This window comes from Sphingopyxis sp. LC81, assembly GCF_000756375.1.
Classification (GTDB): Bacteria; Pseudomonadota; Alphaproteobacteria; order Sphingomonadales; family Sphingomonadaceae; genus Sphingopyxis.
Genome location: NZ_JNFD01000021.1, coordinates 227,956 through 285,626, shown reverse-complemented (window position 1 = coordinate 285,626; position 57,671 = coordinate 227,956). Strand labels below are relative to the sequence as shown.

The 57,671-nt window shown below is 61.1% G+C and carries 50 protein-coding genes, 1 tRNA gene and 1 riboswitch (2 of these 52 only partly in view); of the genes, 25 read left to right on the top strand and 26 right to left on the bottom strand.

The genetic code is table 11. The features are described from left to right. The 5 genes from FG91_RS11750 to FG91_RS11730 all read right to left on the bottom strand — a co-directional run. On the bottom strand, nt 1-614 hold the 5' portion of the coding sequence (locus FG91_RS11750; RefSeq protein ID WP_037515124.1) for a serine hydrolase domain-containing protein. Its footprint begins 571 nt before the window's first position; 614 of the gene's 1,185 nt are visible here — the first part of the coding sequence; the start codon lies at nt 612-614; its stop codon lies off the left edge, out of view. A gap of 19 nt (nt 615-633) precedes the next feature. Then, nucleotides 634-1,914 (bottom strand): SAM-dependent methyltransferase, encoded by a 1,281-nt coding sequence (locus FG91_RS11745; protein ID WP_037515123.1) that lies wholly within the window; start codon nt 1,912-1,914, stop codon nt 634-636. Between the two features lie 77 nt (nt 1,915-1,991). Next, nucleotides 1,992-2,945, bottom strand: coding sequence for a metal-dependent hydrolase (locus tag FG91_RS11740; protein ID WP_037515121.1), 954 nt, complete (start codon nt 2,943-2,945; stop codon nt 1,992-1,994). A gap of 38 nt (nt 2,946-2,983) precedes the next feature. Then, nucleotides 2,984-4,021 (bottom strand): 2-oxoacid:ferredoxin oxidoreductase subunit beta, encoded by a 1,038-nt coding sequence (locus FG91_RS11735; protein WP_037515120.1) that lies wholly within the window; start codon nt 4,019-4,021, stop codon nt 2,984-2,986. Then, nucleotides 4,018-5,880: a 2-oxoacid:acceptor oxidoreductase subunit alpha gene (locus tag FG91_RS11730; protein WP_037515118.1), complete on the bottom strand. Its 1,863-nt coding sequence runs from the start codon at nt 5,878-5,880 to the stop codon at nt 4,018-4,020. Before FG91_RS11730 ends, FG91_RS11735 begins: the two co-directional genes overlap by 4 nt. Before the next feature lie 184 nt (nt 5,881-6,064). Between FG91_RS11730 and FG91_RS11725 the strand changes: the two genes are divergently transcribed. Together FG91_RS11725 and FG91_RS11720 are read left to right on the top strand one after the other, a co-directional pair. Beyond that, a complete protein-coding gene (locus tag FG91_RS11725) occupies nt 6,065-7,012 on the top strand; it encodes an alpha/beta hydrolase (protein ID WP_037515116.1) in 948 nt (315 codons plus the stop codon). Continuing rightward, a complete protein-coding gene (locus tag FG91_RS11720) occupies nt 7,009-7,485 on the top strand; it encodes an RNA pyrophosphohydrolase (protein ID WP_037515115.1) in 477 nt (158 codons plus the stop codon). Before FG91_RS11725 ends, FG91_RS11720 begins: the two co-directional genes overlap by 4 nt. Here FG91_RS11720 and FG91_RS11715 read toward each other — a convergent pair. Next, complete coding sequence (locus tag FG91_RS11715) at nt 7,446-8,135, bottom strand: uracil-DNA glycosylase (RefSeq protein ID WP_037515114.1); 690 nt, start codon at nt 8,133-8,135, stop codon at nt 7,446-7,448. The two genes, FG91_RS11720 and FG91_RS11715, sit on opposite strands and share 40 nt — an antisense overlap. A 23-nt stretch (nt 8,136-8,158) precedes the next feature. On the opposite strand from FG91_RS11715, the gene folK reads away from it, so the two are divergent. From folK to FG91_RS11690, 5 genes are all read left to right on the top strand, one after another. Next, nucleotides 8,159-8,680: a 2-amino-4-hydroxy-6-hydroxymethyldihydropteridine diphosphokinase gene (folK, locus tag FG91_RS11710; RefSeq protein WP_152568098.1), complete on the top strand. Its 522-nt coding sequence runs from the start codon at nt 8,159-8,161 to the stop codon at nt 8,678-8,680. A gap of 43 nt (nt 8,681-8,723) precedes the next feature. Then, nucleotides 8,724-8,799, top strand: a tRNA-Lys gene (locus FG91_RS11705). A 206-nt stretch (nt 8,800-9,005) separates the two neighbouring features. After that, nucleotides 9,006-10,010, top strand: coding sequence for an NAD-dependent epimerase/dehydratase family protein (locus tag FG91_RS11700; protein ID WP_037515111.1), 1,005 nt, complete (start codon nt 9,006-9,008; stop codon nt 10,008-10,010). Between the two features lie 55 nt (nt 10,011-10,065). Then, entirely contained in the window at nt 10,066-10,530 is a 465-nt protein-coding gene (locus tag FG91_RS21775) for a hypothetical protein (protein WP_152568097.1), read from the top strand. Nucleotides 10,531-11,051: 521 nt separating this feature from the next. Further along, entirely contained in the window at nt 11,052-13,163 is a 2,112-nt protein-coding gene (locus tag FG91_RS11690; RefSeq protein ID WP_152568096.1) for a hypothetical protein, read from the top strand. 240 nt (nt 13,164-13,403) lie between these two features. Here FG91_RS11690 and FG91_RS11685 read toward each other — a convergent pair whose 3' ends face one another. Then, nucleotides 13,404-15,725 (bottom strand): TonB-dependent siderophore receptor, encoded by a 2,322-nt coding sequence (locus tag FG91_RS11685; RefSeq protein WP_052187529.1) that lies wholly within the window; start codon nt 15,723-15,725, stop codon nt 13,404-13,406. A 100-nt stretch (nt 15,726-15,825) separates the two neighbouring features. Here FG91_RS11685 and FG91_RS11680 point away from each other — a divergent pair, with 100 nt between their 5' ends. From FG91_RS11680 to FG91_RS11670, 3 genes are read left to right on the top strand one after another with little or no spacing between them, the layout of a single operon-like run. Further along, nucleotides 15,826-16,110, top strand: a complete 285-nt coding sequence (locus tag FG91_RS11680) for a hypothetical protein (RefSeq protein WP_037515460.1) — start codon at nt 15,826-15,828, stop codon at nt 16,108-16,110. Next, nucleotides 16,107-17,714, top strand: coding sequence for a PepSY-associated TM helix domain-containing protein (locus FG91_RS11675; protein ID WP_037515108.1), 1,608 nt, complete (start codon nt 16,107-16,109; stop codon nt 17,712-17,714). Before FG91_RS11680 ends, FG91_RS11675 begins: the two co-directional genes overlap by 4 nt. After that, nucleotides 17,704-18,027, top strand: coding sequence for a DUF3325 domain-containing protein (locus FG91_RS11670; RefSeq protein WP_081940558.1), 324 nt, complete (start codon nt 17,704-17,706; stop codon nt 18,025-18,027). The genes FG91_RS11675 and FG91_RS11670 overlap by 11 nt, the downstream gene beginning before the upstream one ends. 3 nt (nt 18,028-18,030) lie before the next feature. Here FG91_RS11670 and FG91_RS11665 read toward each other — a convergent pair whose 3' ends face one another. Together FG91_RS11665 and FG91_RS11660 are read right to left on the bottom strand one after the other, a co-directional pair. Beyond that, nucleotides 18,031-18,678 (bottom strand): NrsF family protein, encoded by a 648-nt coding sequence (locus FG91_RS11665; RefSeq protein WP_037515106.1) that lies wholly within the window; start codon nt 18,676-18,678, stop codon nt 18,031-18,033. Between the two features lies 1 nt (nt 18,679). Continuing rightward, complete coding sequence (locus tag FG91_RS11660; RefSeq protein WP_081940557.1) at nt 18,680-19,201, bottom strand: sigma-70 family RNA polymerase sigma factor; 522 nt, start codon at nt 19,199-19,201, stop codon at nt 18,680-18,682. Between the two features lie 174 nt (nt 19,202-19,375). On the opposite strand from FG91_RS11660, the gene galE reads away from it, so the two are divergent. Next, nucleotides 19,376-20,392: a UDP-glucose 4-epimerase GalE gene (galE, locus tag FG91_RS11655; RefSeq protein WP_037515105.1), complete on the top strand. Its 1,017-nt coding sequence runs from the start codon at nt 19,376-19,378 to the stop codon at nt 20,390-20,392. Here galE and FG91_RS11650 read toward each other — a convergent pair. The 6 genes from FG91_RS11650 to FG91_RS11625 form a co-directional block, all read right to left on the bottom strand. Beyond that, nucleotides 20,389-20,961 carry a TMEM165/GDT1 family protein gene (locus tag FG91_RS11650; RefSeq protein WP_037515103.1) on the bottom strand — a complete coding sequence of 191 codons (573 nt, stop codon included), beginning with the start codon at nt 20,959-20,961 and terminating at the stop codon, nt 20,389-20,391. The two genes, galE and FG91_RS11650, sit on opposite strands and share 4 nt — an antisense overlap. A 16-nt stretch (nt 20,962-20,977) precedes the next feature. Then, nucleotides 20,978-21,155, bottom strand: a riboswitch (yybP-ykoY riboswitch). Beyond that, nucleotides 21,134-21,355: a hypothetical protein gene (locus FG91_RS22115; protein WP_037515101.1), complete on the bottom strand. Its 222-nt coding sequence runs from the start codon at nt 21,353-21,355 to the stop codon at nt 21,134-21,136. It overlaps the preceding riboswitch by 22 nt. Next, nucleotides 21,355-25,590, bottom strand: coding sequence for a translocation/assembly module TamB domain-containing protein (locus tag FG91_RS11640; RefSeq protein ID WP_037515100.1), 4,236 nt, complete (start codon nt 25,588-25,590; stop codon nt 21,355-21,357). Before FG91_RS11640 ends, FG91_RS22115 begins: the two co-directional genes overlap by 1 nt. Then, complete coding sequence (locus tag FG91_RS11635; RefSeq protein WP_443027741.1) at nt 25,590-27,890, bottom strand: autotransporter assembly complex protein TamA; 2,301 nt, start codon at nt 27,888-27,890, stop codon at nt 25,590-25,592. The genes FG91_RS11640 and FG91_RS11635 overlap by 1 nt, the downstream gene beginning before the upstream one ends. 184 nt (nt 27,891-28,074) lie before the next feature. Then, nucleotides 28,075-29,277 carry a nucleotide sugar dehydrogenase gene (locus FG91_RS11630; RefSeq protein WP_235212018.1) on the bottom strand — a complete coding sequence of 401 codons (1,203 nt, stop codon included), beginning with the start codon at nt 29,275-29,277 and terminating at the stop codon, nt 28,075-28,077. Nucleotides 29,278-29,347: 70 nt separating this feature from the next. Continuing rightward, nucleotides 29,348-30,811 carry a protein adenylyltransferase SelO gene (locus FG91_RS11625; RefSeq protein WP_037515098.1) on the bottom strand — a complete coding sequence of 488 codons (1,464 nt, stop codon included), beginning with the start codon at nt 30,809-30,811 and terminating at the stop codon, nt 29,348-29,350. 371 nt (nt 30,812-31,182) lie between these two features. On the opposite strand from FG91_RS11625, the gene FG91_RS11620 reads away from it, so the two are divergent. The 5 genes from FG91_RS11620 to FG91_RS11600 are packed head-to-tail and all read left to right on the top strand — an operon-like array spanning nt 31,183 to nt 36,918. Continuing rightward, complete coding sequence (locus tag FG91_RS11620) at nt 31,183-32,211, top strand: polysaccharide biosynthesis protein (protein WP_081940556.1); 1,029 nt, start codon at nt 31,183-31,185, stop codon at nt 32,209-32,211. Next, nucleotides 32,199-33,347 (top strand): polysaccharide biosynthesis C-terminal domain-containing protein, encoded by a 1,149-nt coding sequence (locus FG91_RS11615; RefSeq protein ID WP_037515097.1) that lies wholly within the window; start codon nt 32,199-32,201, stop codon nt 33,345-33,347. The genes FG91_RS11620 and FG91_RS11615 overlap by 13 nt, the downstream gene beginning before the upstream one ends. Continuing rightward, nucleotides 33,344-34,498 (top strand): non-hydrolyzing UDP-N-acetylglucosamine 2-epimerase, encoded by a 1,155-nt coding sequence (gene wecB / locus FG91_RS11610; RefSeq protein WP_037515096.1) that lies wholly within the window; start codon nt 33,344-33,346, stop codon nt 34,496-34,498. Before FG91_RS11615 ends, wecB begins: the two co-directional genes overlap by 4 nt. A gap of 17 nt (nt 34,499-34,515) precedes the next feature. Beyond that, nucleotides 34,516-35,721, top strand: coding sequence for a glycosyltransferase family 4 protein (locus FG91_RS11605; RefSeq protein ID WP_037515095.1), 1,206 nt, complete (start codon nt 34,516-34,518; stop codon nt 35,719-35,721). Between the two features lie 21 nt (nt 35,722-35,742). Further along, nucleotides 35,743-36,918 (top strand): DegT/DnrJ/EryC1/StrS family aminotransferase, encoded by a 1,176-nt coding sequence (locus FG91_RS11600; protein ID WP_235212017.1) that lies wholly within the window; start codon nt 35,743-35,745, stop codon nt 36,916-36,918. Here FG91_RS11600 and FG91_RS11595 read toward each other — a convergent pair. The 6 genes from FG91_RS11595 to FG91_RS21455 all read right to left on the bottom strand — a co-directional run bounded on the left by FG91_RS11595 (nt 36,915) and on the right by FG91_RS21455 (nt 44,243). Further along, the gene (locus FG91_RS11595; RefSeq protein WP_037515092.1) at nt 36,915-38,243 is read right to left on the bottom strand and encodes an O-antigen ligase family protein; all 1,329 of its coding nucleotides are present in this window, start codon (nt 38,241-38,243) and stop codon (nt 36,915-36,917) included. The genes FG91_RS11600 and FG91_RS11595 overlap by 4 nt on opposite strands. After that, entirely contained in the window at nt 38,240-39,355 is a 1,116-nt protein-coding gene (locus FG91_RS11590; protein ID WP_152568095.1) for a glycosyltransferase, read from the bottom strand. Before FG91_RS11590 ends, FG91_RS11595 begins: the two co-directional genes overlap by 4 nt. A gap of 119 nt (nt 39,356-39,474) precedes the next feature. Continuing rightward, nucleotides 39,475-40,635 carry a glycosyltransferase family 2 protein gene (locus tag FG91_RS11585; RefSeq protein WP_081940554.1) on the bottom strand — a complete coding sequence of 387 codons (1,161 nt, stop codon included), beginning with the start codon at nt 40,633-40,635 and terminating at the stop codon, nt 39,475-39,477. Between the two features lie 35 nt (nt 40,636-40,670). After that, nucleotides 40,671-42,161, bottom strand: coding sequence for an oligosaccharide flippase family protein (locus tag FG91_RS11580; RefSeq protein ID WP_081940553.1), 1,491 nt, complete (start codon nt 42,159-42,161; stop codon nt 40,671-40,673). A 16-nt stretch (nt 42,162-42,177) separates the two neighbouring features. Further along, nucleotides 42,178-43,038, bottom strand: coding sequence for a dTDP-4-dehydrorhamnose reductase family protein (locus FG91_RS11575; protein ID WP_037515087.1), 861 nt, complete (start codon nt 43,036-43,038; stop codon nt 42,178-42,180). Nucleotides 43,039-43,085: 47 nt separating this feature from the next. After that, nucleotides 43,086-44,243: a class I SAM-dependent methyltransferase gene (locus tag FG91_RS21455; RefSeq protein WP_161785658.1), complete on the bottom strand. Its 1,158-nt coding sequence runs from the start codon at nt 44,241-44,243 to the stop codon at nt 43,086-43,088. Between the two features lie 400 nt (nt 44,244-44,643). On the opposite strand from FG91_RS21455, the gene FG91_RS11560 reads away from it, so the two are divergent. Next, on the top strand, nt 44,644-45,921 hold the full coding sequence (locus FG91_RS11560; RefSeq protein WP_037515454.1) for a nucleotide sugar dehydrogenase: 1,278 nt from the start codon (nt 44,644-44,646) through the stop codon (nt 45,919-45,921). 12 nt (nt 45,922-45,933) lie between these two features. Here the strand turns inward: FG91_RS11560 and FG91_RS11555 are convergent, their stop codons facing one another. Beyond that, a complete protein-coding gene (locus FG91_RS11555; protein ID WP_081940551.1) occupies nt 45,934-46,992 on the bottom strand; it encodes an SDR family oxidoreductase in 1,059 nt (352 codons plus the stop codon). A 139-nt stretch (nt 46,993-47,131) separates the two neighbouring features. Between FG91_RS11555 and FG91_RS11550 the strand changes: the two genes are divergently transcribed. From FG91_RS11550 to FG91_RS11515, 8 genes are all read left to right on the top strand, one after another. Further along, entirely contained in the window at nt 47,132-47,830 is a 699-nt protein-coding gene (locus tag FG91_RS11550; RefSeq protein ID WP_052187526.1) for an FkbM family methyltransferase, read from the top strand. A gap of 75 nt (nt 47,831-47,905) precedes the next feature. After that, nucleotides 47,906-48,676, top strand: coding sequence for a sugar phosphate nucleotidyltransferase (locus tag FG91_RS11545; protein ID WP_235212028.1), 771 nt, complete (start codon nt 47,906-47,908; stop codon nt 48,674-48,676). Further along, entirely contained in the window at nt 48,673-49,779 is a 1,107-nt protein-coding gene (gene rfbG, locus FG91_RS11540; RefSeq protein ID WP_052187525.1) for a CDP-glucose 4,6-dehydratase, read from the top strand. The genes FG91_RS11545 and rfbG overlap by 4 nt, the downstream gene beginning before the upstream one ends. Before the next feature lies 1 nt (nt 49,780). Next, complete coding sequence (locus tag FG91_RS11535; protein WP_037515078.1) at nt 49,781-50,983, top strand: glycosyltransferase; 1,203 nt, start codon at nt 49,781-49,783, stop codon at nt 50,981-50,983. Continuing rightward, nucleotides 50,970-51,854 carry an NAD-dependent epimerase/dehydratase family protein gene (locus FG91_RS11530; RefSeq protein WP_037515077.1) on the top strand — a complete coding sequence of 295 codons (885 nt, stop codon included), beginning with the start codon at nt 50,970-50,972 and terminating at the stop codon, nt 51,852-51,854. Before FG91_RS11535 ends, FG91_RS11530 begins: the two co-directional genes overlap by 14 nt. Nucleotides 51,855-51,958: 104 nt before the next feature. Further along, on the top strand, nt 51,959-53,113 hold the full coding sequence (locus tag FG91_RS11525) for an N-acetyl sugar amidotransferase (RefSeq protein ID WP_037515075.1): 1,155 nt from the start codon (nt 51,959-51,961) through the stop codon (nt 53,111-53,113). Next, nucleotides 53,110-53,721 carry an imidazole glycerol phosphate synthase subunit HisH gene (gene hisH, locus FG91_RS11520; protein ID WP_037515073.1) on the top strand — a complete coding sequence of 204 codons (612 nt, stop codon included), beginning with the start codon at nt 53,110-53,112 and terminating at the stop codon, nt 53,719-53,721. Before FG91_RS11525 ends, hisH begins: the two co-directional genes overlap by 4 nt. Nucleotide 53,722: 1 nt before the next feature. Beyond that, entirely contained in the window at nt 53,723-54,520 is a 798-nt protein-coding gene (locus FG91_RS11515; RefSeq protein ID WP_037515071.1) for an AglZ/HisF2 family acetamidino modification protein, read from the top strand. A 9-nt stretch (nt 54,521-54,529) separates the two neighbouring features. Here the strand turns inward: FG91_RS11515 and FG91_RS11510 are convergent, their stop codons facing one another. The 4 genes in view from FG91_RS11510 to FG91_RS11495 are tightly spaced (at most 1 nt apart) and all read right to left on the bottom strand, a layout consistent with a single transcriptional unit that may run on beyond the window. Beyond that, nucleotides 54,530-55,177 carry an acetyltransferase gene (locus FG91_RS11510; RefSeq protein ID WP_081940573.1) on the bottom strand — a complete coding sequence of 216 codons (648 nt, stop codon included), beginning with the start codon at nt 55,175-55,177 and terminating at the stop codon, nt 54,530-54,532. Then, complete coding sequence (locus FG91_RS11505; RefSeq protein WP_037515067.1) at nt 55,174-55,779, bottom strand: sugar transferase; 606 nt, start codon at nt 55,777-55,779, stop codon at nt 55,174-55,176. The genes FG91_RS11510 and FG91_RS11505 overlap by 4 nt, the downstream gene beginning before the upstream one ends. Nucleotide 55,780: 1 nt before the next feature. After that, complete coding sequence (locus FG91_RS11500) at nt 55,781-57,046, bottom strand: tetratricopeptide repeat protein (RefSeq protein WP_037515064.1); 1,266 nt, start codon at nt 57,044-57,046, stop codon at nt 55,781-55,783. Further along, a protein-coding gene (locus tag FG91_RS11495; RefSeq protein WP_037515063.1) for a GumC family protein crosses the window boundary here: on the bottom strand, nt 57,046-57,671 show its end. Its footprint extends 1,576 nt past the window's final position; only the last 626 of its 2,202 coding nucleotides appear in the window; its start codon lies off the right edge, out of view; it ends in the stop codon at nt 57,046-57,048. Before FG91_RS11495 ends, FG91_RS11500 begins: the two co-directional genes overlap by 1 nt.

The window sequence follows — 57,671 nt, the reverse complement described above, 5'->3', positions numbered from 1 at the left end:
ATATAGCTGACCGTTATGTCCTCGCCGGCGACGGGCTTTTGCAGATTGAACAGCGCGACGTCGGACTTGGGATCGGTATAGTCCTCGTTCCATTTGACGCCCGAGGTCATCGTCAGCAGCTGCTTCACCGAGACATCGTCATAGGCCGAGCCCTTGAGGCCGGGGATATAGACGGTCACCTTGTCGTCGAGGCTCTTGATATAGCCGTCCTTCACTGCGGCGCCGACAAGCGTCGAGGTGAAGCTCTTGGCGACCGAAAAGCTCGTCCAGCGGCCCGCGGCGCCATAGCCGAGCGCATATTTTTCGAGCCGGATCTTGCCGTCCTGAACGATGATCAGCCCCGCATTGCGCTGTTTCGCCATATGGGCATCGATATCGCCGAGGTCGATCGGTTTGCCCTGCGGCAGCGGATAGACGGGCCCGCCCGCCTTCACTGTGTTGACGACGACCTTGGGCACCGTCTCCATCGTGCGGAAGGCGGCGTCGCGTTGATCCTGGGTCCAGAACAGCACATTCAGATCCTTTGGCAGTTTATCGATGGTCTCGGTGGGTGCGGGCGCACTGCACCCCGCCGCCGCAGTGCACAGCAGCACCGCCGCCAAAAATCTTCGCATGTATGCCTCTCCCCTGTTTTCAGGCTGTCTTTTCGAGCGTGACTTGCGCGACGTCGATACCGCCGCCGCGAAAGCCCCCCTCGCAATATTGCAGATAATAGCGCCAGAGCCGGACGAAGCGCGCGTCGAACCCCGGCGGAAGCTGATCGGCCGCAACCGCCGCATCGAACCGCTCGCGCCATTGGCGCAGCGTTTCGGCATAGTCGCCGCCGAACCGCCGCACGTCGCGCCACACGAGGCCGCGCGCCTCGGCCAGCGCACGAAAGCGGCTTTCCGAAATCAGGCAGCCCCCCGGGAAGATATAGGCCTGGATGAAATCGCTGCTCGCAGCATAGCGTTCGAACAGTGCGTCGTTGATCAATATATATTGGATCGCCGCCTTGCCTCCGGGGCGCAGCAGCCGCGCGATCGCGTCGAGATAGGCGGGCCAATAGGCCTCGCCCACCGCTTCGACCATCTCGACGCTGGCGATCGCGTCATAAGGCCCTTGCGCGTCGCGGTAATCGCAGATTTCGATGCGCGAGCGATCCGACAGATCGACCGCGGCGAGCCGCGCGTCGGCGATTTCGGCCTGCGCGGGCGACAAGGTGATACCTGTGTAGAGCACGTCGTGGCGTTCGACCGCACGCTCGGCGAGCGCCCCCCACCCGCAACCGATCTCGAGCAGCCGGCTTCCCGACCGCAAATTGAGCCGGTCGAGGATCGCATCGACCTTGGCCGCCTGCGCCTCTTCGAGCGACTGGCCGGGATCGGTGAACAGCGCGCTCGAATAATTCATGCTCGGATCGAGCCACAAGCGATAGAAATCATTGCCCAAATCATAGTGGGCGTGGATATTGCGCTTTGCGCCGCGGCGGTCGTTGCGACGGAGCGCATGGATCGCCTTGTTGAGCCAGCGCCACGGACCATGCGCGCGGCCGACATTGCCCAGCGCTTCGCCGTTGCGCATGAACAGGTCGAACAAAGGCACCGGATCGGGCGACGACCATTCGCCGGCTTCCCACGCCCGATACCAGCCCACCGAACCCGACAGCGCCAGCCGCGCGAGCGCGGCCCAGCTGTGGAGATGAACGACCGCAACCGGCCCCTTGCCGCGTCCGCCGAGCAGGCGCACGCTGCCGTCGGGTAGATGGCTCTCGATCGTTCCCTGCGCGAGCCCCGCATCGATCCGGTCGAGCATGCGGTGAAAGAGGCTCGCGGGCGCCAACGCGATCAGCCGCGCCATGCCGCCGCCCGAGCGATAAGCTCGGTCGGCGCGGAGCAGTTCCTTACCGCGGCGCGGGCTGACATGCGTGTTCATTGTCACCTTCCTGCCTCAAACGCATCGCGCTGACAATCGGTTGAAACACGCGGCGCCATGACGTCACGCGGGCGCGCTCATTCGGGATGGCTGGCGGTGTCGGGCGCGGTCAGGCGAACCTGGAACCGGTCCTGCGCGAGCGGGTGCATGAAACGCTGGTCGCGGAGCAGGATCGCATCGCCATCGCTTTGCACGACGGGCATCCGCGACCAGAACAGGAAAGCGCGCGCCGCGGGATCGGCCTTGACCCAGGTCGCGAGGCGCGGATCGTCCATTCCGGTCGGCGCGCCGGTCAGATCGACTTCGCCGCCGGCGCCCGGAACGAAGCTTGCGGTGCCGTAGCGGTCGGCGGTCCGCCAGAAGATGTCGCGTTTCCAGAAGGCGAGCGGCGGCGGGCTCGCAACGACGAGCGCATCCTTCTGACCGCCCGCATCGAGCGCGCGCGAAGCCATGCGCTCGGCGGCGCCGGTGATGACGCCGTTAACGAAGATATAGGCGCACACGGCGGTGAAGCCGATCCACGCCGGGCGCCGCCAGTTCGCCGCCCCGCGCCGTTCGCCGCGCAGCGACAACCAGACCGACACGGCAAGCGCGATCCATATCCACAGGTCGACGATGAAGATGCTGTCGCCGTAGAACCAGCGATGGCTGAATGGCTCGAGCAGGCGGATGCCGTAATTGTTGAGCCAGTCGAGCGCCGGATGGCTGAAGCAGCCGACATAGGCGAGCGCGAGCAACCAGCCTTTATGGACCGGGAACCGTTCGGCCGGCCGTTTTCCGCGCCGACCCTGCCAGCGGTCGAAGGCCAGCATAAGCCCCCATAGGATGAACGGCAGTAGCAGCAGCGCGATCGGCCCGTGGGTGATCCCGCGCCGCATCGACAGCGATTCGATACCATAGATCGCGCAGGTCGCGTCGATATCGGGCAGGTTCGCCGCGATGATCAACGTCGGCATCGCGAGGCCGGTTTTCTTCTTGAGCCCCATCTGGCCCAGAACCGCGCCGACAAGGCTGTGGGTGAGATTGTCCATCCCGAGCTATAGATCCGACACGCGGTGCCGCGGCGAGATCAGAGTTCGGGTCCGCCCTCGGTCACTGTCCAGGTCTGCCCTTTCTTGAGCAGGCTTTGGAGGTCGGCCGTCTTGCCCTCGGCCGCCGCCTTGTTCTGGCGGACGACATCGGCCTCGAAGGTCGGGCGCGGGTCGTCGTAGAGGACGCCGAGCGCCATCGGGAACTCGCCAAAGCGCATTTCGACGAGCATGTGCGCGACGCTGCGATTGGTGACGTCGTGGACGATCACCCCCGCGGCCTGCCAGTCGCCGTCGACGACATCAACGGTCTTGAGGTGCAGCGCCTCGGCGTCGAGCGCGATGCCCTTGGTGCCCTTGGCATAGACCATCGGTTCGCCATTCTTGAGCCAGAGCTGACGGTCCTCGGCGCCCTTCGGCGCGGCGAAATCTTCGAACACGTCTTTATTATAGACGATACAGTTCTGGAAAATCTCGATAAAGGCCGCGCCCTTGTGGGCGTGTGCCGCCTTCAGCACGTTCGGCAATTCCTTCGAGACGTCGAAGCCGCGCGCGACGAAGCGCGCGCCGGCGCCGAGCGCGAAGGCCGCGGGCTGCGCCGGGCGGTCGACCGAACCATAGGGCGTCGACGGGCTGGTCGTGCCGACGCGGCTGGTCGGAGAATATTGCCCTTTTGTAAGGCCATAGATCTCGTTGTTGAACAGCATGATCTGGCAGTCGAGGTTGCGGCGGATCAGGTGCATCGTGTGATTGCCGCCGATCGACAGCCCGTCGCCGTCGCCGGTGACGATCCAGATGTCGAGATCCGGGTTGGCAAGCTTCAGCCCCGTCGCGAACGCCGGCGCGCGGCCGTGGATCGTGTGGAAACCATAGGTTTCCATATAATAGGGGAAACGCGACGAGCAGCCGATACCGCTGACGAACACGGTGTTTTCGGGCGTCGTGCCGATTTCGGGCATCGTGCGCTGCACGGCTTTCAGGATCGCATAGTCGCCGCACCCGGGGCACCAGCGGACTTCCTGATCGGTTTCCCAATCCTTGAGCGTCGTCGTCCGCGCGATAGTGGTCATCTCGTTCATGCGAGCGCTCCTTCGATGGCGGCTTCGATTTCGGCGATGGTGAAGGGCTGGCCCGACACCTTGTTCACCGGCTTCGCATCGACCAGATACTGGTCGCGCAGCACGGTCTTGAGCTGGCCGGTGTTCATCTCGGGGACGATCACCTTGTCATAGCTTTTCAGCAATTCGCCGAGATTGGCGGGCAGCGGCCAGATGTGCCGGATATGGACGTGGCTGACGTCGAGGCCTTCGGCGCGCTTGCGGCGCACCGCCTGATGAATCGGGCCGAAGGTCGAGCCCCAGCCGACGACCGCGAGCTTGCCGCCCTCGGCACCGAGTTCGACGACCTGGTCGGGAACCTTGATGCCGTCGATCTTGTCCTTGCGGATATCGGTCATCGCCTGATGGTTTTCGGGCGCATAGTTGATGTGCCCGGTGTCAAGTTCCTTCTCGATCCCGCCGATCCGGTGGAGCAGGCCCGGCGTACCCGGCTTCACCCACGGACGCTTGAGATTTTCATCGCGGCCATAGGGCTTGAACCCGCCCTCGGGCACTTCGGTGAGGAATTCGACCGGGAAAGCCTCATAGGTGGTGAGGTCGGGCACCGCCCAAGGCTCGGCGGCGTTCGCGATATAGCCGTCGGTCAGCAGCATCACCGGGGTCATATATTGCACCGCGATGCGCACCGCCTCGATCGCGCATTCGAACGCATCGCCGGGCGAGCGGGCCGCCACAACGGGCATCGGCGCATCGCCGTTGCGGCCGTAAACCGCCTGATACAGATCCGACTGCTCGGTCTTGGTCGGAAGGCCGGTCGAGGGGCCGCCGCGCTGCGAATTGACGATGACGAGCGGCAGCTCGGTCATAATCGCAAGCCCCATCGCCTCGCCCTTCAGCGCAATGCCGGGGCCCGACGAGCTGGTGACGCCCAGCGAACCGCCATAGCTCGCGCCGATCGCCGAGCAGATCGCGGCGATTTCGTCCTCGGCCTGGAAGGTCGTGACGTCATATTCCTTGAGCCGCGACAAATGATGCAGGATCGCCGACGCCGGCGTGATCGGATAGCCGCCGAAGAACATCGGCAGCTTGGCAAGCTGCGCCCCCGCGACGAGGCCGAGCGCGATACCCTCGGCGCCGGTCAGCGTGCGGTACAGGCCGGGCGCGACGGGGGCGGGATCGACATGATGCTGCTTTAGCGGGCCCGCAAGTTCGGCGGTCTCGCCATAAGCATGGCCCGCGTTAAGCGCGGCGACGTTCGCGGCGGCGAGATCGGGCGCCTTAGCGAATTTCGCGTTGAGCCAGTCGATGAGCGGCTGACGGTCGCGGTCGAACATCCAGAGCGCGAGCCCCAGCGTCCACATATTCTTGCAGCGCAAGGCTTCCTTGTTGCCGAGTCCGAACGGCTTGACGGCATCCATCGTCAGCTGGCTGATGTTGAGCTTGAGCAACTGCCACTTCGCGAGGCTGCCATCGTCGAGCGGGTTCGCTTCATATTTCGCCTTGGCGAGGTTGCGGTCGTTGAACTCACCCTCGTCGGCGATGATCAGGCCGCCCTGCTTCAATTGCGGCACGTTGGTCTTGAGCGCGGCGGGGTTCATCGCGACAAGCACGTCGGGCGCGTCGCCCGCGGTGTCGATCGCCGACGATCCGAAATTGATCTGGAACGCCGACACGCCGAACAGCGTGCCCTGCGGCGCGCGGATTTCGGCGGGGAAATCGGGGAAGGTCGCAAAGTCGTTGCCCGCGAGCGCGGAGGACAAGGTGAATTGACCGCCGGTCAACTGCATACCGTCGCCACTGTCCCCGGCAAATCGTACAACTACCGCATCCGAAAGGGGGGACTGCCGTTTGTCGGCCTGGTCCACTACCGCTGTCGCCATTATCTCTTCTGCCTCAAATCTTGCGAACCTGTGACATCGGCCTAGGCCGGTGCGCGCCAAGCCGCAATTGAGAAAAAATTGTACCCTGCAAAGCGTGAAGCGCAGGTGAGTTTCATTTCGGGATTGAATTTGCCCCGCCGATCCCGAATAGCATGGTGAAAACAGCGATCAGGGAGAGACGCAGATGACCGACGGCACCACCCCATATACGCGCCCCGACGTGGCGGTTTTCCTCGCCTTCCTGAACGCGCAGCAAGGGCCGAAAATGGAAGAGATGCCGCCCGAGGGCGCGCGCGAGATGTTCCGCGTGATGGGCCAGCTCGCCGACGTGCCGCGCGGCGAGATTGCCAAGGTCGAGAATCGCACCATCCCCGGCCCCGCCGGCGAGATCGCCATCCGCATCTACGACAACCGCCCGGACCGCGAAACCGGACCGGTGATGGTCTTTTATCATGGCGGCGGCTGGGTGATCGGCGATCTCGACACGCATGACGCTTATTGCGCCGAAGCGGCGCGGCTGCTCGACATGCCCGTGATCGCGGTCGATTATCGCCTCGCGCCCGAGCATCCCTTCCCCGCCGCGCCGATCGATTGCGAGGCCGCGACGCGCTGGGTCGCCGACAACATCCCCTGCACCGGACTTGTGCTGTCGGGTGAAAGCGCCGGGGGGAATCTGACGATCGCTACCGCGCTCACGCTGCGCGACAAGCCCGCTTCGAAGCCGGTGATCGCGATCCACCCCATCTATCCCGCGGTCACCACGCACGACGATTGGCAGAGCTATCGCGATTTTGGCGAAGGCCATCTGCTGACGCAGGGCAGCATGACCTGGTTCGGCAATCACTACGCCGCCGACCCCGCCGACTATCGCGCCTCGCCGCTCGATTTTCCGGCCGCGGGCCTGCCCCCGACGCTGCTCATCACCGCAGGGCTCGACCCGCTGCGTGACCAAGGCCGCGCCTATGCGGCGAAGCTGATCGAGGCCGGGGTGCCCACCACCTATCGCGAGGCGGCGGGCACGATCCACGGTTATATCAACCTCGCCCAAGGCATTCCGAGCGCCAAAGAAGATATTCGCGGGGCATTGACCGTATTGAAAGCGATCGTCGCCGAAGCTACCGGGGCGGCATGATCGATCATAGCTCCCTCCCCTACCGCCCCTGCGCGGGCGTCATGCTCGCCAATCGCGACGGCCGCGTCTTCGTCGGCCAGCGGCTCGATACGTCGAGCGAGGCGTGGCAGATGCCGCAGGGCGGGATCGATGACGGCGAAGATGCCGAAGAAGCGGCGATCCGCGAACTCGGTGAGGAAACCGGCGTCCACGGCGGGCTGGTCGAAATCATCGCGCGCAGCCGCGAGGAATATTTCTATGACCTGCCCGACCATCTGATCGGCAAGATGTGGGGCGGCAAGTATCGCGGCCAGCGCCAGCACTGGTTCCTGATGCGCTTCATGGGTGACGACGGCGACGTCAACATCCACACCAAGCATCAGGAATTCCGCGCGTGGAAATGGGCGGAGCTGAACGAGATCGAGAAACTGATCGTCCCGTTCAAGCGCGTCCTTTACCGCGGGCTGGTCGAGGAATTCGGCCCGCTGGTCTGATCGCGGAGCGCCAGCGCGGTCCGGAAGACATCGGCGAACATTTCGGGCGTGAGCCGCCCGGTGTTCGTGTTGTAGCGCGAGCAGTGGTAGCTATCGATCAGATGCCGTCCATCGGGCAGCATATGCACTGCGCCATGGCCGAAGGGGGAACCCGCGAGGCGGGCGCCCGCCGCCCTTAGCGTGGCGTCATGCGCGATCCGCCCTAACGCGATGATCACGCGGATTTTCGGCAACGCTGCCAGCTGCGTTTCGAAGAACGGGCGACAGTTCGCGATTTCGGCGGGCGTGGGTTTGTTCTGGGGCGGCAGACATTTGACGCTGTTGACGATAATCGCGCCGTCGAGCGTCAGCCCGTCGTCGATGCGCGCATCGTAGCAGCCCTTGCTGAGACCGAATTCGGCGAGCGTCGCAAACAGCAGATCGCCCGCATAATCGCCCGTGAAAGGCCGGCCGGTCCGGTTCGCGCCATGCTTGCCCGGCGCGAGTCCCGCAAAAGCGAGCCAGGCGTCGGGATCGCCGAATGCATGGACCGGCGCGTTCCACCAATCGGGGTGCTCAACTTGGCATTCGCGCCGCAATGCAACGAGGCGCGGACAGCGCGGGCAGTCACGCGGCGGCTCGGTTCCGGGCAATGGGCTGTCAATTTCCACGCATCTGCGATAGGCGCTGCGCCATGAGCAACGCAATGCCGCTTCCCCTCTATGCCATCGGGCTCGGATCGAATCGGCGACATGCGCGGTTCGGCGACCCGCGCGCGGTGCTGCTCGCCGCGCTGGCGGCGCTGGAGAGCGCCGATATCGAGGCGGTCGACGCCAGCCCGATCATCGCGAGCGATCCGCTCGGCCCGTCGCGCCGCCGCTACGCGAACGCCGTCGCGCTCGTCGCCTCGCTGCTCAGCCCTCCCGAAATGCTCGCACGGTTGCAAGCGATCGAGGCGAGCTTCGGCCGCCGCACCGGTCAGCGCTGGAGTGCACGGACGCTCGACCTCGATATCCTGCTCTGGTCGGGCGGCGCCTGGTCCGACGGCACACTGACCATCCCGCATCCCGCCATCGAAGAGCGTGCGTTCGTGCTCGGCCCGCTGCGTGCGATCGTCCCTGAATGGCAGCATCCGCTGCATGGTCGCAGCGTCCGCCAACTCGCCGCGCGCCTCGCGCGTCCAAAGCCGGTTGACCGGACCGCATCGGCGCACTAGGGCGACACCTCACTTCGCAAGCCCGCTTCGGCGGCGCCGCGATGGGCCCTTAGCTCAGTCGGTAGAGCAACTGACTTTTAATCAGTAGGTCGCTGGTTCGAACCCAGCAGGGCTCACCACTTTCAGTTGACAGCGTGACCGGGCTGAAGCGCGGCCCGTTCCGTCTCCCACCATATTGCTGACGGTTACGCCTTCCAGAATGGCCAACGGTAACGCTCTTGCGTGTGTTGCCGGTGAATTTACCATTGCCTCGCTACAAGCCGCAGCGACGGCCTGATCTTGACAGACGCTGGCGAAGAGATGGCGCAATATATGGAGACGAAATTTGACTACGCTTATAACTGGCGCGGCCGGTTTCATTGGAATGCATGTCGCCGCGGCGTTGCTCGATCGTGGCGAGCGCGTGATCGGAATCGATAATTTCACGCCATATTATTCGCTCGACCTCAAGCGCGCGAGGGTTGCACGTCTCGAGGCGCTCAATGGTAAGTCGTTTTCTTTCATAAATGTGGATTTTGGCGACGCCAACGCGCTCTCGCACGCGCTTTCCGGCGCGACGATTGATCGAATCGTGCACTTGGGCGCCCAACCCGGCGTACGCTATTCGCTCGATAATCCTTCGGCCTATATCCACTCGAATATTTCGGGACATCTGAATATCCTGGAACTTGCTCGGCACCGGGCTGTTGCGCATCTGGTGTACGCCTCCTCGTCATCGGTTTACGGGATGCGCGCCGACACCCCTTTTCGGGTTGCCGATCGCGCCGACACACCGATTTCGCTTTATGCGGCGACCAAGCGCGCCGATGAACTGATGAGTGAAACCTATGCGCACCTGTTCCGGATACCGCAGACGGGCCTGCGCTTCTTTACCGTATATGGGCCATGGGGGCGCCCCGATATGGCTGTGTGGAAGTTCACCGAAGCGGTGCTGCGTGGTCATCCCATCGGCGTTTACAATCACGGCGACATGCTCCGCGATTTCACCTTTATCGACGATATCGTAAACGGCGTGATTCTGGCGCTCGATCACCCTCCCGAAGACGATGGCCAGGAAAAACCCGGAGGTTTCGCGACACCCCACCGGCTATACAACATCGGCAACAATCGCCCCGAGCAACTGACCGACCTGATTGCGGCAATCGAGAAAGCCTGTGGTCGCAAGGCCCAGATCAACCTGCTGCCGATGCAGGACGGCGACGTTTATCAGACGTTTGCCGATATCGAAGATATCAGCCGCGACCTCGGCTTCGCTCCTACGACACCGTTGGCCGTCGGTATCCCTTCTTTTGTCGCCTGGTATCGGAAGGAATGGATGAAGCGATGGTAGAATAATCGCATTTGTGGCGATAATAAGCATATAAGAGCAGACGGATGCGCGGACTATGATCGATGGCTTCATCTCGCATTCTCCGCTTTGCGCGGCCTTCTCAGCGATGGACACCGTCACTGCAATTGGCTACGCCTGCGGACGGGATCACACGACTGGCATCGGATTCTGCGGGGCAGGCGTTTATGCGGGTGGATACTACAACGCTGACCGCACGACCGTTTTTGGCACCTTCGCCTTAAGTGGTGCACAGGGTGAAGGCAGCACCTACGGCGACAATAACGCGATTTTCGGTTTTGCTGCTGCTGGCGCGAATAGCGGCGCTCGCAATGCGGCGTTTGGGTCCGAAAGCCTGCGCTTCGGCTCCGGCAGCGAGATTGCCCCGTTTCGGTTTCCGTGCCGGATACTCGAATACGGCCGGCTCGAAAAACACATTTGTCGGCACGCGCGCGGGCAATCATGTCAGCCAGAAGGCGGATGCAGTCAATTCGATCGCGATCGGCGTCGACACCTTTATTAACAAGGACGATCAGACTGTAATCGGGACCGAAGCATGCGACGAACTTGTTCTGCATGGCGTGGCTTTTTCCCGTGCGCAACTTCTTGCGCTGAAGGCGCTTGTCTAACCGTCACTGCACTAAGCCAGCGACCTGGGGGGATGGCAACAGCCCCACAGCCGCTGCGCGGCGGTTCGGATTCTCGGCAGCTCGAAAGCTATTCCGATTGCTCTGCCCGTCTCGCGCTGGTCACAGGCGGAATTGCCTTTTACCGGCCCGGATCGATTGTGTAACCCTTCGTCGCCGAGGTCGTCGAGTATAGGGAACAAACACGCGAGAGGGCCCATCTGGTCATTAGACCTTCATGCTGACACAACGAGGATCGAATTTGACGTGGCCCTTGGGAGAATTGGTATGCGCGCAGTGCGATCAAAGCGCGTTTCACGCTGAGCCAGGCGAATCTGCAATGTCTGATGGGACGAACTTCGAAATGAAAGCTTCAGAGCTTGAGCATAACGAAATTAGCTCGGCGTTTGTCGAGTAGATGTTGCTCGCTCTCCTGCTCGCCTCCGTCGTCCCCGCTGGCACGTCTTTCGATTGCATCCCCACTGCGGTCCGGAATGGTGATAATCCGACATGGTGCGAAGACCCACATATTCTCCGGTCAGGCATCGCGGCACGCGAGTTGGGCGGAACGTGCACGCCGGGTCACCTTTGCCCTGCCCCCGCCCCCTCTCTTGCACCTCGTGATCATTTTGCATCACTGCTCGGCAAGCCCGGCGACGCCAACCTGATTGGCGTCGAGGGTGGCGAGACAGTCCAGTCATTCATTTCATCGGCTGGCATCTCGACCATCTATTCCAGCCAGTTTCCTACACTTGCAGACGCTCTCGCGACATGGGCGGTCCGTGGCGGCGAACTGATCGTCGATGCGGATTATTCAATACCTTCACCTGTTTCGGGCGATGCCGCACTCAATGTCCAGCTTTTCGCAAACAAGGAATATGTGCTGTCGTCGCGAACGGAACGGAAGATCACCTACGCAGGTGCGCCGAGCCGCACGCTGATGCAAATCCTTGGCGCGGACAATGCACCGTTGGCGGTATCCGGCATCACATTCGACGGCGACAATAAGACCAATAAACCGCTGTTTATTGACTATACTGGTGTAACCGGCACCCGTCGCGCGGACCTCAGCGTCAGCGGCAAGTTTGTAAACGCCTACGGCACAACCTTCGGGTGGGGCGATATAGCAGCTCTCAAAATTGTTGGTGGTTTCGATGCGGTGCATATTCACGATTTCATGGTCGAGAATGTGGGTCGAGCTGCCGGGACTACGACGCCGGGAGACAATGGATCCCAAGGTGTGCAGTTATTTGGCAGCGGCGCGAGCAACTATCGCAGTGCCGTCATCGAGCGTGGGCGGATCAGCAATCTTACGACGCTCGACGGAGCGGACACCGCCAACTACGCCGACCTAGACGGCATTCTTGCGTTTCAAGAAATAGAATCGGGTGCACGCGCGCCCGTAATTCGCAATGTCGAACTGCTGCAGGTTCCGGGCCGCGGCATCAAAATGCATGCACCGAACCCCGGTTCGCTCGCCGAGAACGTCACGGTTACGCGCAGCATGAAAGGCGTGGGGAAGGGTATGGCTGGCGGACCGGGACACAGCATCGATATCGACTTTCAGCATGGCGACGGGGTTATCCGCAACATCACGATCACCTATTCCGGTGACGCTCACTACACCAAGACCGTCCCGATTCAGATTACGCAAGTCAACGCGCGCGCAGCGGACAATCGGTTAGGGCCGACAATTATTGACGGCGTACGGATCGCCGACACCACAAACCCTTCCGACGGCATCAAGGGCGCGCTGATCAGTGTTCTCGATAACACGCCTGCCGCAAGAGAAACCCGGAGCATTCGAATCTCCAATATTTATGACGAAGGCAAGTCGGAAACGCTGATCCGCACTAACAAGCTTGGCACCAATGTGCGGGTCGATGTCGAACTGAATCAGATCGAATGTGATGTGTCGGTGGCGGCGACGCGCACCAGCGACCTGACTCCCTATCTGTTCGTCAAGGGCCGAAACATCGTCAATCGCAACGGCACCCTTCGCCCGGTAAAGGTGACGATCGCCGGTGCCATATCCGTCCTAGATTGGGGCGATTGGGAAGGCGATGCGACCATACGCGGCTTCGCGCGCTACACCGGTGGCTTCCGAGGCATGCCTGCATTTACGAACGGCTTTCGCGGCGCGGGTGGCGGCGTCGAAGCTGCACCGATCTATGGGAAATCGGAAGCATCGGGTCGCGTCGCTCCTGGCCTAGTGTCGCTAATTAACGGCGCGACGTGGACCGGGCCGCCAGTTGGCCAGTACGATTCGACTGGCGGAGACTATACGTTTTCAATCCGATTGCTCGGCAGTCGGCACCATGACTATGCCCGCTGGCGGACTGGTCCGGGCGGTACGACTCTAGTTCCGTTTGGCGCGATCGTTGGTGCGACAATCGTCAAGACCGACATTGGTGCCGACACCGCTGACGCAGGAAAGGTTGTCGTCTGGAAGCATGGCGCTTCCCAGTTGCAGAAGGTGTCGAACCACACTGGGTCCACAATTCGCTTCATCCCCGTTTTCAACGACTGACCACGGGCTATGGGATCACGCTACATGGCGTCCCGCTCCCTTCCGGCCAGACTTTGAGATTGAACGCCTTTATAATGACCGTGAGGCGCGCCTTGAGCGCAAGCCGATATCCCCTTCGCAATGCACGTCTGTTGCCCCTGGCCTCGGGCCTGGAGCGACGGGGGCACAAACGGACCGCCGACTTTCAAGTCGCTTTATCCGAAAGCCGGCGTCTGCCTATTGACCGTGCACGATAACACGTCACCACTTGTAGCGCAGCGATCCGACGACCGTCCGCGATGCGCCGAAATAGCAGCTGTTCGAGAAGAAGCAGGACGAGACATGCTGCTTGTCGAATAGATTCTGTGCGTTCACCGCGACGCTGAGCCCATCCAGCGCCGGGCTGGCATGGCCAAGGTCGTAGGCGAGCATCGCATCGAACAGGGTGAAGCTCTTCGTCTTGAACAGTTCGAAGGTCGTCACGCTGTTCACGACCTTGTAGCTCGTCGAGCCGAAAGAGCCGCCAACATAGCGGAAGCCCGCGCCGAGGCTCAGGCCACCAAGCGGCCCCTCGCCCGCACCGCCGCGGCCGAAATCGTACGACAGGAAGCCCGATGCCTGCCATTCGGGCACGCCGAGCGGGACGGTGCCCGTGGTCGAAGGCGTGCCGGTGCTGCCCAGCCGGGTGGGCGTCGGCGCCGAGGCGGGAACGGCGGGCGCGCCCTGCGTGATCAGCGCATCGGTGTAAGTGCCCGCAAAGATGATATCGAGCCCCGGACGGAGCTCGCCGCGGGCTTCGAGTTCGACGCCGCGGACGCGTGTTTCGCCGATCTGGATCTGCGAGTTCGCCGGACGGCCGGGGGTGCCCGCGAGCGGGTCGCCGACCGGTACATTCTGCCGCTTCAGCTCATAGGCCGACAGCGTGATGAGCGCATTCAGGCCGCGCGGCTGATATTTAAGCCCCGCCTCATACATATTGCCCGTGGTCGGCGAGAAGGGATTGCCGAGATAATCGGCGCCCGCTTGCGGCTCGAAGGATTCGGTGTAGCTCACATAAGGCGACAGGCCGAATTCGAACTCATAGAGCGCGCCAAAGCGCATCGTGAAGGCGCTTTGCGAGAGCGGCGTCAGCACGCGGTTCTTCTTGTTGAGCGTGCGCTGGTCATAGGAGTCCCACCGGCCGCTCGCGATCAGGTGGAGCCCGCCGATTTTCACCTGATCCTGGATATAGATGCCGGTCTGGTCGCGGGTGGTATAGCTGTTGGTGTAGGCGGGCGAGAGCAGTTTCAGGTCGAGGCTGGGGATGCCGACGCCATAGACGGGCGCGTAGAGGTTGAGGTTCGGGATGCTCGTGAGCGGGTTGGTCGTCTGGCCGGTATTGAACTGCTGGAAATTCTCGCCGGTGATGCGGAGGTAATCGAGGCCGACCAATATGTCGTGCTCGATGCCCGCGGTTTCGAACTTCGCGTTGAAGCTGCTGTCCATGGTCAGCGTGTCGAAATCCTCGTCGGCGCCGCCGCCGCCGCGGATGATCGTGCTGTAATCGGTGTTGATGTTGAGCCCGGTGCCCGTCGTCGCGAAACCGCCGACATAAAGCTGGCGGTAGCTCAGCTTGTTGTTCTGGAACCGGACGTTCGAGCGGAACGCCAGATGTTCGTTGAACTCGCGCCGGAACAAGAGCGCGAGCGACTTCTGCTTGTGGTCATAGACCTCATAGGCCGGATCGCCGGTGTTGATATGATATTCGATCGGGCCATTGGGGTTCGGCAGCACGCTGCCATAGGCCGGCACGCCCGAATAGCCGCTGCCCGACGGCGCGTGCTGATAGGATGCGATGAGCGTGATATTCGTCTGGTCGTCGGGCGCGAAGGCGATCATCGGGCTGATGTGATAGCGCTCGCTCTCGGTGCGTTTGGTGAAGCCGTCGGCCTTTTGCCACCCGCCGACAAGACGCACGCGCCACTTGCCTTCGGCATCGAGCGGCTGGTTGATGTCGCCGACGAAACGCAGGCTGTCATAATTGCCGACCTGCGCCTCGAAACGGCCGAACGCTTCGGCTTCGGGCTTCTTGCTCGACAGGTTGATGAGGCCCCCGGGCGTGCCGTTGCCATAAAGGACCGAGGCCGGCCCCTTCATGATGTCGATCTGCTCGATGCGATTGAAATCGGTCTGCGGGGTCGAATAGGGGCCCGCGATCAGCCGCATGCCGTCGAGAAAGAAGCCGGGCGAAAAGCCGCGCAGATACATCTGGTCGTACCGCGACACCGTGCCGCCGCGCTGGTTCGCCGCGACGCCGGCGACATAGCCGACCGCCTGGTTGAGCGAGATCGCATTGCGGCGCTCCAGCTCTTCGCTGTCGATCACCGTGATCGTCTGCGCCGTTTCGATCAGCGGGGTTCCGGTCTTGGTCGCCGACGAGACACTGGCTTCGCGAAGGCCGGTTACGACGATCGTCTCGCCCGCCCCGCCGCTCTCGGCCGCGTCTTCGACGGCCCAGGCGGGCTGCGCGCCCACAAGCATCGCCGCGGCGAGTGCGACACGCGACAGATTCGACCGCACTGCGGCGCGCGAATTCGGCTTCATGTTAACCCCTTATTGCTATTGCTACAGATTCGCAGTTGCAGCTAGTCGCATAATCTGTTTAGGGCAAGTCGCAGTCGGATGATTGACGATGAAGGGGAAAATGGCGGGCTCATCTATCGCGAACGGCCGAATGGCTGCGCGGGCATTCACCGCGATCGTCGGCGGCTATGCCGCGGCGGCGGGCTTCGTCTCGCTCCTCGCGCGGATCTCCCCGATCGACCGCGCCGAGGCGACGATATGGGCGATGACGTTGTCCTTCCTTGTCTATGCCGGCCTCATCCTCTGGGCCTTCCATGAAACCCGGCTTGCCCGCGTCGCGGCCGCCATCTGGGGCCTCGCCTTCGGGTCGGTCGGATGCCTGTGGCTGCTGGGACCCGCGCTATGAGCAAAACAGCATCGAACGCGGCGCCGGGCGTTCGCCAGTCAATGGCGTGGATTCACGGCTGGCTCGGGCTGCTCGCGGGCTGGATTCTGTTCGCGATGTTCCTCACCGGCACCGCGAGCTATTTCCGGCCCGAAATCACGCGCTGGATGCAGCCCGAGATCGACCTGCGCCCGGTCACGGCCGCGACCGCCGCGGACACCGCGGTCGCGCATTTGCAAAAGGTCGCCCCGACCGCCGAGCAATGGTTCATCTACCTTCCTGACGCGCGCACGACCGCGACGCGCATCTTCATCCGCGAGCGCCCGAACCCCGATCCGGATGCGAAGCCGGCGCCGCGCCGCCCCGAACTGCGGCTCGACCCGGCGACGGGCGAAGAAGTGACGGCGCGCGACACGCGCGGCGGCGAGCATTTCTATCGCTTTCACTTCCAGCTCCAGATCCCGCACCCATGGGGGCGCTGGCTCGCGGGGCTCTGCGCGATGGCGATGCTGACGGCGATCATCTCGGGCGTCATCACGCACAAGCGCATCTTCGTCGATTTCTTCACGCTGCGGTGGAGCAAGGGGCAGCGCAGCTGGCTCGATGCGCATAATGTATCGGCGGTGATCGCCCTGCCCTTCCACGCGATGATCACCTACACCGGCCTGATCACGCTGGTGGCGATGTATATGCCTTGGCCAATCCAGGCGAATTACAAGGACCCGGCGACCTTCGAGACCGCCGTTTTCGGCGCCGAGCCCGACGCCGAGGCAACGGGGCGCCCCGCCGCGCTGACGCCCGTCGCGCCGCTCATCGCCAAGGCATCCGAAGAATGGGGCGGCGGCCGGCCCGCGACGATGGTTGTCCGCAATCCGAATGACGCGACGGCCACCGTCACCCTGTTCCAGAGCGCGAAGGATCGGCTCAATGCGCGCGGCGGATCGATCGTCTTTTCGGGCGTCGACGGGCGGCGGCTATCGGCATCCCCCCCTCCGGGCCCGGCGGCCGAGACGAGCGGGGTTATGCTCGGCCTGCACATGGGCAGCTTTGCAGGGCCGGTTCTGCGCTGGACCTATTTCCTGCTCGGACTTGCGGGGACCGCAATGGTCGGCACGGGGCTCATGCTGTGGACGGTGAAGCGCAAGCGTCCGGGCGCGGCGCCCTTCTTCGGAATCCGATTGGCCGAACGGCTGAACGTCGGCGCCATCGCCTGCCTTCCCGCTGGCATGGCGGCGTTCCTCCTCGCCAACCGCCTGCTGCCGGCGACTCTGCCAGCGCGCGGGGACGTCGAGGTGAGCATCATGTTCTGGACCTGGTTCGGACTCGCGGCGCTGGCCTGTGTGCGGCCGATCCGCCGCGCCTGGACCGAGACGCTGGCGATTGCGGCGGTCGCCTTCCTTGCGCTGCCGCTGGTCAACGCGCTCACGACCGATCGGGGGTTTGTCCGGTCTTTCGCGAACGGCGACTGGCTGTTCGTCGCGTTCGATCTCGCGATGCTTGCGACGGGCGCGTTGCTCGGCTTCGGCGCCTGGCGGGCAGCGCAAAAATCGTCGCGCCCGGCACGGAAACCCCGCGTCGCGGCACGCCCCGTCAATCCGTTGCGCGAGGCCGTCGATGCGCATTGAGCCGGCCCTTCTCTCATACGCGTCTCTGGCGTGCCTTGCGTTGAGCACCCATCGGCTGCGCCGCGACGCCGCGTTCGAGCGTCTGCCGACGGTCGCCACCTTGCGCGGATTCGCCGTGGCGTTGCTCGTTCTCGCGGCGTGGCGCGCGGTCCATGACTTCGGCCCCTATCAGGGACCCGTCGCCTTCATCGGCATGGTCTCGATCGCCGGGCTGCCGCTCGTGCTGCTGCTTTCGCGCTGGCCGAGGGGCGCGCTGGTCACGGGGCTCGCCACCGCGGCGGTGGGGCTTGGCATGTTGATACCGATCGGCTGACGCTTACCAGCGCAGGAAACGGGGCAGGATCAGCCGGCCGGCGATCGCCGAGAAGGGCACCGCCGACGCATGCCAGAGCGTGATGTGGACAAGGTCGTCGCTCGAGCACAGCAGCGCGATGATCGTTGCCCCGGCCGCGCCCGCCGCAACCCCGATCACCCAGCCCGCGCGCGTCGGCGACGTCGGCGCGCTCGCCCTCAGCCAGAGGAACAGCGCCGCCCCGACGCCCAGCCCCGAAACCACGCCTTGCGCGAGGCAGTGTATGTCGAAACCGCGCTGCGCGGCTTCGGCGGGGTCATGCGCCTCGCCGAAAAACACGAACAGCGCCGCGAGCGGCAACGCCAGCAACGCGCCGACCGCCCAGCGCCAGCCGCCATAGTCGCGCCCGACGCCGGGCAGCCCCATGCGCAGCGCGCTCCATACCGCGGCGACACCCGCAGCGGCGAGCAGCCAGAAGGCGAGCATCGAAAGCGGCGGCATTACGCCCGTGGCGAGATCGTGCCGCCTTCCGAACAGCCCGACCAGCAAAGCGCCGACGCCCAGCCATCCGGCCGCGACCCACAGCGACCCGCGCACGACGCGCCGCGGGCGCACGGGTTTCAGATCGCTTGCCAAGCCGTCGATCAGATCGTCGATCGATGCGTCCTTCATCTCACTCACTCTCAATCAGTTCGGCGAGCTTTTTGAGCCCGCGATGGATATTCACTTTGACGAGCGATTCGCTCTGTCCCGAAATCTGCGACGCCTCGGCGATCGAGGCGCCCTCGATCTTCACCAGCGTGATCGCCTGCGCCTGCCCCGGCGGCAGCAACGTCAACAGATGGTCGATGCTGAGTTTTGCGTGCACCGCCTCGTCCTCGGCGCCGACCGCGGCGTCGTTGTCACCGAGTTCGGCCTCGTCGCGTTGGCGGCGGAGCATGTCGATCCAGCGATAGCGCGCGATCGCCGCAAGCCAGGGCAGGAAGGCCCTGTTGCTATCCCATGTCGCGAGCTTGCGGTGCATCGACACCAAAGTTTCCTGCACCAGATCGTCGATATGGTGCGGCGCAATCCGCCGCGCGAAATAGCGGGTGAGCCATTTGCGGCTGTCGCCGAGCAACGCGCGATAGGCATCGCGATCCCCCCGCTGCGATGCGACCATCAGGCGCGCCAGCGAAGGTTCGTCGATGCTCAATTGGCGGATCCTGACAAAAGCGGATGACGGCGTTTGAACACCTGTTCGCCGATATCGCCGCGAAGGTTACACGAAAAGCGGCACATGGCCGACGGACAATGATTTGGCAGGATGTCGCGGATAGAATAGGTCCACCCGCGACGGTCGCTGCGCGCGCATGGAGATGATCGAGCAATGAATATTCTACTGACGGGCGGTGCGGGTTATATCGGCAGCCACGTCGCAGCGCCTCTCGTTTCGGCGGGTCATCATGTGGTGTGCTTCGACAATCTGTCGAACAGCGACCCGTCGGTTATGACGCGGCTGGAAGCGATCACCGGCGCCGCCGTTCCGCTCGTCGAAGGTGATATCCGCGACGGCGATGCGTTGCGCGAAGTCTTGCGCGACCATGCGATCGAGGCTGTGATCCATTTCGCGGGGCTGAAGGCGGTCGGGGAATCGGTCGCCGAGCCGATGAAATATTACGACAACAATGTCCGCGGCACCTTGTCGCTGCTCGAAGCGATGGCCGATTGCGATGCGAAGACGCTCGTCTTCTCGTCGAGCGCCACCGTCTATGGCCAGCCCCAATATCTGCCGCTCGACGAGAATCACCCGACCTCTGCGACGAATCCCTATGGCCGCACCAAGCTGATGATCGAGGAAATGCTGGCCGACGTCGCCGCCGCCGATCCCGAATGGCGGATCGCGATCCTGCGCTATTTCAACCCGGTCGGAGCGCACGACAGCGGGCTGATCGGCGAAAATCCGAACGGCATTCCGAATAATCTGATGCCCTTTGTCAGCCGCGTCGCCGCCGGGCGGCTGAACGAGCTGTCGGTGTTCGGCAACGATTATGACACGCCCGACGGCACCGGGGTGCGCGACTATATCCATGTCGTCGACCTCGCCGACGGCCATGTCGCGGCGCTGGCCGCAATCGCGCAGGCCGACCAGCCGCTGTCGATATGGAACCTCGGCACCGGCCAGGGCTATTCGGTGCTCGATATGGTCGAGGCGTTCGAACGGGTGAACGGGGTACGCATCCCCTATCGCATCGCGCCGCGCCGCGACGGCGATGTCGCAAGCTGCTTCGCCAGCCCCGACCGCGCCGCGCGCGAGCTGGGCTGGACGGCGAACCGCGACCTCGACGCCATGTGCTCGTCGAGCTGGAATTTCGAGCGCACCCTCGCCGGGCGCAACGCCGACTAGCCGAGCCAGCCCGCGGTTTGCACGAGCACCCACAGGCCGATCACGAGGAAAAGGCCCGCAGCGACCTTGCGAACCTTCGCGAGATCGACGCGCTTGAGCAGTTCGTGGCCGAGGAAGATCGCGGGCACGTTGGCGATCATCATGCCGAGCGTGGTGCCCGCGGTGACGGCGACGATGTCGTGATATTGCGCGCCGAGCGCGATCGTCGCGACCTGTGTCTTGTCGCCCATCTCGACGAGGAAGAAGGCGACGAGCGTCGTCAGGAAGGCGCCGAACCGCGGCTTGGGCGCGTCATCGTCCTCGAACTTGTCGGGGATCAGCGTCCACGCCGCCATTGCGATAAACGACAGGCCGATCGCATAGCGGAAGATCGGGCTGTCGAGGAAAGCGGCGGCCGATGCGCCAAGCAGCGCCGCGAGCGCATGGTTCGCGAGCGTCGCGACCAAAATGCCGAGGATGATCGGCACCGGGCGGCTGAACCGCGTCGCGAGCAGGATCGCGAGCAGCTGCGTCTTGTCGCCGACTTCGGCGAGCGCAACGATGGCGGTCGAGGTGAACAGGGCTTCCATGGGGTACTCCGGGGCCGAGCGGCTTCGCGATTCCAATAGACATCGAACCCGCCGCCCGGCCCGGACGAAGGTCGATGCCATTGGTCTCGCCCAAGCGGTCTCCCGCTTCCACCGCACCACGACCTCTCGGCCGAGTATGTTGACACGGTGGCCCGTCGCGAACGACGGCTGGCTACTCCCCAGATGACGGAGGCGCGTTAGACGGCTTGGCCGCGGGTTGCAAGCCTTCCGATGCGGCCGCGGCGGCTGCGTCGGATTTCGCGATGTCGGCATCCATCGCCTTCGCGCGCGCCTCGATCTCCTTCGCGGCCTTGTCGTAGCGTTCCTCGAAACGCGGCTCGTCCTTGCACGCCGCGAGCAGCAGCAACGGAACGAGCAGGACGGCGGCGCGCATCAATAATCCTTGCGGTAACGGATACTGAGGTTCGATCCGCCCGATCCGCCCGCCTGGCTGAGCAGCGACAGCGCCGGAGTCAGGCTGATTTCGAGCTGCGTCGCGGTATAGCCGCGCGCGTCGGTGATCACCTCTAGATAAATGTCCTTTGTGATATATTGCCCGGCCGCCAGCGCGGCGCCGCGCCCGACTGTATCGTCGGGACCGAGCACGCGCAGCCGGTCGATCCCGGTCGCCGACTGAAGCGAGCCGAGCGGGCTTAAACCCCCGCCCCCGCTGCTCAGCGTGTTGAGCGACGAGGCGAGTTGCACCGCCTGCAGCGGCGACAGCGTTGTGATCGAATCGCCGAACAGGATGCGCGAGACGATTTCGTCCTGCGGCAGGCCGGGAACGCTCGAGAAGGCGATCTGCGGATTGCTCGCGCGGCCCGTCACGCTGATGCTCACCGTCACGGTCTCGATCGTATCGCTCGCGAGCAGGCGGATCGCGGGGTCGAAGGCTTCGCCCGTCGGGAAGGTCACCCGGCCCTCCTGAAGCTCGAACGAGCGGCCCGCAAAGCCGAGCGTGCCGCGGACCAGCTCGATTTCGCCGGTGACGCGTGGATCCTGCGTCGTGCCGCGCAGCACGACATCGGCCTTCCATTCGGATTCGAGCCCCATGCCGCTGACATAGATTTCGTCGGGCGCTTTCAGCGCGATATCGAGGCGGATGAGGTCGAACAGGCTGCCGCCGACCGCTTGGAGCCCGTCGCCGCTGATCCGCTGGCGTCCCGCGGGCGGCTTGCGCCGCACCCCGGTGAGCACCGGCACCTGCGCCGCGCCCTCGCGAATGATGCGATAGCGCGTTTCGGGGAGGCGGAGGCTTCCCGACAGGAGCGCGGTCTGTCCCGCGACCTTTTCGAGCGTCAGATTGCCCGTCGCGCGCGCGGCGATATTTTCGCTCTTGGCGAGGCGCGCATTGTCGAGCGTCGCCGAGATATTCATCGGATAGCCGTCGGCCGAGGCGAGGCTGATAAAGCCCTTGGCCTGAACGGTGCCGTCGCCGGCGGTCGCGGTGAGCTGCTCGATCTCCAGCCGGTTGCCGGTGAAGCGCCCGTTCACGACCATATTGGTCAGCCGCGTGCCATAGGTCTGATTTTCATAGACCATGTCCTTGCCGCGAACGACGCCCTCCAGGCACGGATCGGATACGCTGCAGCTGAAATCGGCAGCGACCGCGATCGGGCCCGACACATGCTGTGTGGCGGGGCCGAAGAAGGAGTAGAGCGTGTCGGCGGGACCGTTGTAGCGGATGCCGCCGCCCAGCGGCGCCGCCATCAGCCGTTCGGTCCAGCCGCCCGCGCCGGGGCCGAGCGGACGCAGCGACGCCTGCAGGCGCCCGATCACGCTGCCGCGCTTGCGCATCACCGCGCGCGCTTCGCCGCCATCGGCGAGCAGCTTTCCTGCGAAATTGACGTCGACCGGCTGGCTGACCGACGCCGCGGTCGTGCGCGTGAAGTCGGTGATCGTCAGCCGCGCATCGGCGCGCGGGAAGCTGTCCGAATTGGCCTGCTCGAAATCGATGCTGCCCGTCGCGCGGCCGCCGAGCCCCATGTCGGGATAGACGGCGTTAAGGATCGCCATGTTGACGCGTTCGAGCCGGCTCTGGAGCATGATGCCGTCGCCGAAGCGCCCCGCAATCCGCGCGCGGCTGCCGCGGCCGAGGGTGATATTCGTCGGCAAAAGTTCATAGCCGTCGGCGCCGGGAATGATGCGCGCGGGCGTCGTCGTGCGGAAATTGATACCGGTCGCACGCCCCTGCACCGCGGCGCGCCAGAGCTTGGGCTGGAGGTCGGCGTTGGCGGCGATGCGGAACGGCACGCCGCTGGTGCCCTCGACCAGCGCCTGCGCGCGACCGGCACCGCCTCGATAGTCGATCTTCACGCGTCCGACCGCGATGTCATAGTCGCGGATCTGCGTGTCGGCGATCTGGATATCGGCGACAATATGCGGCGTGTCATAGAGCGTGATGTCGGCATCGACGATCGCCGAGCCGACCGCGAGTTTCGCGGCGCCGGGGAGCACGACATCGTTCGCGCGGACGTTGATCGCGGCGGCCTGATATTTTCCAGCGGCGGTCAGGCGGACGAGACCGCCAAGCCCCTGCCCCGACGCGTTGAGCTGGCCGACGAAGGGCCCGGCGTCGCTCTTCACCAATCGCCCATTGAAACCGATCCCCGACAGGTCGCCGCGTTCGACATCGATGGTGAGCGGTCCTGACGCGGTGAGCAGCACGACGTCGGCAGACAGCGGGCCATAATCGGTGTCGCCGGTCGCCGCGAGGCGATAGCCGTTTTTCGCGCCGTTGATCTTTGCCACCAGATTGGCGAGCCCGATGCCGAGTCCCGGACGCGCGGCGGTGACCACCGCGCGCGGGTCGGTGATCGTCCCGGCAAGCTGGACCCCCACAGGGCCATAGTCGGTCGAATTCGCCCGCGCCGTCAGCCGGATCTGCCCGTTCGGCGCATAGCTGCCCTGCCCGCCGGTGACCCGCAGGCGCGGCGCCGACATCCGCAAATTGGCGAAGCGGATCATGCCATCGGTACCATAGCGAACATCGCTCGACGCGGTCGCATTGCCGCCGAGAAAATCGCGCACGCCCGAGTTGAACAGCTTGGTCGAGCGCGCGCGGACGCGGCCGACGATCTCGAACCCGCCGCGCGGCGCGGTCTTCAGATCGGCGTCGGTGTCGATGTCGAAGATGCCGACGCTTTCGATGCGATAATCGTTGATCCGCCCGTCGATCGCGCCGGTGTAGAAGCCCTTATTGAGGTCGGCGATGATGATCGCCTTCGCATCGATGCGCGGCGAGCGCAGGCGCAGATTGTCGCTGAGGATGCGGCCATTGCTGTACGCAAGGTCGCCGTCGAGCCGCACCTGCACCAGCGTCCCGCCCGCGACGGTATCGAGCCCGCGGATGCGCACGGCGCGGCCCGCGACGGGGATGACGATCTGGTCGGCGTCGACGCGTGCCTTGCCCGCGAGGCTGATCCCTTCGACGACGATGTCGTTGAACGCGAGGCTGTTGGCATCGGCGCGATAATCAACTGTCGGCAGCGCGAAGGCACCGTCGAGCCTCGCGGTGGCGCGCAGCCCATTGGCGCGCACCGCCGGCGCGATCGCACTCGGGCGGAGGATATTGGCCGCGAGTTTCAGCCCTTCATAGCGGCTGTTGCCAAGGTCGATGCCGCCGCTGATCCCGAGCTGCGCGGCATCGGAGGACAGCCGCCCGTCGATCGCGGCCTTGCGCTCCTGAAGCCGTGCGGTCAGGTCGATCGCGGTCTCGGTGCCCAATATCTCGGTTATCGGCCCGGCCAGCAACCGCGACGCCTGCGCCGTCCCTTTCGCCGTGAAGGTGCCGTCGCGCCCCGTCAGCGCGACACGCGCGAGCGGCGCGGCGCCGAGGTTCGCGGTCAGTTTGCCGTTCCACAACTTCCAGTCGCCGCGCCCGTCGAGCTTCGCTGTCAACGTTTCTTTGAACCCGCCCATCGCCGCGAGCACGCCGCCCTGAGGCGCCGTGAGGTCGAGCTTGACCCCGAACCGATTCGCTTCGGGCACCGCGTCGAGCACCAGTTTCAGTACATCGCCTTGTCCGCCGCCGCCCGCGATCGTTTCGGCATTGGCGGTGACCTGCGCGCGGCGGTCGGCGATCGCGATCTTGCCGTTCAATTTCGCGACCTGGCGCTCGCCCGCCACCGGAGGCTCGAAGACGAAACGATCGACACGCACCAGCCCGACGTCGATATCGAGATCGGGGAGCAGCGGCTCGCCAGTGTCGGGAACCACCTTGAACTCGGGTAGCTTGCGCATCGTCATGGTCGCGGCGGTCGCCGAACGGACATCGACATGGTTCGCGAGATAGCGGATCGGCCGCCAGTCGACCCTGACCTCGGGCGACGCGAGGAACACACCCTTGGGGTCCGACAACGTGAAATTGCGGATGATCATCTGGCCATAAAGCGACCCGTCGAGCCGGCCGATGCCGATCTTCATCCCATTTTCGAATTCATATTTCTCGATCTGGGTGACGACGAAACGCCGTCCGGCGTCGCTGTTGAGTCCGACGAGAAACAGCGCAAACAGCAGCACAAGCCCCAGAAGGGTCAGCCCGATCCAGCGCAATATGGTCAGCGGCCACGAACGCGAGGCTTTCGCCGGTGCGGCTCCGTCTTCGGCAAAGGGCGCGTCGTCGGCCATCAGAACGCCTGCCCGATCGAAACATAGACGCTGACGCGCGCCTCACCCGGCTTGCGCCCGATCGGGGTCGCGATGTCGAACCGCATCGGGCCGAAGTTGGTGTAGTAACGCGCGCCGATGCCGGCACCGAAGCGCAGATTCTGGAAGGTTGGCGCCGAGGAACGATAAACTTGCCCGGCGTCGACAAAGCCGACGACGCCGAAATTGCCGAAGCGATAGCGTGCCTCGAACGCCGCCTCGGCGACGCTGCGGCCGCCGATCGGGTCGTTGTTCGGATCCTTTGGCCCGAGCTCCTGATAACCGAAGCCGCGCACCGAGCCGCCGCCGCCCGCGTAAAAGCGCCGCGACGGCGCCAGCCGCTCGCGCGCCGCACCGAGGATCGATCCGACACGCACGCGGCCCGCAACCACGATGCTGTCGGTCACCGGATAATAGCCGCTGACGTCGGTCCTGAGGCGCGCATAAGGCGAGAAACGCCCGGCGAGCGAACCTTCGGGCTGGATGAGCGACGTGATGCGAAAACCCTTCGTCGGGTCGAGCAAGCTGTCGGTGCGGTCCATCCCGACCTGCCCCGTTAGCCCGAGGATGGTATAGAAATCATACGAGCGTTCGCCCGTCGTGAAATCATAATCATCCTCGCGCGTCGCGATCAGCTCGGCGCCATAGGCGTAGGTGAATTTCTTCTGCCAGATCGGCGTCGAATCATAGCTGACTCGCGCCGCCACGCGGCCGGTGATCGCATTGAACGCCTTGTAATCGCTGCGCGTCGCCTCGGCGACGAGTTCGAAGGTACGGTCGCGGCGCCCCGCGTTCGAACGGCGCAGCGTCGCGCCGAGCCCTTGCTCCTGCGTCCCGATCACACCGCGGAAGGTCAGCGCGCCTTCGGGTGGCAGCAGGTTGCGGTGCGTCCAGCTGCCTTCCAGCCTTATGCCCTCGCCCGTCCCATAACCCGCGCTCGCCGCCAGCGTGCGGGGCGGGCCGGCCTGCTGCGTCACTAGCATCGTCACATATTCGGTATCGTCACCCGCGCTTTCGCCCGTCAGCTGCGGCTCGGCGGCGACGGTCGCGAACAGCCCCGTTGCGACCAGCGCCTGCCGAAGGTCGTCGACCATGCGGCTGTCGTAAAGGTCGCCGCGCTTGAAACGCGCCAGAACCTCGACATGCTCGGCATCGAACGCCAGGTCGCCCGTTGTCTCGACCCCGCCAAAGCGCGACCGTTTCCCGATATCGACCGGCAAGGTGTAGACGCCGTCGCCCGTCGCGCCGTCGAGCAAAATGTCGCGCTGCCCGACCTTGGCGAAGGGATAGCCTTCCTGCGGCAACTTGAGCGCAATCGCGGCTTCGGCGCCCTGGATCCGCTGCGCAACGATCGGTTCGCCGACCGCGAGCGGGAAATTGTCGGCGATCAGGTTCGGCGGAATCGTTGGCGCGGCGTTGATGATGATATCGGCCAGCGTGTAACGCTTGCCCGGCTTTACATCGATGACGGCAGTGATCGACCGGCGCTGGCCTTGCTGGCCCTCCTGCCCTTTCTCGCGCTCGCCGCGGTCGATACGCGTATCGACGACCGCGTCATAATAGCCCTCGGACGCGAGGATGCGGTGCATCAGCTCGCCATCGGCCGTCAGGCGCGCACGGATCATCGCCGCATTGTCGGCCTTGCCGTCGCCGTCGTAGAGCGCCGACAAGTCGCCGAACAGATCGGCGAGGTCGACATCGGTGCTATCGTCGGCGGCGTCCAGCCCGTTGAGCTTGACGGTATAGGCAACGCTGACATTATCCTTGTCGTCCTCGGCCTCGGCGAACTGGACCGGTTCGACGTCGAAATTTTCGAGCGGCGGCAGCGGGGCCGCAAGCTCGCTATCGCTTATGGGAGCGTCGCCGATCGCCTCGACAGTGTCCCCATCGGCCAGCGCCGGCACGGGAACGCCATCCACCTGCGGCGGCTGCGTTTCGACCGTCGCTTCTGCCGAGCCCTCGGCGGCCGGTTTTGCGCCTTTCGCGGCCTCGGCCGCCTGGCGCTTTTCGAAATCGGCGATCGATTCCAGCGGACGGTCGAGCTCGGCGTCGTCCTCGGCCCTGATCGGCGGGATCGCCTTCTCGAACTCCTCATCCTCGATGATCGGCGCCACTTCGGGCAGCACGGCATCGGGCGGCGGCGGCGATGGCGCCGCGATCGGGTCGGTCTTGGTGGCTTCGACGGTCGGGACTACCTTCGGCGGTTCGACTTGCTGCGCATGGGCAGCGCCGGCCCAGGCGAGGCAGAGAAAGGACGATGCTGCGATCAATAGCGGCCGCATCCGCGAGGAACGGCGGCCTGACGATATACAGGAATTTTCAGATTTTTTCATCTGCTGGCCACCGATGCGCACTTGTGGCTTGCGAGATATGGCTGTGCAACCCGTTTCTCCCCATTTGACAAGCTAACTCTCCGACAATGGGACAGTTCCCGGCGACGCGGCGAGTTGCGGCGAGGAAGAAAAGTCAGGAATCGGCGCCGAACAGGTCGCGGCTGTAAACCTTGTCCGCGACATCGGCGAGGTCGTCGGTCACGCGGTTCGCGATGATGACGTCGGCTTCGGCCTTGAATGCGGCAAGGTCGCGAATCACGCGCGAGTTGAACAGGCGATCCTCCTCGACCAGAGGTTCATAGACGATCACCTCGATGCCCTTGGCCTTCACGCGCTTCATCACGCCCAATATGCTGCTGGCGCGAAAATTGTCCGATCCCGCCTTCATCGCGAGGCGGTGGATGCCGACGACGCGTGGGGCTCGCTTGATGACTTCGGACGCGATGAAATCCTTGCGCGTCGTGTTCGACGACACGATCGCCTGGATCAGATTCTGCGGCACTTCCTGATAGTTGGCGAGCATCTGCTTGGTGTCCTTGGGCAGGCAATAGCCGCCATAGCCAAAGGATGGGTTGTTGTAGAATTGCCCGATACGGGGGTCGAGGCACACCCCCTCGATCACCTGGCGCGAGTCCACGCCGTGCGAGGCGGCATAGGTATCGAGCTCGTTGAAGAAGGCGACGCGCATCGCAAGGTAGGTGTTGGCGAACAGCTTGATCGCCTCGGCCTCGGTATTGCCCGTCTGCAATATCGCCGCATCGGGCTTGAGCGACCCTTCGAGCAACAGGCGCGCGAATTCCGCCGCGCGCGGATGCGTGTTGCCGACGATGATGCGCGAGGGATGGAGATTGTCGTAGAGCGCGCGCCCCTCGCGCAGGAATTCGGGCGAAAAGACGATCGTGTCGCTGCCATGCTCGGCGCGCATCCGCTCGGTGAAGCCCACCGGCACGGTCGATTTGACGATGATCAGCGCGCCCGGCGCCTTCACCAGCGCATCGGCGATCACGCTTTCGACCGTCCGCGTGTTAAAATAATTGGTGTCGGGATCATAGTCGGTCGGCGTCGCAACGATGACGAAGGCCGCACCCGAATAGGCGGCATCGCGGTCGGTCGTCGCGATCAGGTTCAGCGGCTTGTTCGCGAGATAATCCTCGATCTCCGGATCGGCGATCGGCGATTGCTTCGCATTGATCTGCTCGACCTTGCGCGCATCGATGTCGAGCGCGATCACTTCGTTGCGCTGCGCCAGCAAAACGGCGTTGGAAATACCGACATAGCCCGTGCCGACGACTGTGATTTTGACGGACGGCGCCTGCGGCACATTTGCTGGGGGCAATGACTTATCCTCTGATCGATGTGGCGCCGTCCCTAGCAATTGCGGCGCAGCGGCTCAACCGTGGCCGGCGTCAGGTGCCGCAGAAGGTCTTGTACGGGCCGGCGTCGGCCGGGGCCGGCGCGGCAAACCGTTCGTGCCCCGGACGAAGGGTATAGGGGTCGCGCACGACCTCGAGCAGTTCGAGCCACGGCGCAATATCGCCCGCCTCGGCGGCGTCCAGCGCCGCTTCGACCAGATGATTGCGCGGGATGTAGAGCGGGTTGACCGCGTCCATCGCGGCGGCATGTTCCAGCGGCCCGGTCGCCCCATGCGCGATCCGCTCCCACCACAGGGCGATCCACGGCGCCATCGCGTCGGGGGCGGGAAGTAGGCTTTCGAGCATCGCGCCATCGCCGCGCAGCAGCATCGCGAGCGCCCGGAAGAAGGAGGTGAAATCCACCTCCTGTTCTTCGAGTTCGTCGAAGAGCGTGTCGATCAACTCGCCGTCGTCGACGCCATCACCACCCAGCCCCAGTTTTTCGCGAACCCGCGTGTGCCATATCGCGCGAAAACGGACGGGAATCGCATCGACCAGTGCCTTTGCCGCGTCGACATCGGCGGGCGACACCCGGTGGATCGCGGGCAGCAAGGCCTCGGCAAAGCGCGCCATGTTCCAGTGCAATATCTGCGGCTGGCGGCCATAGGCATAGCGGCCGTTAGCGTCGATCGAACTGAACACCGTGTTCACCGCAAAGCGATCCATGAAGGCGCACGGCCCATAGTCGATCGTCTCGCCACTGATCGCGACATTGTCGGTGTTCATCACGCCGTGGATGAAGCCGACGCCAAGCCACTGCGCGACCAGTTCGCATTGCAGGCCGATGACGCGATCAAGCAGCGCGAGCGACGGATTGGCGGATTCGGCCAGGTCGGGGAAATGGCGGCGAATGCTGTAATCGGCGAGCTGGACGACGTGATCGGCGCCGAAATGCGCAGCAAAAAACTGGAAGGTGCCGACGCGGATGTGGCTGCTCGCGATGCGCGTCAGCACCGCGCCGGGATGCGCGCGCTCGCGCTGTACGCGGTCCCCCGTCGCAACGGCGGCGAGCGCACGCGTCGTCGGAACGCCCATCGCGGCCATCGCTTCCGAAACCAGAAATTCGCGCAGCACCGGGCCGATCGCGGCCTTGCCGTCGCCATTGCGCGAAAAGGCGGTCGGCCCGGATCCTTTCAGCTGCACGTCGAAGCGCGCACCGTCGGGGGCGACGATTTCGCCCAGAAGCAGGGCACGGCCGTCGCCAAGCTGCGGCGAAAAATGCCCGAACTGATGACCGGCGTAGGCAAATGCAAGCGGCTTGGCGCCCTCGGGTGTCTCATCGCCCGAAAAGATGCGCGCAAGCTGATCGTCAGTTGTTCCGGCGGCCGCGATGCCGAGCCGCCTGGCCAGCGTGTGATTGAAGATCAGGAGTTTGGGCGTGGAAGGCTTCGTCGCCTCTGCGGGCGCGTAAAACCCCTCCATGGAATCGTGAAAGCCGTTGTCGAATGCGAAATTCATACGCCCTATTCTAGCGTTGACGTCATGAACGCAAGGGGCTGGGAGCTCGAAGCCAAGCCCGCTCACCATCTGGCTCGTGTTTCATTCTAGCAGCGCGAAGATTTCGACGCCATTCCGCGCCAATGGACAAAAACGATAAACTACGCGGCGGCAGATAGCGCACGGCACTCGACACAGGACCTCTCAGGCAATATATTTCGTAAAATTCGTAATTATTTCTGATATTAACATCTTCCGGACGCCGCTCCCGAGTGAAATGATTTAAGCGACACAAGGCGAAATTGGGGGTAGCCTGTTTTCGCAGTCGCGCTAAAGGGCCTCACTTGTCCCATAATTTGCCCGCGCAACATACACCGAAGGAGTCCATATCATTGCCCCAAGGCGACAGCCCGCTCCTGATTACCGGTGGCACCGGGTCCTTCGGCAAGACGATTCTGCGCGAACTGCTTCACTCCAGCGAGCGCGAAATTCGGGTTCTTAGCCGCGACGAAGAAAAGCAGGATGCTCTGCGCAACGAATTGCGCGACCCCCGTGTTCGCTTCTTCATTGGCGACATTCGCGACCGCACCAGCGTCGACCGCGCCGTTAAAGGCGTTGGCGCAATCTTTCACGCCGCCGCGCTGAAACAGGTGCCATCGTGCGAATTCTTCCCGCTTGAAGCTGTTCGGACGAACGTTCTCGGTTCGGAAAATGTCATTCGCTCGGCGATCGAGAATCAGGTTGAAAGCTTGGTGTGCCTCTCCACTGACAAGGCGGTTCATCCGATCAATGCCATGGGGATATCGAAGGCGATGATGGAAAAGCTGGCGCATGCTGCGGCGCGCGAGGTCGGGACCGACGCCGCGACGACGATCAGTTGCGTTCGCTATGGCAACGTCATGTATTCGCGCGGTTCCGTAATCCCGTTGTTCATAGCGCAGATCAAGGCTGGACGCCCGATCACCGTCACCGAACCCGAGATGACGCGTTTCCTGATGCCGCTGCGCGACAGCGTGGAACTGGTTCGCTTTGCTTTTGCCAACGCGCGTCAGGGCGATCTGTTCATCCGCAAGGCACCGGCGGCGACGATCGCCGATCTGATAGCGGCGCTGAAGGATCTGTTCGGGGTTCCCGATCATCCCGTACAGGTCATCGGATGGCGCCACGCGGAAAAGCTAGCCGAAACACTGGCAAGCGCCCAGGAGCTGTCGACCGCCGAGGATCTGGGAGACTATTGGCGTATCCAGCTTGATAGCCGCGACCTCAACTATTCAGCTTATTTCAGCGAGGGTGATGACTTGAGCCCGCAGTTGGAGGATTTTCATTCGCATAATGCCGAGCGGCTGGACGTTGAAGGCGTCAAGCAGCTACTTCTGACGCTCGCTGAGATCCGAAGCGAACTCGATTCATGGGCACGGTGACGGGCCGAAAAATCGTTGTAACTGGCGCTGCGGGCCTCCTCGGATGGCACGCAGCGGCGAGGCTTCACGCCGCCAACTGCATGGCCCGTTACCGGAGCGAGCCTGAGCCCTATGATCTGTCTTTGCTGACCCATGAGGTCTTTGGCGACGACACGAAACGCGACGCAGCAATATCGGGAGCCGAAGTCATCCTGCATTTTGCGGGCGTGAACCGCGGTGACGAAACCGAGGTTGAGGCAGCCAACCCGGCAATCGCGCGACAGCTTGCGAAGAGCATCCTGCGGACTGACGCAAAGCCGCAAGTCGTCTATGCGAATAGTACGCACGCCGAATATGATACGCCCTATGGACGCTCGAAGCGCGGCGCCGCGGAGATATTGGAACGCGCAGCATCGGGTTTCACAAACCTTATCCTGCCGCATATTTTCGGCGAATGCGCCCGGCCATTCTATAACAATGTCACGGCCACGCTGATCGAACAGATATGGCGCGGAGACGAGCCCAGCATTAATCCTGAAGGAAAGGTTTCACTGCTCCACGCCGGTCAAGCAGCTAGCATCGCGATCAGTCACGGGCTAGCAAGACGCTCGGAGACGGTTAAGCCCGCAGGCCGCGACATGGCGGTAACGGCGCTGTACGAAAAGTTGATTGCCTTTCACAACGCTTATCAGTCAAATATTTTTCCCGACCTCACCGACCCGTTCGACCTTGCCCTGTTCAATAGCTATCGAACTGGCGGCTATCCGCATCATTATCCGATGCAGCTGAAGCTCAACAGCGACGCTCGGGGCGGATTGTTCGAATCGTCAAAATCGCTCGCGGGATCGCAAACCTTCCTTTCGACAACCCTGCCCGGGCAGCGCCGCGGCGACCATTTCCATACCGATTTGATCGAACGTTTCCTGGTGGTTTCGGGGAGTGCGACCATCCGCATTCGCAAGGTGCTGACCGACACCGTTCACAGTTTCAACGTGTCGGGTGATGAACCGGTCGCAATCGACATGCCGCCGCTCCACACCCATCATATCGAAAACACCGGCACCGGCGATGTCGTAACGTTTTTCTGGGCGCATCGCCTGTTCGACCCGACCAATCCCGATACATTTGCAGACCCCGTCATAGAGAAGTCCACATGAGCAAGCTAAAGGTGATGACCGTTCTGGGCACGCGTCCCGAAATTATTCGCTTGTCGCGGGTAATGGCGATGCTCGACACCTATACCGATCATCGCATCGTCCATACGGGACAAAATTGGGACTATGAATTAAACGAGATATTCTTCAGCGATCTGGAGGTCCGCAAGCCGGATCATTTCCTCGGCATCGATACCAGCAGCTTGGGTGCGGTACTCGGCGGCATCCTGATCGGAACCGAAAAGGTGCTGAAAGAAGATCGCCCGGACGCTCTGCTGGTTCTCGGCGACACGAACAGCGCCATTTCAGCCATCATGGCGCGTCGGATGAAAATCCCGGTATATCATATGGAAGCCGGCAATCGTTGTTTCGATCGCAACGTTCCCGAAGAAACCAACCGGCGGATGGTCGACCATATCAGCGACTTCAACCTGGTCTATACCGAGCATGCGCGACGTCATCTGCTCAGCGAAGGCATGCAGCATCGCCGTATCTATCTGACCGGATCGCCGATGCGAGAAGTGCTCGACCACTATCGTCCACGCATTGAAAAATCTGACATTCTTTCGCAGCTGGGCCTTCAGCCGGGACGGTATTTTATCGTTTCGATGCACCGTGAGGAAAATGTCGACAGCCGCGAGAGGCTCACCGCCCTCACGGGCACACTGAATCGCTTGGCCGAGCAACATGACATGCCTGTCATCGTGTCGACCCACCCGCGCACGCGCAACCGGCTCGACGCATTGGCCGGTATCACGCTCGATGCGCGCGTTCAGTATATGAAGCCCTTTGGCTTTCACGATTACAATCACCTGCAAATGAAAGCATTTTGCGCGATCTCGGACAGCGGTACGATCGCTGAAGAAAGCTCGGTCCTCGACTTCCCGGCTATCACACCACGCGACGCCATCGAGCGCCCTGAAGCGATGGACACCGGCAACATAATCATCACGGGAATGGACGAAGATGCGATCGTGAATGGTGTCGAGGCTGCGACGGCGATTCATGCCGCGCGTTTAGCGGCAGGAACGCCGGCCATTATTCCGGATGACTATCAGGTGTCCAACACCGCGGAGCGCGTGGTCAAGCTGATCCTCGGTACCGCGCGACTGTCGAACGGGTGGGACGGCATTCGCATGCATGATTATATCTGATCCGGCAGCCGAGCCCAATGCATATCCTTTATGTTACCCAGTGGTTTCAGCCCGAACCGGCATTCAAGGGCATCGATTTCGCCACAGCGCTCGCCGCTTCAGGTCATGAGGTTGAGGTTGCCACCGGTTTTCCTAACTATCCGGGCGGAAAGCTCTACACGGGACATAAAATCCGCCCTTATCGTCAAGAGACGATGGACGGGATTAAAGTTCACCGGCTGTTTCTCTATCCGTCTCACGACCAGTCATCGGTCGGGCGCGCATTAAATTATCTGAGCTTCTTTCTGTCAGTCCTAATTTTTGGCCTGCTCCGCGGGCGCCGATATGACGCCATATATGTTTATCATCCTCCGATCACGCCGGGACTGGCAGTTGCTCTGTTCACCCGGCTTTACAGACAAAGGTTCATTATCGAGATCCAGGATCTGTGGCCCGACAGCGTCGGCGCGTCGGGAATGGCCAACGGACGGGTCATGCGGGTCCTCGGGTGGCTCTGCAACTTCGTCTATCGCAAGGCCGACCATATCGTGCCCCAATCCGACGGAATGCGCGCGCGGCTGATCGAGCGAGGAGTGCCCGAGGCAAAGCTAAGCCGTATCTATAATTGGGCGACCTATGTGCCTGCGGCGGAAAACTCATCACCTGAGATCCCGGCGGGGTTCGCGGGCCACCTCAACATCGTATATGGCGGCAATCTTGGACAGGCTCAGTCGCTTGACAGCCTGATCGACGCGTTGGACATTGCGCGCCGCGCCGCCCCTTCCCTGCGCCTCCACCTGTTCGGCGACGGCATCGAGCGCGAACATCTCGCACGGCGCGCCGCCGACCGATCCGACGGCGACCTGATCCTTCATGGCCCCGTCTCGCGCGACCGAATGGACCGGATTTTTGACGCCGCCGATATATTGGCCGTCCATCTGAAGGACGACCCCCTCTATACGATCACCATTCCGTCGAAGACGCAGCACTATCTCGCTTGCGGCAAGCCAATTATCGCCGGGTTGGCGGGCGAAGCAGCCGGAATATTGCTGCGGTCGGGCGGTGCGATTGTCTGTGCGCCTGACGATGTCGCCGCGATGGCGGCGGGACTCGAGCGCCTTGCAGCCATGAGCAGCGAGGGCCGGCAAGCAATGGGACGGCGTGCCCGCGCCTGTTATGATGAATTTTTCGACATGGACCGCGCAGTCGAAAAAACCTTGCAACTGATCGCTGGTCAGAGCTGAAAGCCAGATACGGAGCGAATGATGACGATGAGCAGGGCCAAATGGCCGAGCTATGACGAGGAAGAAGTTGCCGCTGTCGCCGCGACGCTGGCTTCGGGCAAGGTCAACTATTGGACGGGCACAGAGGGCCGCGAATTCGAGCGCGAGTTTGCGGCATGGGCCGGAACCTCACGGGCGATCGCGCTCGCCAACGGTACGCTGGCACTCGACCTCGCCCTGAAGGCACTCGGCATCGGGCCGGGCGATGAAGTGATTGTTACTCCACGCACATTCATAGCGTCCATTTCGTGCGTCGTGAATGCGGGAGCGACACCGATATTCGCTGATGTTGACGGCGACAGCGGCAATATCTCGCCCACAACGATTGCCGCGGTCCTGACCAGCCGTACCCGCGCGATCATTCCCGTACACCTCGCTGGCTGGCCCTGCGACATGGACGGCATCATGGCGATTGCTGAACCGCGCGGGATCAAAGTGATCGAGGATTGCGCCCAGGCCCATGGCGCTCGGGTCGGCGCGCGCGCGGTCGGTTCCATCGGGCATGTCGGCGCATGGTCCTTCTGTCAGGACAAGATCATGACGACGGGCGGTGAAGGAGGCATGGTGACGACCGACGATGAGGCGCTTTGGTCGGCGATGTGGTCGTTCAAGGATCATGGGAAAAGCTGGCAAGCGGTCTACGAACGTGAGCATCCTCCAGGCTTCCGCTGGGTTCACGAAAGCTTTGGCACAAACTGGCGCATGCTGGAGATGCAGGCAGTGATTGGCCGAATCCAGTTGGCGCGCATGGCGGACTGGACGGCGCGGCGCACCGCTATTGCCCGGCATTTTGCGGATGTGCTGGCCGAATTTCCCGAACTCGTTCGAGTGCCGATGCCGCCATCCGGCTTCACTCACGCCTATTACCGTTTCTATGGCTATGTTCGGCCTGAAGCTTTACCCGCCGACTGGTCACGCGACCGGATCGTCGCGGAAATGTCTGCACGCGGAGTGGGGATAATGCACGGATCCTGTTCGGAAGCTTATCTGGAGAAGGCTTTTGACGGCACGCCCTGGCGCCCTGTTCAATCGTTGTCGGTCGCGCGTCAGTTGGGCGACACCAGCATCATGTTCTTAACCCACCCTACGATGGACGATACGGAAGTCGCGGCTCAGTGCGATGCGGTGCGGCAGGTACTCGCTAGCATTACATCCTAAGCTGGTGTCGCGTCGCCGATGGCACGCCCCATATCGCGGCGTCCGCGGTCGGAGCCAGCGTCGCCTTCCTGCGGGCCATTACCGGCTTGATGGGCGCGAAACGCGCCCAAAGCCGAGGTCGACGACAGCACTCCCAGCAGGCCCCACAAGATTGTGGCTTGACCGATTGTCCCAGAGAACTGGATGGACACGACTTGCTGTATAACAAGCAGCGCCAGCCAACCGAATTGGGGAATATTGCGGAAAATATGATAACAAACGTACATCGCCAATGCCATGACGCTCAACAGCAGGAAGCCACCGATCAATCCGGTCGACATGAACGCTTCAATTATCAGGTTATGCGGATATCCACCGAACACGGGGTCTTCCATCCCGTAGCCGGTTAAAGGAAATCGCATGAACTGGGCCCAGGCAGACGCATAAAGGTCGATGCGTGCCAGGGTATTGACCTCATCAAACTGCGATTGGCCCAACAAGCGATCGTAAATCTGCGTTCCTGCCAGTTGGTCAACGAAGCCTACAATCGGAACGAAAGCGACGGCAGCAAACAGCATTATCGCGATGAGACCGAATTTTCCGCGTAGTTTCGACGCCGCGATCGCGAATAATACGGCGGCAACCAAACTGACCAACGGACCACGCGAATTGGCAACGAGCGCAAGGTAGAGGCCGATCAGCCCTCCCACTGCGAAGAGGGCGATGTAATAGAGTTTGCGCTCGCCCGCTGGGCGAAGGAAGGCGCCCCAGATGCATAGGAGAAGCAACTGGACGCCAAGATGGCCAAGCGAAATGGGATTTAGGGCGTTCAACGCCGCGCGGCCGCCCTCATAACCGCCGTAATCGGTATCTACGAATGTCGAAATATTGGGAACAGCAAGGGCCGCGGCGATGAAAACAAACGCGAAGCACCAGAGAAAATATTTCGGGGCATCGGCCGCATTATAGCGCGCGCGCGAAAGCCCGATGAGGGGGACAACACAGCCCCCGATAGCCCATAACCAATAGCTTGAGGGCTCAGCTGTCAAAATATAGCTCTCGATCAACGTGTCGTTTGTCATACGGATCAAATACAGCACCCAGAAAAGGGCAGCTGTCGTCAACAACCACCACCTGGCACGCCCCTTGGCCCAAGTCAGCGAAATGACGAACAGAAGCCCGCATACAAGCGCCGAAAGTCCGCGAATCCCGATCGACAGCGGCGTGCTCGATACGTCGATCGCCTGCGAAAGTGCGGCGACGAGCGGAAAGCCCGCGACAACTGACGCAAGAGCGAATGCCTGAAGAACCGAGACGGCCCTCGATGTCTCGGCCGCATGCTTCATCGCCCGTCACCCAGTCGGTCGATCAACGCGAGAACACGGTCCGTCATACCCTGCGTATTATACAATTCATCGGCGCGACGCCGGGCTTCTTCCGACCAACGGTTCAGCAAGCCGGTGTCGTCGATGATTGCCGCGATCTTGTCGACCAGATCTGCACTATCGTCCTTTGCAAAAGCCGCACCGGTCGAGTTCGCGCTGAAAGCCGTAATCTCGGGCCCGTTGCCCCAGCGGTCGTCGTTGATCACCGCAGGTAAACCATAGGCCATGGCGTGGATCAGGCTCAATCCCACAGCGCCCGGAAACACGAAAATTCGACACTGGTTCGCGACCTTGGCGATCACATTTTCGTCCGACGTGCCGCCGTGCCAGATTACCGCATCCTCGACTCCGAGTTTGCGCGCCAGAACCTCAAGATCCGCCCGCGCCGGCCCGTCACCGACAATATGCAACCGCACGCCTGCCAAGCGCGAATCGGCCAGCGCGTTAATGACCATTTCCGCCTGGCATTTCGCCTGCAGACGTCCGATGAGCAGCATGTCGCGTGGCCGGCCTTCCGCCCGATAGGGATTTCGCACCGAAATGATCGGATCGACGTTGATGCCATTGTTAACCGCGCTGATGGGGCGGCGATCGTTGTGGCCAAACCCCGCCCGATATTCGTCTATTTCCTGATCCGTATAGAAAAGAACCGCGTGAACTAGCTTCATGAGCATCATGCGCACGTAGAATCGATGGCTCTTTGAGGTGCTGCTCCAATAATGTCCGAACCAGACGGTCTTGATGCCGCGCAACCGCGCCTTGACCAGAAGCGTCAACGTCGAGACCGTCCGAGGGCCGCCGCACACAATCAAGGTGTCTCCGCGCTGCATCCGGATCTTCATCACGCCGGGCTGCCATTCGATGACGCCGGGGATGATCGGTTGCATCAATCCGACGGGGCGTTCCCAGTTGAATGGTTTCGAATGTTGAGTGAGGGCCCCCATATCCGTGGGAGAATAATATAGAGCAAATCGCTGCCCGAGCTGCTTTGCCATCCGATCGAAAAAATCGATCCGATACGCAGGCAGAGCAGGCTGGCAGAAGATAACGCGGGGCGCGGTTTCAAGATTCACAATATATTACAATCTATTATCGTACGAAACACTCAGATATGCCGCGAGATCGCTTCGTATAAATCTCTCTCGTCACATATGCAACTCAAGCTGAATAGCGCCCCGCCATCCTACCGTGGCTACCAATCTTTTTGCGCGGACAAGTGCGATACCAAATCGTCGATACCCGAGAAGGAACGCCGTCGCGACCGCACGATGGAATTGCGCCATACGCTGCCGAAGAAGGCCCGCGCGCGCAACGCCGTCATCCCCACCACGCCAACCGCCACCCTGACAGCCATGGCAGCACCGAAGTTCGGATTTTGGCGCATGGCGGAAAAAATATGGCGGCGGTACTCAGCCCTATCGAAGACGAGGCATGCAGCATAAAGTCGATGAAAAGCGAATTCGGGCAATGCCCGATCCGTGGCATCCTCGGCTGCTGCAATCGCCGATTGGGCGTAAATAGTGTGCCCGGACCAGTAACGCGGGATCGCAACCGGCCAGCGGTCGATAATGCCCGGCGGCAAATGCGGCTGATCCTCGATGGCGCCATGATGCTTGCCAGCCGACCCCGCACCGCCACCGCTTTTTCGGGAATGGCCGGAAATTATTACAGCGCGGGGATCATAGATCAAGGCGTCGACGCAGTAGCTCAATCCAACCGCGTTCGCCATGTCCGGACTGCCACCCGGAAAATAGCTTCCCGTCCGCGCAAGAAGCCGATCGAGCGCAGTTCGGCTGACAACGCCGTGGTACAGCCTCGGAAGCAAACCCAGCCCTCTGACCGTCGCATCGGAGAACACCTCCGCAACCTGTTCGACCGCGTCCAATTTTTTGGCGAACGGGAGTTTCCGACGTGTCGGTAGAATCTGCCCGCCCACGTCGCCCCACAACCAATGTTGCAACCCCGGCCACGAATAGGATCTGACCGAAGTCAGGATCGCATCGACACCATTTGCATGTGCGCTTTCCACGATCTGCAGCGCAGGTTCTATCAGAATGCCGTCGTCGTCGCCGAGGCCACAGAGATAAATGCCACGCGAATGGACGATCGCACGAGTGAAATTCTCGTGCATGTTCATCCTGTCCGGGGAATGGAAATAGCGAATCCGCGCGTCGGCCAAATCCGCGATCGCCTCGCCCAGGCTGTCGTCATCCGAATTGTCATGCAGGATCAGTTCGAACGATCGCGCGGCTGACGCGCAAAGACTGCGAGCCAAGCTGATCGCGCAATCTCCTCTATTTCGTGTCGGCACCACGATGGAGAGCAGCGGAACGTCATCGGAAATAGTTGACATGAAACGATCTATAGATTGCAGGATTGGTGCGGCGTCTAAGGCAGCGATGGTGAAGAAGCAAGACCGCGACCAGCGAGCGCGGGCAAGATAGCACGAACGAATACGCCCATAACGATCAGGCACACCACGCCGGTCAAAGCAACCGTAATGTAGGGATTCACCGTCAGCAGTCCCGCCAGCCACTGGCCCGCAAAAACGGTCGCCAGCCCCAGCGCGGTCGGCAAGCTTATGCACTGGATGACCCACTGCATTCGCCGCGTGCTCCACGCTCTCCGGTTCACTACAAAACCGATCGCGATGAAATTTATCAGATTGAGCAAAATCCACGGCAAAGGCGCGCCGACCATGCCGAAGCGGACGACACTGATATAACTGAGAGGGGCGGTAAGCAGCATTGCAACGATCGCCAGAACCAGGATAATCCGAGCCTCGCCGCGCGCCAGGCTGAGGTAATATGGCACGATTTGCAGCCCGTAAAACAGGCTGCCCAACGCCAGCAGGCTAACGACCGTCGGCAGGCCTGGTGGCAATGATTGTCCATGCATCCAGATCGTCAGAATTTCGGGCGAGAGCATGAACAGCCCGCCCGCGAGGAGCGACACCGTCATCGCGGTAAGCCCCGAAAAATAAGCGTACAGCTCCCGCGCCGGCAATAATTCATGTCTTGCCAGCAATTCGGTGAGCCGCGGGTAAAATGCGATGGCGATCGGCATCGTCAGCGCAACGGGGAGTTGGGCCAACGTGCTCGCAGCAGCGTAAAACCCGAAATCGGATACCGAAAACAGCCCGCTAACGACAAGCTTGTCGATCTGGGTATTGATCGTGGATATCAACGAGATCAAAATCATACTGCCGGCGAAGGCCAAAACCGGCCGCATCGACGAAAATTTATAGCGCCCGAGCGAAAATATGGGGCGCTCGATCGTCCGAAAAAGCAATATTCTGAATATTATCGAAAAAGCGATTGTTACTCCAAGTTGCCATACAAAAAAAACGACCGGATCGCGATGTATCATTAAGACCGGAATGATGAATGCCGATCGTATCAATATGTATATCGATTGCGCGACATTGCTGGAAATTTGCTTTTGTAGACCGATCAGACCGGCCGAGTAAAAGGTCATCATGATTTGCGGAATGATTGTAGCGGCCATCAACCGAAGGCACGTCTCAACCGTCGAAGTATCGATAACATCAATTTGATTTAGCCAGCGATCTGCAATCATCGGTGCAAAAATTATTATCAAGATTGATATCGAGATGGTCGTGCACAGAAGAATGATTTCCATCGTCGAAAAGGTATCGAACAGCGCATCCCTGTCTTTCTCGGATGCCGCTTGCCGCGAAAAGGTGCTGGATAGGCCCACATCAGCCAATGATGCGAACGTCAGGAGAATGGTATAAAACGCAATTAGAGCGTATGATTCTGCACCAAGAATAGAGATATATATAGGAACAAAAATATATATAGATGCCATAAGCCATGTACGGCCAGCATAATTCGCAATAATATTTCTATATATCATTATATATTCTAGATCTTTAAAGATTCCCAAGCTGGCGTAACGCCGATATCATATCGGGCCATCCGGGAGATTTATATCCGGTTGCATTCAAAAAACGCGTAGCGTCAAGCGTTCGGTCCCTCGTGACGCTGGCGTCTTCCTCGATCGGAATGTCATGTTCGTAATATTTTGAAAGCAATCGGAGCAACTCGAATTTGCTGATCGGCGCTCCTGCGACGTGATAAATTCCCTGAAGATCACTATTGGGAAGAACATCATCTCGGATAATGTTCGCGAGTTCCAGCGTGGTAAGCCCTGAATAGAGCCATTGGCTGTACCCTTTGATTGCAGCGTCCTGCCGCAAAAACCATGACAGCAAGCCTGCGCCGGCATTCAATTCGGGTCCGATGATCGACGTTCGCAAGTTGACGACATGTCGCCCTACGGGCTCGCCAACCAACTTTGCGGCGCCGTAGACATCCTCCGGATCAGGTCGATCATCTTCCCGATATGCCCCTCTCTGACCAGAGAAGACGCCATCGGAACTGATATGACACAGACGAATGCCCATTGGACCAGCCAGGTTCGCAAGTTGATGCGGCCAAAGCGCGTTGACCCGCACGAAGTCGATTGTGGTGGCCGGGGTCAACCCGGAAGGACGCATCGCAGCCGCATTGACGACGACTCGAGGCGCGATTTCTTCCAGAAGCCGGCCGATACGCGCCTCGTCTGTAACGGCAACATTTTCGATAATATGCCGATGATATCCGGATAGCTGCGGGTAATCGTCCAAAGTCCCCCGGACGGTCGCGAAAACTTCGTATCGTGGATCGAGCGCGAGCACCCTCGTCAACATATGCCCGAGCATACCCGTCGCGCCGAATATGACTACACGCATGCGCAAGGGCCCGAATGTTTCATCACGACTTCAGGACGAGCCGCCATCTACCACTCCCGATATTCCGGCAGCACCGTGGCAATGACGCCAAAACGACCATTTATTAGCCGCGAAATCGACCCCGCATAGTTCCACGCCAGTATGACGCAGGCCCCACCGCGATCCTCCGCCGTAAATGGCACGATCGGGATGTCAGTTCCCACGATGTACCGGCCCCGGCGCAACGGGCTGTCGTCGAACACGCGATCGAAACAATCCGCAGTATTTGTCATATTGATGAACATCTGCGACCTGCCGGCCGCCCCGTAGCCTTGAACCGGGCCATGTTCAGCGATGAGCTTGCGGATATCGGCAGCGCATCGTTCTATGGTGGCACCAAACGCGTCGCTGGATATCAGGCCGCTCGCCGGAGCATCATAAGAATGCGCGGCGTCGGACAGGCGCGCCACGAACCTCAACCCGCCGCCATGCATGGGCGTACGATCGCACGACACGAATTCGAACCCGTGATGCTCCAGAAAATGGCGCAAGCTCGCTTCGGTAAAATAAGTGAGATGCTCATGATAGATCGTGTCGAATTGCGCTTCACGCGCCAGCAATTCACCATCGTGGACTTCGATGGCAAACAGGCCGTCAGGTTTCAGCGCGGCGCGGACAGCCGCGACGGTGGCGCCAATATCATCAATATGCGCAAAAACATTAGAGCAGGTAACGAGGTCGAACTGCCCAAGCAGATTCTCGCGATCAAGGAGGTCGACGGTCATAAAGCCCGTCCGAATATCCAGCCCTCTTTGTCGCCCCATCGCCGCAACATTGTCCGACGCGTCGACGCCCAGCGCGGTAAAGCCGAGCGCATGCAGTTGCGCCAGCAAAACACCGTCATTGCTTCCGAACTCCAGTATCCTTGCTCCTGGCGGCAGTCTTTTCGCCAGAAAATCGGCATATCCGACAAAATGACGGACCAGGTCGGGAACCGTGGACGACGCATATCGATAGTCATCGTGAAAGACCGCTTCAATCGGCGGAACGTTCGTCACTTGGAGAAGTGTGCACACCCGGCACTGCGTGAGGTCCAAAGGATAGCGGTCCACGCTCGCTTCAGCATGCGGGACGGCAGGGAAATTTCCGGCGAGTGGCTGGGGTCCAAAATCATGGATCAACGTTAACTGGTCCGATCCGCAGGACCGACAAAGCGTGGATTTCACGGAAACCTCTTTTTCTGAGCGAGCGTCTCCCCATAGTGGCGGGAACAAAAAAGGAAAGGGTGTGAAGCCTCCGGTCCGCAATCGTAAAAGCCGATCCGAACCAACCGGAAACTGGAAATTGTCTGGCTGGCATGCCCCATGCACGGAAAAAGGAGCAACCGCGGCATATCATTACGTCCGTGGCGAACAACATCGCCAAGCGTTTTCCGGCACTTCCTCGGCCAAGCTTGGCAGCGGACCTGCTCGTAACGCAGACCCGGCGAGACAGCATGCCTAGGTCGAACCGATTCTATCCCGCGCGATCAAATATTACATGCAATCCCCGCTTCCCCTGCTAAGGACACAGCCGCTTTGCATTTGGCGGCGTGCCAGACGTGCCACCATGGATCACGAGGAAGTAATGCAGAATATCAAGATCGGGGTTGTCGGCCTGGGATATGTCGGCTTGCCCGTTGCGGTTGCGTTCGCGCGCATTTTCGATGTTGTTGGCTTCGACATCGATCGAAATCGCGTTGATTCGCTTCGCGGTGGCACCGACTGGACCGGTGAAATTTCGGGCGAAGAACTCCAGCGTTCGTCGATAGCCATCACGGCCGAACCATCCGCTCTCGAAAATTGCAACTTCTTCGTCGTCTCTGTCCCTACCCCCGTCGATGATCAACGCCGCCCCGATTTCAGCATGCTGGAATCGGCATCACGTCTTGTCGGATCTGTGATGCGCACCGGAAGTATCGTCGTCTTTGAATCGACCGTCTATCCGGGTGCGACTGAAGAAATCTGCTTGCCCGCGCTGGAGGCCGCCTCGGGCATGGTCGCGGGTCGCGATTTCAAAGTCGGATACAGTCCCGAACGCATCAATCCCGGCGACCGCGAGCATCCGCTCGAACAAGTTGTAAAGGTCGTGGCCGGACAGGACGCCGAATCGTTAGACGTCATCGCCGAAGTATACGGACGCATCATCGATGCCGGAGTCCACCGCGCCGAATCGATCAAAGTCGCAGAGGCCGCCAAAGTGCTCGAAAACACACAGCGCGACATCAACATCGCACTGATGAACGAGATGTCTCAGATTTGCGACCGCGTAGGAATACGCACGCATGACGTGCTTCGAGCTGCGGGGACGAAGTGGAACTTCCTCCCCTTCACTCCGGGGCTGGTCGGCGGTCATTGCATCGGCGTCGATCCCTATTATCTGACGTCGAAAGCGGAACAACTCGGCTATCACCCCCAAATGATACTTGCGGGCCGCCGGATCAATGATGGCATGGCAGCCTACACCGCCTCTCGGGTTGTTCAAAAGCTGTCGATGCAGGACGGCAGCGCCCCATATCGACGCGTCGGCATCCTTGGCATCACCTTCAAGGAAAATGTACCGGACATCCGCAATTCGAAGGTTGCTGATCTTTATATCGAGTTACAGGGCTATGGCCTCGAGCCGGCAGTCAGCGATCCAATGGCTGACCCGGCGCAGACCCGGCACGAATACGGGATCACCTTGACCGATCATCGCGAATGGAAAGACCTTTCCGCGTTGATCGTCGCGGTTCCCCACAAGGCGTTCAGCGACATTGCGCCTTTTGCCGATGCCGCGCTGCGCGAAAACGGCCTGCTGTGCGATCTTCGCAGCGCAATCGATCCGGCCAGCCTGCGTGACGATATTCGTTATTGGTCTTTATAGAATGGCTGGACGTCAGGTACGCTGTTTGAAAAGGCCGATGTACCATGCGAGTGCCTCGGCGATCCCTTGCGCGGCGGTATGTGTCGGAGCGTAGCCCAGTTCTGCTGAAGCCTTGCTTACATCTGCGAGCGAATGCAGCACATCCCCATTGCGAAAATCCATCTTTCGCGGCGTAAGCCGATAGTCGATGCCATGTTCACGCAGCCCCATCGAGAGCAAATCGAACAGTTCATTGAGAGTGACACGCTGCCCCACCGCGACATTGTAGACCGCGCTGGTGTCTCCGCCATATACCAGCGCCGCACGCAAATTGGCCTGCACGACATTGTCGATGTAAGAAAAATCGCGGCTGGTCGTACCGTCGCCGTTCAGATCGACCGCGACGCCCCCGATCATGGCGGCGACCCATTTAGGTATCACCGCCGCATAAGCGCCGTCCGGGTCCTGACGCGGTCCGAAGACGTTGAAATAGCGCAGGCCGACCGACGCGAAACCGTAGCTTCTGCTATACACTTCGGCATAGATCTCATCCATTAGCTTTGTGGCAGCATAAGGCGACAATGGACGTCCGATCCGATCCTCCCGCTTGGGCAAATTGGGCTCGTCGCCATAAGTCGAGCTGGACGCCGCATAGACAAGCCGCGTGACGCCCGCCCTCCGTGCCGCGTCGAGCATTCGCAAAAAGCCGGTCACATTGACATCGTGCGACGTGAACGGATCGGCCAACGAGCGCGGGACCGATCCAAGTGCCGCCTGGTGCAGCACGATGTCGACGCCGTCGACTGCGCGGTCGCACGCTTCGCCATCGCGGATGTCGCCCTCAATCAGGCTGAATCGAGACCAGGCGTCTGCTCCCACAGCCTGCGCCACCTCCTCGAGATTTCGTCGATACCCTGTCGCAAAATTGTCGAGAACGGTGACGTGCTGTCCGTTCCGAAGTAATGTTTCTACCAGATTGGAGCCGATAAACCCGGCTCCGCCGGTGACCAGCCACGCCCGGCGCGTCCCCAATAACGTCGCGATATCGCGGTTCTGCTGCAGTTCCAACCAGTTCTTAGCGGGCAAAATCATCCTCCGTCATCATGTCGGCCAGATGCCGCTCTTCCGAGCGTTCCGCTATAGGCGAGTGCAGCCAAACTTGGCTACCCGCCCGCGTAATCGCCAGTGCTTTGGCTTGCCGTAAGCAGCGACTTCGGGCATTGCACCGGCGATGATACTCCGCCTCAAAGCCATCGCACGCCGGATACTGCGGCCCCCTCTGCACAAGCCCGAAGTCGATCTGGCGCACGACGTGTTGGGCACCGATTATGGGGGGTGGCCGCTTCTGACGGCACATACGCCCGCCGATCCGCTGATCTATTCGTTCGGAGTGGGCGAGGACATATCGTTCGACCTCGAAGCGATCGAGCGATTTGGCGCAACAATTCACGCTTTCGATCCCACACCGCGCAGCCGTAGATGGGTCGACAAACAATCGCTTCCCTCAGCTTTCAAGTTTCATCCCATCGGACTGGCGGCGAAAGACGGCGAAGCTGAATTTTTTGCGCCCGAAGTCGATGAATATGTGTCCTTCTCGGCGCAGCCCGCCGCACTGTCAGACCCCGCGCTGGCGATCCGCGCGCCGGTTAAAAGACTGTCGACCATAATCGACGAACTGGGCACCGGTGTGCCCGACGTCCTCAAGATGGATATCGAGGGTTTCGAATATGCTGTCCTCGACGATCTGATCGCTTGCGACCTGAGGCCGGCTCAGTTGCTTGTCGAGTTTCATCACCGGATGTATGATATCGAAAATCAACGAACCGTCAGCCAGATCGAAAAATTGCGCGAGGCGGGTTACCGGCTATTCTATGTGTCCGACAGCGGACATGAATATGGGCTCGTGCATCAAACCGCCATTGTAGCCTGAGCCGAACGCGGCTTCGCGTGCAGCCCGCTCGCTGACGGCTATTCAATTATTGAAAGGATAACGGACTTGAAGGTTGTGTTGTTGTGCGGAGGCAAAGGCACGCGGCTTGGTGAATTGACGGGTCGCCGACTTCCCAAGCCGTTGGTAGAAATCAACGGACGCCCGATCCTTTGGCACATTATGCAGAGCTACGCCCGTCAGGGCTTTACGGACTTCATTCTGTGCGCCGGCCACCTGTCCGAGATGATCAAGCAATATTTCCTGCACTCGAAACTGTTCGACGGCGACATGCGCGTGAACACCCGAACCGGCGAAGTTGAATTTCTGGGGCAGAGTGACAGTGACTGGACGGTAACAATCGCCGACACCGGCACGGAAACGCAGACCGCGGGACGCATCGCCCGCATCGCAAAATATCTTGACCCCGAAGGCCCGTTTTTCTTGACCTATGGCGATGGCCTTTCCGATATCGACCTCGCGCAGCTACTGACTTTCCACAAGGAGCATGGTCGCCTTGCGACGATCACCGGTGTTGCACCTCCCGGCCGTTTCGGTGAGCTCGAACTTGATGGTGGCCGGGTCGCCGAGTTGAAGGAAAAGCCCGAAGTCACCGACCGATATATCAATGGCGGCTTCATGGTTCTCGATCGCGAATTTGCGCGGCGATATTGCGAAGTTACCGATGCAGACGAAATCATGCTGGAACGCGCGCCGCTGGAGCAAGCCGCTCTCGATGGCCAGTTGATGATGTTCGAACATCACGGCTTCTGGCAATGCATGGATACTGCGCGCGACTGGGAATTGTTGGAAAAGCTGGCGAGCCAACCGAAAGCCCCGTGGCAATGAGACCCGTCTTTCTCGACGTTTTTAGCGGGAAACGTGTGCTTGTTACCGGGCATACCGGCTTTAAGGGAAGCTGGCTCACGCTTTGGCTTCAGAAGCTGGGCGCAGAGGTCGCTGGTTATTCGCTCAACCCGCCGACCGATCCTGCGATGTTCGATCTATGTGATATCGATCGTGGTATCCGTCACCAGATTGGCGATATCCGTGACCTCCCCGCGTTAACACAGTTTATACGCGAAGTGCGGCCCGACATTGTTCTTCACCTTGCGGCTCAGCCGATCGTCCGTCAATCCTATGACGATCCGCTCGACACGATAACGACCAACATCGTTGGCACCGCCAATGTGCTGGAAGCGGTCCGATCTCTCGACGCCGCTTGTGCCATGATCGTCGTGACATCCGACAAATGCTATGAAAACCGCAACTGGGTCTGGGGCTATCGCGAAGACGATCCCATGGGCGGACACGACCCGTACAGCATGAGCAAGGGCGCAACCGAATTGGTCGTTTCGTCGTGGCGTCGCAGCTATTTCGGTGGTGAAAGCGGTATCAAGCTGGCCTCCGCAAGGGCGGGCAACGTCATCGGCGGCGGCGATTGGGCAAAGGACCGGATCGTGCCCGACTGCATCCGGGCATTCTCGCAAGGTAGAGAGGTCGAATTAAGAAATCCGCGTGCAACCCGGCCTTGGCAGCATGTTCTCGAACCGCTCGGCGGCTACCTGCTCCTCGCGGCTCGTCTGTTGTCGAAGAACGCCGACAGCTATTGTTCAGGGTGGAATTTCGGCCCGGCTGCCGACGATGTCCAGCCGGTAGGAATGATCGTTCGCATGATCGCAAATAGCTGGGGTGATGGAGCCGCATCTACGATGTCACAGGAGGCGCATCCGAAGGAAGCGGCTCTTTTGTCACTCAACTGCGATAAGGCGGCCGCGCTGCTCGATTGGCGTCCCAGCTGGCACCTCGACGCGCTCGTCACGCATACTGTCGATTGGTACCGGCAATGGTTGCAAGACCCCGCAGCGTTGCGAGAGACGACAATTCAGCAGATCGCGACGTACGAGCACGCCATGGCCGAACGCCAGATTGGCGTCGGAACAATCGGCTGAAATGAAAATCCTGCTGGTTATCGACGGAATGCATCCGCGCGACGGCGGTCCGCCCGCTGTCGTGGCGGGTTCGGCGATTGCGCTACAACGTGGCGGCGACAATGTTACAGTTCTGACGACCCTGCAGTCGGGTGATGAGCAGGATGTCCGGGCGACATGGAGCGCCATGATCGACAGCGGCGTGGCAATTAAATTCTGCGCGCCGGTGGGATTGTCCCAACTGCTTGGTATCAGCCGTATTGATCCGTTGGTGGTGCAAACCGTTGCGACCGCTGACGTCGTGCATATCCACGGTTTTTGGACCCCCGCTCTTCTCGCGGTGGCCAAGATGGCGCGCCGCGCAGGCACGCCCTATTTCATTTCAACCCACGGCCTGCTCGACCGGCGCGCCCTCACTTCGTCGCGAAGCAAGTGGATCAAGAAGCGCCTGGCACTTGCACTCCTGGGTTTTCGTCCCGTCTTTCGTGACGCGAGCGGTGTGATTTTTGGCAGCGAGACCGAAGATAGCGAAAGCTGGGACCCGGTTTCGGGGATGCGAAAATATTACATCCCCAACGGTGTGGAGGCGAATGTGGGACAGGCGTCGATACCGTCCCGATCGCGCGAGAGGCTGGCCGCCATCGCACCGCAGTTCGATCGATGGGATCGGTCACTGCTCTTCTACAGCCGCATACATCCGGAAAAGGGCTTGGACATGCTCGTCAAGGCATTCAATGCTGTGGCACCGGACCACCCCGGAACAGGCTTGCTCATCGCCGGGATCATGAAGGACGAAGCCTATGGCGCTTATGTGAGCGACCTCGTCGCTCAGTGCCCGGCGCCCGACCGTGTCGTCATGACCACTAACTTGACCGGTCCCGAAAGTCATTTCGTGTACGCGCTCTGCAACATCTTCGTCCTGCCATCGCATGCCGAAGGCTTTTCGGTTGCGTTGACGGAAGCTCTCGCGCACGGGCTCCCTTCGCTTATTACCCGTTATTGCCATCTTCCGCTGGTTGCCAGTGAGGGAGCCGGCTTTGTCGTTGAACCGACCCCCGAATCGATCGAAGCCGGGCTGCGACAACTACTTTCGCTGACCAACGATGAACTCGCGGCAATGGGGCGAAACGCGCGAACACTTTTCGAGCGTCATTACACTTGGGATCGTGTGGCCGAGCAGCTTCATGACGCCTATGCGGGGAAAAGCAGGCATGTCGGCGCATAGGCGGATATTGATAACCGGCGCAGGAGGCTTCATAGGCCGCCGGCTGGCGAAGGTTCTGGCAGAAACCGGCGCGGATTTCCGAACTTGGACGCGCGCCGACGGCGACCTGCGTGACGCAGGGGCTGTTCAATCCGCGCTGGGGCAAATGCAGCCGACGTTGATCTATCATCTCGCGTCGCAGATGCCGTCGGCGGATAGTGAAGGGTGGAGCCGGATCGCTGACGAGCAGCGAATGCTGTCCAACCTCGCCTATTCGATGCCGGGGCACGGCCAGCTAATCTATTCTGGCAGCATGGCCGAATATGGGAAGTCTGGCATTCTGTCAGAGGAGACCCCCTGTACCCCGGACACCGGGTATGGCTGCGCAAAATTCAGTGGGACCAATCTGTGCCTCGCGCTTCGCGCACAATGTAGTCTCGACATCCGCGTTGCGCGTCTCTTCGGCGTCTACGGCCCCGGCGAAGCGCCCGGCCGACTACTGCCGGCGCTGATCGAAAGGCTGCGGAACGCGCAGCCCGTGCCGTTGAGCGATGGCGCCCAACTGCGCGATTTCATCCACGTCGACGACGTCTGTACCGCGCTTTCCGCCTTTGCCGCAGCGCCCGAGAAGCAATCTCCTGCGATCAGCAACATCGGAACTGGTGCAGGTGTAACTGTTCGCGAGGTTTGCGAACGGGTCGCCAATATACTGGGCGCGGCCCCGGATCTGCTGCAATTTGGCGCGTTGCCGCGCCGGGCGGTCGATCAGGACTGTCTGGTCGCGGATGTTCAACGGATGCAGCAATTTACGGCACCGCCTGCCCAGCGCTGGCTCGACAACGACCTTTCGCAACAAATTGTGCGCTCCATGATTGCCTACCATAGGGCGTGATGTTCAAAATCCGTTCGACATGCTTTGCGGACAGGTAATTATTGGCTAATCGCGGCTGGGCAAGCGAGCGTTGTTGCCACCGCTTCAGGGAAGTTCGATTTCAAATGACTAGCAAAACCGCCGACAGGGACTATCAAATTTGCACGCGCTGCATCATGGACACGTCGGATCCCAATATTGCGTTCGACGAAGCCGGACTGTGCGAATATTGCCACAATTTCGACGAGCAAATCCAACCCAATTGGCACACGGACGATCGCGGCGCGCGTGAGCTTGACCAGATCGCCGCCAAAATCCGCAAGGAAGGCGAAGGCAAGGATTTCGACTGCATTATCGGTCTTAGCGGCGGGCTCGACAGCTCTTACGCGACCTATGTCGCATGCGAGCGCATGGGGTTGCGCCCCCTGCTGTTCCACGTCGACGCAGGCTGGAATACGGACCAGGCAGTCGGCAATATCGAAAAGCTGGTCGACGGCTTGGGGCTGGAGTTGTTCACCGAGGTCGTGAACTGGCAGGAAATGAAGGACCTGCAGACTGCGTTTTTCCGATCGCAAATTTCAGACCAGGATCTGCCGCAGGACGGCGCGTTCTTTTCTGCCCTGTACAAATTCGCCCGGGCACACCGGATCAAATATGTGCTGACAGGCGCAAACTATTCCACCGAATGCTGCCGCGAGCCCGAGGAATGGGGTGGTTATCCCGGCATCGACAAGCGCCTATTCAAAGGCATCCACAAGCGTTTTGGAAAGCGCCCGCTCAAGACGTTTCCGCTGGTCGACATCATGGTCTATAAAATCTGGTACCAGCGCTTCTTAGGTATGCAGATCATCAAGCCGCTCAACCTTGTTCCATATATCAAGGCCGACGCCGAAGGCGAGCTGGAACGACGCTTTGGATGGCAGCGCTTTCAACACAAGCATCACGAATCGCGCTTCACCCGCTTTTACGAAGATTTCTGGATGCCCCGAAAGTTCGGTTACGAAAAACGGCGGGCGCATTTTTCCAGCCTGATCATGACGGGCCAGCTGACGCGCGACGCCGCAATCGAGCGGATTTCGCGCCCCGAGATGGATAATCATTTCATCACGCAGGAGTTCGAATATGTTGCCAACAAGCTTGATATGACAGTGAACGAGCTACAGGCCATTTTCGAAGGTGAGAACAAGACGTATCGCGATTATCCGAACAAGCGCTGGGCGATCGGCATCGGAGCTGCCGCGATGCGCCTCCTGGGACTGGAAAAGCGGTTATTCAGGTGATCAAGATCATCGATTACGGCCTTGGAAATATCCAAGCCTTCCTCAACACCTATAAGCGCCTCGGCATCCCGGCGGAACGCGTGACCGATCCTGCAGCACTGGACGGCGCAAGCCATGCTATTCTGCCCGGCGTGGGAGCCTTCGATCGCGCAATGAGCCTGTTCGAGCAGTCCGGCTTTCGCGCTCCCGTTGAACGACTGATTTCCGAAACCGACTTGCGCGTGCTTGGCATATGCGTAGGCATGCAGATGCTGGCGGACGGCAGCGACGAAGGCAAATTACCCGGCTTGGGCTGGGTTCCGGGGCGCGTGCGGACAATCGATAGTCTCGAAAGAGCGAGAGATCTTCCGATGCCGCACATGGGATGGAACGATGTCGAAGCGCGGCCGGATGCGATCCTGTTCAGCGGGCTCGACGATCTGCGCTATTATTTTCTTCATTCATATTATTTCGAATGCCGGGAGGAGGCGAACATCCTCGCGACCGCCGAATATGGTGATCGCTTCAGCTGCGCCGTTGCGAACGACAATGTCTATGGCGTGCAATTTCACCCGGAAAAAAGCCATCACTGGGGGCAGGCTCTGCTCCGCAATTTCGCGCTGACCTGATATGCTTAGACCACGCATCATCCCGACCCTGCTCGTCCACGATGGCGGCCTCGTCAAAACGATCGGATTCAAGGATCCGAAATATGTCGGCGATCCGATCAACGCGGTAAAAATCTTCAACGAAAAGGAGGCCGACGAGCTCGTCGTCCTCGACATCGACGCGACGGTGAACGGCGCCGCCCCCGATTATCGCATGATCGCCAATCTCGCGGCCGAATGCCGAATGCCCCTATGCTATGGCGGGGGGATCAGCACCGTCGAACAGGCCGAACATATCATCAGCCTGGGGGTGGAAAAAGTCGCGCTCAGCACCGCGGCGATCGAGCGCCCTCTCCTACTGTCCGAAATCGCCGAACGAGTCGGTCGGCAGAGCGTCGTCGCCATTGTCGACGTGCGACGGCGGAGCGGATTATTGCGAAAAGGCTATGAGGTAACGACGCGGAACGCCACCAAAGTCCACAATATGTCGCCGATCGAAATCGCGATCGAGCTGGAGCGTGCAGGCGCCGGTGAGATTGTAATCAACTCTGTCGATCGCGACGGCACCATGACCGGCTACGATCTGGAACTGGCGGCGGCAATACGGAATCAGCTGAGAGTTCCGCTCACAATTTTGGGTGGAGCCGGCTCCCTCGAAGATATTTCGTCGCTGATCGGCACATGCGGCACCGTCGGCGCTTCGGCAGGCAGCCTTTTCGTGTTCAAAGGTCGGCTACGTGCCGTTTTGATCAATTACCCGCCAAGCAAAAAGAAGGACGAAATTTGTGCAAGCGGGCTGGCCCGTCATGCTTCGTCGTGATGGCGGCGCTTAAATTTTCGCCATGGGACGAGCCGGATTTCCCACAACCGTGACGCCCGGCGCCACGTCTTTGGTAACGACAGCGCCCATCCCGATGACGGCCCCCGCGCCGATCCGAAGCGGCTTGGCGGCCGTACCTTGTCGGATGATTGCGCCCGAACCGACATAGGCGTCGTCGCCGATATGAATATTGCCATTGCACCGCACGCCGGGGGCAAAGGTTACATAGTCCCCGATTATGCAGTCATGCTCGACATAAGATGATATGTTGCAGTGGAACGACCGGCCAATTCGGATGTTCGAGGTAATCGTCACAAAGGGAGAAATGACAGCACCCGCGCCGATAACGACGTCGTCCATGATGACGGCACGCTCGGACACGACATCACAAATCCGGACACCCGATTCGATGATTTTTGCCTCGATCGCTCGCCGCACCGACGAGCTTGCAATTGCCACTGAAGCGAATTTGCTGTCAGCCTCGGCTGAGAGAAACTGCTCCCATCCCCAAACCGGATGACTATTTAGTTCCTCGGCCGTGTGATCATCATCAATGAATACAAGCCGGGTATCCGTACCTGCTAATTGCTGCCTCAGCAATGGCAACACGCCTCGCCCGCATCCCCCTGCGCCATAAACGCCATAGATCGAACTCAAGGGCATTGATCTCCGTTCCCTGTGAAGACCGGCATCGTCGCCTCACCATTTGCGGCAATACCTTCGCGGCGAAACACCTTCCCCACTGTCAGCATGACGATCCGGAAATCCAGCCACAAATTATGATGATCGACATACCACAGGTCGAGAGCGAATTTCTCATCCCAGCTGAGCGCATTCCTGCCATTGACCTGCGCCCAACCCGTTATCCCCGGACGAACCAGATGCCTCCGAGCCTGGTCTTTTGAATAGAGCGGAAGATATTGCATCAGCAACGGACGCGGCCCTACCAAGCTCATGTCGCCGCGCAAAACATTCCAGAGTCCGGGTAACTCATCCAGGCTCGCCGCGCGAAGCCAGCGACCAAAGCCTGTCAACCGATCAATGTCTGGCAAAAGCTGCCCATCCACGTCGCGAGCGTCAGTCATCGTCCGGAATTTCATCATACCGAACGGCTGTCCCATCAGCCCCGGACGCTGTTGCCTAAACAGGACCGGCGCCCCCAAGCGTGCGCGCACGAGCAAGGCCACGGCAAGGATGACCGGCGAAAGAACGACCAGTCCCAAGGCGCTACCCAGGATATCGATCGCCCGTTTCAGCATATCAGTTCGCTACAGCGGCTTTCTCGTGTCCCAGATCACCGACGACCAGGCTAGCGGGACCCGTTCCGATGCCACCGGCGACGCGCATATCGAGCCGGATGACGTCGCAATTCGCGGGAAGCGCCATGCTCATCGTCTTGTTGAGCGGCGTCGACTGCGAAAGCAGATTGATCGACATATGTTGCGCTCCCTTCGCCTTGCCCGCAACACATGTCGCAACCCATGCGGCGGTGCTCTGCAAATTGGCGGTTCGATCGTAGATTCGCCAGCGGAGGCGATTTCCCGCATCGATTTTGATGAGCTTTGACGCCGCCATGCCGAGGGTTCCCGGTGCGGCGAAAAATTCCATCCCTCCGCCGCTCCTGTCGACACCGACCAGCGTAGCGCCATAGGCTTCGTTAGCTAGAGACCATATGAACGGAGGATAACCGGCAATCGGCTTCCCATTAGCAATTCCGCTGACATTGCCAAGCACCTCTGCCTTGCCGTTCGGCAAAAGCGGATACGTCTTTAGTGCGACTTCTATCGCACCTTCATCGACCAGTCGGGTCACGAGTTTCCCGTAGACCGATTCCAGCTCGACAATATCAGGCGCTTTCGCTTTGCGCTCAATCAGCAAAAGGCCGATTGGCTCCGCCTTTGGCAGCAAATTAACCGCTGAGGTCATCAGGCCGGGATACCAGAGGTTGCGACTGTTGATATATGGTTGGAGATATGGGCGTCCCTGCCACGCAACCATGACCGCAGCAAGCCGGGGCAGGATTTCCCGGCTTGTCTCCGGCTGAGACCGCATGATCAGATCATAATGGCCAATCGCTTCCGCGACATCCTCTCGGCGGAACGCGTCCTCGGCAAGCCAAAGCTGGATTGCAGCATCCCGGCGGGTAACCTTCTGCGCCCGAGCCATCACGCGGCGCGCTGCTTTCATGTCTTTCTGCGCCTCATATCCTTTCCCGACCATCCACAAGGATCGGGCGGACAAAGGCGCATATCTCAACCCCGTGCGACCCGATGCCATCAAGCGTCGCGCATCAGTTCGCTTGCGCTTCTCGAAAAGATCAACGGCCAGTTGATGCTGTGCGCTTCGCCACGAGAAGAAACTGCCGCCCAGCGGACGGAAACTGTTGAGCGTCATCCCGATCGCTGCCGCGGCTTGCGAAAACGCTAGGACCGCCAACAAAAGCCCCGTCAACAGCGCCACGAATATCTTGGGCGTGAAGCGCAGAGGTGGGGCTTCTCTCGAACCGCGGCCATTGACCGCTGTCATCAGCCCTTCTCCCCGTCCGCTTTGTCGCTGCCATAGCCATAGCCATATCCATAACCATAGCCGTAGCCCGACTGCTTCGCGCTATATTTGGTCAGCAGCACGCCCAAAATATGCCCGCGAGATTCGCGCAGCCGCTGGATCGCCGCCTGGGATGCACGCACCGCAGTCCGGTCCGCTTCAATCACGTAGACGACGCCCTCGACAACATTGGCGATCAGCGGTGCGTCGGACAGACCGAGCATCGGTGGGCTGTCGAGAATGACATGATCGAACCGGCTGGCGAGTTGCTTGACAAACAGGGCCAGGCGCTCGCCGCTAAGCAGTTCCGATGCGCTCGGCGGAGTCGGCCCGGCGGCGACAAACGACACATTGGTCGCGCCCGTATCTTGGACAAGCTGTTCCCAATTATCGTCACCGGCGAGGAAGTTCGACACGCCGCGACCGCTCTCAAGTCCCAATCGCGAAGCAAGGATCGGACGGCGCATATCGACATCGACCAGCACCACCGTTCCCGATGTCCGGCCAAGCACGCGCGCCAATGAGTAAGCCGACGTGGATTTACCTTCCGCAGGCGAGGTACTGATGAGCGCGAACGTCTTCGGTACGCCATGATCTGTCGAAAAGC

Bases quoted from the DNA above. Each gene is read 5' to 3' on its own strand.
- FG91_RS11745 (WP_037515123.1), bottom strand. From the start codon at position 1,914: ATGAACACGCATGTCAGCCCGCGCCGCGGTAAGGAACTGCTCCGCGCC.
- FG91_RS11740 (WP_037515121.1), bottom strand. From the start codon at position 2,945: ATGGACAATCTCACCCACAGCCTTGTCGGCGCGGTTCTGGGCCAGATG.
- FG91_RS11735 (WP_037515120.1), bottom strand. From the start codon at position 4,021: ATGAACGAGATGACCACTATCGCGCGGACGACGACGCTCAAGGATTGG.
- FG91_RS11730 (WP_037515118.1), bottom strand. From the start codon at position 5,880: ATGGCGACAGCGGTAGTGGACCAGGCCGACAAACGGCAGTCCCCCCTT.
- FG91_RS11725 (WP_037515116.1), top strand. From the start codon at position 6,065: ATGACCGACGGCACCACCCCATATACGCGCCCCGACGTGGCGGTTTTC.
- FG91_RS11720 (WP_037515115.1), top strand. From the start codon at position 7,009: ATGATCGATCATAGCTCCCTCCCCTACCGCCCCTGCGCGGGCGTCATG.
- folK (WP_152568098.1), top strand. From the start codon at position 8,159: ATGAGCAACGCAATGCCGCTTCCCCTCTATGCCATCGGGCTCGGATCG.
- FG91_RS21775 (WP_152568097.1), top strand. From the start codon at position 10,066: ATGATCGATGGCTTCATCTCGCATTCTCCGCTTTGCGCGGCCTTCTCA.
- FG91_RS11690 (WP_152568096.1), top strand. From the start codon at position 11,052: ATGTTGCTCGCTCTCCTGCTCGCCTCCGTCGTCCCCGCTGGCACGTCT.
- FG91_RS11685 (WP_052187529.1), bottom strand. From the start codon at position 15,725: ATGAAGCCGAATTCGCGCGCCGCAGTGCGGTCGAATCTGTCGCGTGTC.
- FG91_RS11680 (WP_037515460.1), top strand. From the start codon at position 15,826: ATGGCGGGCTCATCTATCGCGAACGGCCGAATGGCTGCGCGGGCATTC.
- FG91_RS11675 (WP_037515108.1), top strand. From the start codon at position 16,107: ATGAGCAAAACAGCATCGAACGCGGCGCCGGGCGTTCGCCAGTCAATG.
- FG91_RS11670 (WP_081940558.1), top strand. From the start codon at position 17,704: ATGCGCATTGAGCCGGCCCTTCTCTCATACGCGTCTCTGGCGTGCCTT.
- FG91_RS11665 (WP_037515106.1), bottom strand. From the start codon at position 18,678: ATGAAGGACGCATCGATCGACGATCTGATCGACGGCTTGGCAAGCGAT.
- galE (WP_037515105.1), top strand. From the start codon at position 19,376: ATGAATATTCTACTGACGGGCGGTGCGGGTTATATCGGCAGCCACGTC.
- FG91_RS11650 (WP_037515103.1), bottom strand. From the start codon at position 20,961: ATGGAAGCCCTGTTCACCTCGACCGCCATCGTTGCGCTCGCCGAAGTC.
- FG91_RS22115 (WP_037515101.1), bottom strand. From the start codon at position 21,355: ATGCGCGCCGCCGTCCTGCTCGTTCCGTTGCTGCTGCTCGCGGCGTGC.
- FG91_RS11640 (WP_037515100.1), bottom strand. From the start codon at position 25,590: ATGGCCGACGACGCGCCCTTTGCCGAAGACGGAGCCGCACCGGCGAAA.
- FG91_RS11635 (WP_443027741.1), bottom strand. From the start codon at position 27,890: ATGCGGCCGCTATTGATCGCAGCATCGTCCTTTCTCTGCCTCGCCTGG.
- FG91_RS11625 (WP_037515098.1), bottom strand. From the start codon at position 30,811: ATGAATTTCGCATTCGACAACGGCTTTCACGATTCCATGGAGGGGTTT.
- FG91_RS11615 (WP_037515097.1), top strand. From the start codon at position 32,199: ATGGGCACGGTGACGGGCCGAAAAATCGTTGTAACTGGCGCTGCGGGC.
- wecB (WP_037515096.1), top strand. From the start codon at position 33,344: ATGAGCAAGCTAAAGGTGATGACCGTTCTGGGCACGCGTCCCGAAATT.
- FG91_RS11605 (WP_037515095.1), top strand. From the start codon at position 34,516: ATGCATATCCTTTATGTTACCCAGTGGTTTCAGCCCGAACCGGCATTC.
- FG91_RS11600 (WP_235212017.1), top strand. From the start codon at position 35,743: ATGACGATGAGCAGGGCCAAATGGCCGAGCTATGACGAGGAAGAAGTT.
- FG91_RS11595 (WP_037515092.1), bottom strand. From the start codon at position 38,243: ATGAAGCATGCGGCCGAGACATCGAGGGCCGTCTCGGTTCTTCAGGCA.
- FG91_RS11585 (WP_081940554.1), bottom strand. From the start codon at position 40,635: ATGTCAACTATTTCCGATGACGTTCCGCTGCTCTCCATCGTGGTGCCG.
- FG91_RS11580 (WP_081940553.1), bottom strand. From the start codon at position 42,161: ATGATATATAGAAATATTATTGCGAATTATGCTGGCCGTACATGGCTT.
- FG91_RS11575 (WP_037515087.1), bottom strand. From the start codon at position 43,038: ATGCGTGTAGTCATATTCGGCGCGACGGGTATGCTCGGGCATATGTTG.
- FG91_RS11560 (WP_037515454.1), top strand. From the start codon at position 44,644: ATGCAGAATATCAAGATCGGGGTTGTCGGCCTGGGATATGTCGGCTTG.
- FG91_RS11555 (WP_081940551.1), bottom strand. From the start codon at position 46,992: ATGATTTTGCCCGCTAAGAACTGGTTGGAACTGCAGCAGAACCGCGAT.
- FG91_RS11550 (WP_052187526.1), top strand. From the start codon at position 47,132: ATGATACTCCGCCTCAAAGCCATCGCACGCCGGATACTGCGGCCCCCT.
- rfbG (WP_052187525.1), top strand. From the start codon at position 48,673: ATGAGACCCGTCTTTCTCGACGTTTTTAGCGGGAAACGTGTGCTTGTT.
- FG91_RS11535 (WP_037515078.1), top strand. From the start codon at position 49,781: ATGAAAATCCTGCTGGTTATCGACGGAATGCATCCGCGCGACGGCGGT.
- FG91_RS11530 (WP_037515077.1), top strand. From the start codon at position 50,970: ATGTCGGCGCATAGGCGGATATTGATAACCGGCGCAGGAGGCTTCATA.
- FG91_RS11525 (WP_037515075.1), top strand. From the start codon at position 51,959: ATGACTAGCAAAACCGCCGACAGGGACTATCAAATTTGCACGCGCTGC.
- FG91_RS11515 (WP_037515071.1), top strand. From the start codon at position 53,723: ATGCTTAGACCACGCATCATCCCGACCCTGCTCGTCCACGATGGCGGC.
- FG91_RS11505 (WP_037515067.1), bottom strand. From the start codon at position 55,779: ATGCTGAAACGGGCGATCGATATCCTGGGTAGCGCCTTGGGACTGGTC.
- FG91_RS11500 (WP_037515064.1), bottom strand. From the start codon at position 57,046: ATGACAGCGGTCAATGGCCGCGGTTCGAGAGAAGCCCCACCTCTGCGC.